General features: G+C 44.6%; 54 protein-coding genes, 1 riboswitch and 1 other annotated feature (2 of these 56 running past the window's edge). Of the genes, 21 read left to right on the top strand and 33 right to left on the bottom strand.

The features are described 5' to 3' along the window. Window positions 1-289 carry the 5' portion of a GNAT family N-acetyltransferase gene (locus PAENI_RS08860; protein ID WP_149644998.1) on the bottom strand. The gene continues 164 nt to the left of window position 1, outside the view, so 289 of the gene's 453 nt are visible here — the first part of the coding sequence; its start codon is at window positions 287-289; its stop codon lies beyond the left edge, outside the window. 101 nt (window positions 290-390) lie between these two features. Next, window positions 391-750 (bottom strand): HesB/IscA family protein, encoded by a 360-nt coding sequence (locus PAENI_RS08865; RefSeq protein WP_149644999.1) that lies wholly within the window; start codon window positions 748-750, stop codon window positions 391-393. A gap of 372 nt (window positions 751-1,122) precedes the next feature. On the opposite strand from PAENI_RS08865, the gene mqnE reads away from it, so the two are divergent. Next, window positions 1,123-2,229 carry an aminofutalosine synthase MqnE gene (mqnE, locus tag PAENI_RS08870; RefSeq protein ID WP_149645000.1) on the top strand — a complete coding sequence of 369 codons (1,107 nt, stop codon included), beginning with the start codon at window positions 1,123-1,125 and terminating at the stop codon, window positions 2,227-2,229. 49 nt (window positions 2,230-2,278) lie between these two features. Then, window positions 2,279-3,340 (top strand): NAD(P)/FAD-dependent oxidoreductase, encoded by a 1,062-nt coding sequence (locus tag PAENI_RS08875; protein WP_042191580.1) that lies wholly within the window; start codon window positions 2,279-2,281, stop codon window positions 3,338-3,340. A gap of 68 nt (window positions 3,341-3,408) precedes the next feature. Here the strand turns inward: PAENI_RS08875 and PAENI_RS08880 are convergent, their stop codons facing one another. Continuing rightward, on the bottom strand, window positions 3,409-3,663 hold the full coding sequence (locus PAENI_RS08880; protein ID WP_149645001.1) for a YuzB family protein: 255 nt from the start codon (window positions 3,661-3,663) through the stop codon (window positions 3,409-3,411). An 81-nt stretch (window positions 3,664-3,744) separates the two neighbouring features. On the opposite strand from PAENI_RS08880, the gene PAENI_RS08885 reads away from it, so the two are divergent. Continuing rightward, window positions 3,745-3,993 carry a NifU family protein gene (locus tag PAENI_RS08885; RefSeq protein WP_042130899.1) on the top strand — a complete coding sequence of 83 codons (249 nt, stop codon included), beginning with the start codon at window positions 3,745-3,747 and terminating at the stop codon, window positions 3,991-3,993. Window positions 3,994-4,148: 155 nt separating this feature from the next. Here PAENI_RS08885 and PAENI_RS08890 read toward each other — a convergent pair whose 3' ends face one another. From PAENI_RS08890 to PAENI_RS08950, 13 genes are all read right to left on the bottom strand, one after another. Next, window positions 4,149-5,006, bottom strand: a complete 858-nt coding sequence (locus PAENI_RS08890) for a MetQ/NlpA family ABC transporter substrate-binding protein (RefSeq protein WP_149645002.1) — start codon at window positions 5,004-5,006, stop codon at window positions 4,149-4,151. Between the two features lie 58 nt (window positions 5,007-5,064). Continuing rightward, complete coding sequence (locus PAENI_RS08895) at window positions 5,065-5,724, bottom strand: methionine ABC transporter permease (RefSeq protein ID WP_076285248.1); 660 nt, start codon at window positions 5,722-5,724, stop codon at window positions 5,065-5,067. Further along, complete coding sequence (locus PAENI_RS08900; protein ID WP_076300346.1) at window positions 5,724-6,740, bottom strand: methionine ABC transporter ATP-binding protein; 1,017 nt, start codon at window positions 6,738-6,740, stop codon at window positions 5,724-5,726. The genes PAENI_RS08895 and PAENI_RS08900 overlap by 1 nt, the downstream gene beginning before the upstream one ends. Window positions 6,741-6,840: 100 nt before the next feature. After that, a riboswitch (SAM riboswitch) is annotated at window positions 6,841-6,980 on the bottom strand. A 100-nt stretch (window positions 6,981-7,080) separates the two neighbouring features. Next, on the bottom strand, window positions 7,081-7,815 hold the full coding sequence (locus PAENI_RS08905) for a Cthe_2314 family HEPN domain-containing protein (protein ID WP_076300347.1): 735 nt from the start codon (window positions 7,813-7,815) through the stop codon (window positions 7,081-7,083). Window positions 7,816-7,924: 109 nt separating this feature from the next. After that, window positions 7,925-8,902, bottom strand: coding sequence for a COX15/CtaA family protein (locus tag PAENI_RS08910; protein ID WP_149645003.1), 978 nt, complete (start codon window positions 8,900-8,902; stop codon window positions 7,925-7,927). Window positions 8,903-8,991: 89 nt separating this feature from the next. Next, entirely contained in the window at window positions 8,992-9,336 is a 345-nt protein-coding gene (locus PAENI_RS08915) for a thioredoxin family protein (RefSeq protein ID WP_042194485.1), read from the bottom strand. Window positions 9,337-9,414: 78 nt separating this feature from the next. Continuing rightward, complete coding sequence (locus tag PAENI_RS08920) at window positions 9,415-11,043, bottom strand: putative polysaccharide biosynthesis protein (protein ID WP_076300348.1); 1,629 nt, start codon at window positions 11,041-11,043, stop codon at window positions 9,415-9,417. Between the two features lie 27 nt (window positions 11,044-11,070). Beyond that, window positions 11,071-11,556, bottom strand: a complete 486-nt coding sequence (locus tag PAENI_RS08925) for a DUF456 domain-containing protein (protein WP_149645004.1) — start codon at window positions 11,554-11,556, stop codon at window positions 11,071-11,073. A 36-nt stretch (window positions 11,557-11,592) separates the two neighbouring features. Next, window positions 11,593-12,348 carry a Cof-type HAD-IIB family hydrolase gene (locus PAENI_RS08930; protein ID WP_076285252.1) on the bottom strand — a complete coding sequence of 252 codons (756 nt, stop codon included), beginning with the start codon at window positions 12,346-12,348 and terminating at the stop codon, window positions 11,593-11,595. 77 nt (window positions 12,349-12,425) lie between these two features. Next, entirely contained in the window at window positions 12,426-14,531 is a 2,106-nt protein-coding gene (locus PAENI_RS08935; RefSeq protein ID WP_149645005.1) for a peptidoglycan D,D-transpeptidase FtsI family protein, read from the bottom strand. Between the two features lie 26 nt (window positions 14,532-14,557). Continuing rightward, the gene (locus PAENI_RS08940) at window positions 14,558-16,633 is read right to left on the bottom strand and encodes a peptidoglycan D,D-transpeptidase FtsI family protein (protein ID WP_149645006.1); all 2,076 of its coding nucleotides are present in this window, start codon (window positions 16,631-16,633) and stop codon (window positions 14,558-14,560) included. A gap of 266 nt (window positions 16,634-16,899) precedes the next feature. Continuing rightward, window positions 16,900-18,045 carry a transglutaminase domain-containing protein gene (locus PAENI_RS08945; protein WP_149645007.1) on the bottom strand — a complete coding sequence of 382 codons (1,146 nt, stop codon included), beginning with the start codon at window positions 18,043-18,045 and terminating at the stop codon, window positions 16,900-16,902. Window positions 18,046-18,106: 61 nt separating this feature from the next. Further along, window positions 18,107-18,544, bottom strand: coding sequence for a hypothetical protein (locus tag PAENI_RS08950; RefSeq protein ID WP_042191604.1), 438 nt, complete (start codon window positions 18,542-18,544; stop codon window positions 18,107-18,109). A gap of 270 nt (window positions 18,545-18,814) precedes the next feature. On the opposite strand from PAENI_RS08950, the gene PAENI_RS08955 reads away from it, so the two are divergent. After that, a complete protein-coding gene (locus tag PAENI_RS08955) occupies window positions 18,815-20,002 on the top strand; it encodes an MFS transporter (protein ID WP_076285256.1) in 1,188 nt (395 codons plus the stop codon). A 131-nt stretch (window positions 20,003-20,133) separates the two neighbouring features. Then, entirely contained in the window at window positions 20,134-20,481 is a 348-nt protein-coding gene (locus PAENI_RS08960) for a DNA primase (protein ID WP_076285257.1), read from the top strand. Window positions 20,482-20,606: 125 nt separating this feature from the next. On the opposite strand, the gene PAENI_RS08965 is transcribed toward PAENI_RS08960, so the two are convergent. Both PAENI_RS08965 and cyoE read right to left on the bottom strand, forming a co-directional pair. Next, a complete protein-coding gene (locus tag PAENI_RS08965) occupies window positions 20,607-21,230 on the bottom strand; it encodes an SCO family protein (protein WP_305953490.1) in 624 nt (207 codons plus the stop codon). A gap of 17 nt (window positions 21,231-21,247) precedes the next feature. Next, entirely contained in the window at window positions 21,248-22,180 is a 933-nt protein-coding gene (cyoE, locus tag PAENI_RS08970) for a heme o synthase (RefSeq protein WP_042191612.1), read from the bottom strand. 241 nt (window positions 22,181-22,421) lie between these two features. Here cyoE and PAENI_RS08975 point away from each other — a divergent pair, with 241 nt between their 5' ends. Beyond that, a complete protein-coding gene (locus PAENI_RS08975; RefSeq protein WP_149645008.1) occupies window positions 22,422-23,423 on the top strand; it encodes a metal-dependent hydrolase in 1,002 nt (333 codons plus the stop codon). 108 nt (window positions 23,424-23,531) lie between these two features. Further along, complete coding sequence (locus tag PAENI_RS08980; RefSeq protein WP_042130914.1) at window positions 23,532-23,720, top strand: hypothetical protein; 189 nt, start codon at window positions 23,532-23,534, stop codon at window positions 23,718-23,720. Between the two features lies 1 nt (window position 23,721). Here PAENI_RS08980 and trpS read toward each other — a convergent pair whose 3' ends face one another. Continuing rightward, complete coding sequence (gene trpS / locus PAENI_RS08985) at window positions 23,722-24,708, bottom strand: tryptophan--tRNA ligase (protein ID WP_149645009.1); 987 nt, start codon at window positions 24,706-24,708, stop codon at window positions 23,722-23,724. Between the two features lie 61 nt (window positions 24,709-24,769). Then, window positions 24,770-25,009, bottom strand: a binding site (T-box leader). 134 nt (window positions 25,010-25,143) lie between these two features. Between trpS and PAENI_RS08990 the strand changes: the two genes are divergently transcribed. After that, complete coding sequence (locus tag PAENI_RS08990; protein WP_076300354.1) at window positions 25,144-26,118, top strand: aldose 1-epimerase; 975 nt, start codon at window positions 25,144-25,146, stop codon at window positions 26,116-26,118. A gap of 203 nt (window positions 26,119-26,321) precedes the next feature. Continuing rightward, window positions 26,322-26,552 (top strand): alpha/beta-type small acid-soluble spore protein, encoded by a 231-nt coding sequence (locus PAENI_RS08995; RefSeq protein ID WP_042130917.1) that lies wholly within the window; start codon window positions 26,322-26,324, stop codon window positions 26,550-26,552. Between the two features lie 245 nt (window positions 26,553-26,797). On the opposite strand, the gene PAENI_RS09000 is transcribed toward PAENI_RS08995, so the two are convergent. After that, on the bottom strand, window positions 26,798-27,208 hold the full coding sequence (locus PAENI_RS09000) for an O-methyltransferase (RefSeq protein ID WP_076285261.1): 411 nt from the start codon (window positions 27,206-27,208) through the stop codon (window positions 26,798-26,800). 361 nt (window positions 27,209-27,569) lie between these two features. Further along, window positions 27,570-29,369: a M3 family oligoendopeptidase gene (locus PAENI_RS09005; RefSeq protein ID WP_149645010.1), complete on the bottom strand. Its 1,800-nt coding sequence runs from the start codon at window positions 29,367-29,369 to the stop codon at window positions 27,570-27,572. Between the two features lie 118 nt (window positions 29,370-29,487). Here PAENI_RS09005 and PAENI_RS09010 point away from each other — a divergent pair, with 118 nt between their 5' ends. Together PAENI_RS09010 and PAENI_RS09015 are read left to right on the top strand one after the other, a co-directional pair. Continuing rightward, window positions 29,488-29,679, top strand: coding sequence for a YycC family protein (locus PAENI_RS09010; protein ID WP_149645011.1), 192 nt, complete (start codon window positions 29,488-29,490; stop codon window positions 29,677-29,679). Then, on the top strand, window positions 29,676-29,906 hold the full coding sequence (locus PAENI_RS09015; RefSeq protein WP_042130921.1) for a hypothetical protein: 231 nt from the start codon (window positions 29,676-29,678) through the stop codon (window positions 29,904-29,906). The genes PAENI_RS09010 and PAENI_RS09015 overlap by 4 nt, the downstream gene beginning before the upstream one ends. 92 nt (window positions 29,907-29,998) lie before the next feature. Here the strand turns inward: PAENI_RS09015 and PAENI_RS09020 are convergent, their stop codons facing one another. Beyond that, window positions 29,999-30,709, bottom strand: a complete 711-nt coding sequence (locus PAENI_RS09020) for a DUF2225 domain-containing protein (RefSeq protein ID WP_076285264.1) — start codon at window positions 30,707-30,709, stop codon at window positions 29,999-30,001. Window positions 30,710-30,745: 36 nt separating this feature from the next. After that, entirely contained in the window at window positions 30,746-31,129 is a 384-nt protein-coding gene (locus tag PAENI_RS09025) for a globin domain-containing protein (RefSeq protein ID WP_042191628.1), read from the bottom strand. A gap of 412 nt (window positions 31,130-31,541) precedes the next feature. On the opposite strand from PAENI_RS09025, the gene ylbJ reads away from it, so the two are divergent. The 4 genes from ylbJ (at window position 31,542) to PAENI_RS09045 (ending at window position 36,483) form a co-directional block, all read left to right on the top strand. Then, window positions 31,542-32,804, top strand: coding sequence for a sporulation integral membrane protein YlbJ (ylbJ, locus tag PAENI_RS09030; protein ID WP_149645012.1), 1,263 nt, complete (start codon window positions 31,542-31,544; stop codon window positions 32,802-32,804). Window positions 32,805-32,880: 76 nt separating this feature from the next. Next, window positions 32,881-33,684, top strand: a complete 804-nt coding sequence (locus PAENI_RS09035) for an NAD kinase (RefSeq protein ID WP_042191633.1) — start codon at window positions 32,881-32,883, stop codon at window positions 33,682-33,684. 157 nt (window positions 33,685-33,841) lie between these two features. Next, window positions 33,842-35,023 carry a copper amine oxidase N-terminal domain-containing protein gene (locus tag PAENI_RS09040; protein ID WP_188114510.1) on the top strand — a complete coding sequence of 394 codons (1,182 nt, stop codon included), beginning with the start codon at window positions 33,842-33,844 and terminating at the stop codon, window positions 35,021-35,023. A gap of 20 nt (window positions 35,024-35,043) precedes the next feature. Further along, on the top strand, window positions 35,044-36,483 hold the full coding sequence (locus PAENI_RS09045) for a S41 family peptidase (protein ID WP_149645014.1): 1,440 nt from the start codon (window positions 35,044-35,046) through the stop codon (window positions 36,481-36,483). A gap of 128 nt (window positions 36,484-36,611) precedes the next feature. Here PAENI_RS09045 and PAENI_RS09050 read toward each other — a convergent pair whose 3' ends face one another. Together PAENI_RS09050 and lipA are read right to left on the bottom strand one after the other, a co-directional pair. Next, the gene (locus tag PAENI_RS09050) at window positions 36,612-37,229 is read right to left on the bottom strand and encodes a YutD family protein (RefSeq protein ID WP_081951311.1); all 618 of its coding nucleotides are present in this window, start codon (window positions 37,227-37,229) and stop codon (window positions 36,612-36,614) included. Between the two features lie 308 nt (window positions 37,230-37,537). Further along, complete coding sequence (gene lipA / locus PAENI_RS09055) at window positions 37,538-38,443, bottom strand: lipoyl synthase (protein WP_042191639.1); 906 nt, start codon at window positions 38,441-38,443, stop codon at window positions 37,538-37,540. Window positions 38,444-38,737: 294 nt separating this feature from the next. Between lipA and PAENI_RS09060 the strand changes: the two genes are divergently transcribed. Beyond that, on the top strand, window positions 38,738-39,811 hold the full coding sequence (locus PAENI_RS09060; protein WP_042194496.1) for a M23 family metallopeptidase: 1,074 nt from the start codon (window positions 38,738-38,740) through the stop codon (window positions 39,809-39,811). 170 nt (window positions 39,812-39,981) lie between these two features. On the opposite strand, the gene PAENI_RS09065 is transcribed toward PAENI_RS09060, so the two are convergent. Next, window positions 39,982-41,682: an alpha amylase N-terminal ig-like domain-containing protein gene (locus tag PAENI_RS09065; protein ID WP_149645016.1), complete on the bottom strand. Its 1,701-nt coding sequence runs from the start codon at window positions 41,680-41,682 to the stop codon at window positions 39,982-39,984. Between the two features lie 121 nt (window positions 41,683-41,803). On the opposite strand from PAENI_RS09065, the gene PAENI_RS09070 reads away from it, so the two are divergent. After that, window positions 41,804-42,835 (top strand): LacI family DNA-binding transcriptional regulator, encoded by a 1,032-nt coding sequence (locus PAENI_RS09070; protein WP_149645017.1) that lies wholly within the window; start codon window positions 41,804-41,806, stop codon window positions 42,833-42,835. 125 nt (window positions 42,836-42,960) lie between these two features. Here the strand turns inward: PAENI_RS09070 and PAENI_RS09075 are convergent, their stop codons facing one another. The 4 genes from PAENI_RS09075 to PAENI_RS09090 form a co-directional block, all read right to left on the bottom strand. Further along, window positions 42,961-45,900: an alpha-amylase family glycosyl hydrolase gene (locus PAENI_RS09075; protein ID WP_149645018.1), complete on the bottom strand. Its 2,940-nt coding sequence runs from the start codon at window positions 45,898-45,900 to the stop codon at window positions 42,961-42,963. Between the two features lie 262 nt (window positions 45,901-46,162). Next, on the bottom strand, window positions 46,163-46,828 hold the full coding sequence (locus PAENI_RS09080) for an alpha/beta hydrolase (protein ID WP_149645019.1): 666 nt from the start codon (window positions 46,826-46,828) through the stop codon (window positions 46,163-46,165). Between the two features lie 151 nt (window positions 46,829-46,979). Then, on the bottom strand, window positions 46,980-47,561 hold the full coding sequence (locus tag PAENI_RS09085; protein ID WP_149645020.1) for a hypothetical protein: 582 nt from the start codon (window positions 47,559-47,561) through the stop codon (window positions 46,980-46,982). A gap of 18 nt (window positions 47,562-47,579) precedes the next feature. Then, window positions 47,580-48,116, bottom strand: coding sequence for a hypothetical protein (locus tag PAENI_RS09090; RefSeq protein ID WP_149645021.1), 537 nt, complete (start codon window positions 48,114-48,116; stop codon window positions 47,580-47,582). A 481-nt stretch (window positions 48,117-48,597) separates the two neighbouring features. Here PAENI_RS09090 and PAENI_RS32580 point away from each other — a divergent pair, with 481 nt between their 5' ends. The 4 genes from PAENI_RS32580 to PAENI_RS09115 all read left to right on the top strand — a co-directional run bounded on the left by PAENI_RS32580 (window position 48,598) and on the right by PAENI_RS09115 (window position 55,495). Continuing rightward, window positions 48,598-49,917, top strand: a complete 1,320-nt coding sequence (locus PAENI_RS32580) for a DUF6385 domain-containing protein (RefSeq protein WP_262495562.1) — start codon at window positions 48,598-48,600, stop codon at window positions 49,915-49,917. Between the two features lie 153 nt (window positions 49,918-50,070). Then, window positions 50,071-52,113 carry a glycosyltransferase family 2 protein gene (locus tag PAENI_RS09105; protein WP_188114511.1) on the top strand — a complete coding sequence of 681 codons (2,043 nt, stop codon included), beginning with the start codon at window positions 50,071-50,073 and terminating at the stop codon, window positions 52,111-52,113. After that, entirely contained in the window at window positions 52,110-53,531 is a 1,422-nt protein-coding gene (locus tag PAENI_RS09110) for a tetratricopeptide repeat-containing glycosyltransferase family 2 protein (RefSeq protein WP_149645023.1), read from the top strand. The genes PAENI_RS09105 and PAENI_RS09110 overlap by 4 nt, the downstream gene beginning before the upstream one ends. 14 nt (window positions 53,532-53,545) lie before the next feature. Next, the gene (locus PAENI_RS09115; protein ID WP_149645024.1) at window positions 53,546-55,495 is read left to right on the top strand and encodes a glycosyltransferase; all 1,950 of its coding nucleotides are present in this window, start codon (window positions 53,546-53,548) and stop codon (window positions 55,493-55,495) included. A 26-nt stretch (window positions 55,496-55,521) separates the two neighbouring features. Here the strand turns inward: PAENI_RS09115 and PAENI_RS09120 are convergent, their stop codons facing one another. The 3 genes in view from PAENI_RS09120 to PAENI_RS09130 are tightly spaced (each overlapping or abutting the next) and all read right to left on the bottom strand, a layout consistent with a single transcriptional unit that may run on beyond the window. Next, a complete protein-coding gene (locus PAENI_RS09120) occupies window positions 55,522-56,253 on the bottom strand; it encodes a glycosyltransferase (protein ID WP_149645025.1) in 732 nt (243 codons plus the stop codon). Further along, window positions 56,250-57,452: a hypothetical protein gene (locus PAENI_RS09125; RefSeq protein WP_149645026.1), complete on the bottom strand. Its 1,203-nt coding sequence runs from the start codon at window positions 57,450-57,452 to the stop codon at window positions 56,250-56,252. The genes PAENI_RS09120 and PAENI_RS09125 overlap by 4 nt, the downstream gene beginning before the upstream one ends. Next, window positions 57,449-57,671: the final stretch of a glycosyltransferase family protein gene (locus PAENI_RS09130; protein ID WP_149645027.1), read on the bottom strand. The gene runs 1,232 nt beyond the window's last position; only the last 223 of its 1,455 coding nucleotides appear in the window; the start codon falls outside the window, past its right edge — the gene reads right to left on this strand; it ends in the stop codon at window positions 57,449-57,451. Before PAENI_RS09130 ends, PAENI_RS09125 begins: the two co-directional genes overlap by 4 nt.

Consider the following 57,671-nt stretch of genomic DNA (forward strand, 5'->3'; position numbering starts at 1 on the left):
CTTCAATCGTCTTCGCACCAAGTAATCTCGCATTCTGAATCGCATGATACACCAACTGTTTTCCTATCCCTTTACTTTGCCGATTCTCATCAACGGCTATATTCACTAGCTCCACTGTCTCAGGTCTCGTTTGTAGCAAAACATAGACACCTATAATGCAAATCTCCACTTCAGCTACAAAACATTGCCCTCTTTTTAAATACGCTTCAACAAGACTTAGGGAAGGATCGGCTAATAACAACAAATGTAAGGGTGGTTGTTCTTCTGCGTTTAATTTCCTAATTAGCATGCTTAGAGCTCCTTGTGATGACTTTTGTCATTGAGAATAAAAAAAGCCTCCAAGCCCCTGTTGTAGAACTCAACATGGGACTTGAAGGCGTAACGTCGCGATTAGCAAGGCTCTTCGTTCGGTTTTCCAGCATCCGTAGCTGTACGGAAGCTTGAGCCACAGCCACAGGTTGCAGTAGCGTTCGGGTTATTAATGGTGAAGCCACCTGTCATGCCGGATTCTTCAAAATCAATTTCGAGACCATCAAGGTAACGAAGATTCTCTTTCTCCACGACAACCTTCATTTCTTGGATGTCCATATATACGTCCTGATCGGTTTCATTATCATCAAAGCCCATAGCGTAAGAGAATCCACTACAACCGCCGGGCGTTACTCCAACACGGAGGAACATGTTCGGCACTTCTTGTTCAGCAAGCATCGCCTTTAATTGTTCTGCTGCCTTTTCGCTAATATTAATCATGATCATATCCTCCTATAAATTAAACTTACTTCAACAGAAAAACTTATGTTTAAGGGACCTTCCGGTCAAAAGTTACTTTCTTAAAAATATATACTTAATAAACTCAGTATAACCGACTATTCCATTACCCTCAAGTCACAACTGCCTTATGCTTGACCTGCCACACCAAAATAAACCATCCATATCCAGCTGTTGATCCCCTTATAAGAGAGGTTTATAATAAGGTAGGCAAACATAAGTAAAAATTCGGAAATTTGTCACGGAGGCTAAACCTCCGATTTATTTTCATGAATGAACAGCTACCGTCTGGGTAAGTCTGGGAATTATCTGCGGGCAATGGACCCCGTAAAACTTTCAGGAGGAATTTATTATATGTCTACTCTTTTCACCCCCCAAACAGACGCCCGAATGATGAACATTATTGAAAAAGTTCGCGGCGGCGAAAGATTGAATTTAGAAGATGGCGTTTATTTATGTCAAAGTAACGACCTACTTACGATTGGCCAATTAGCAAATGAAGTCAATCTTGCAAAGAACAACAACAGGGTATATTTTATCGAAAACATGAGTCTATATTTCACCAATGTTTGCGAATCTCACTGTGCATTCTGCAATTTCCGCAAAGATGATGGAGAAGAGGGTGCTTATACCCTTTCCGGTCAGGAAATGGTGCAATATGTCGAACAGCATATTCATCCAGGTGTGCGCGAATTCCATATCGTAGGCGGTCATAATGACAAGGTTCCTTTCCAGTATTACGTGGATTCTTTAAAAGCCTTGAATGAACGTTTCCCTGAGGTAACCTTAAAAGCGTACACTGCAGCCGAAATCGATTTTTTCACCCGAATTAGCGGATTGAGTATTCGTGAGGTACTCGAGCAGCTGCGTGCTGCAGGACTTAAGACGCTTACTGGTGGTGGCGCAGAAATATTATCCGATCAATACCGTAAAAAAATGCGTGTAGATAAGGCTAATGTGGAAGAATATCTAGAAGTTCACCGAACAGCACATCAGCTTGGCATGAAGACACATACAACTATGCTTTACGGCTCGATTGAATCTCATGAAGATCGTATCCGGCACATGATGCAGATCCGGGATCTACAGGATGAAACCAATGGCTTTATGGTATTCATTCCATTATCTATGCAGCCTAAGAACAAGAATGCAGGGATTATGCGCCGCAACTCCGCTTATGAGGATCTGAAGACGATTGCGATCAGCAGATTGATGCTGGATAATTTCGATCACATCAAAGCGTACTTTATTAATATCGGTCCTCAGCTTACTCAAGTTGCACTGAACTTCGGTGCTTCTGACGTCCATGGTACTATTCTTAAAGAACGCATTAGCCATGCGGCTGGTGCCTTAACACCTGAAGGCCTCACTCGCGATGAATTGATCTGGTTAGTAAAAGGTGCTGGACGAATTCCAGTAGAACGCGACACGTTCTACAATGCGATAAAGGTATACGAATAAAAGACTACCTAGATCCGTTATCCTATATTGGAAAGGAAGTTCGGTCAGCATGAGAACACTACTCGTTCTGGGCGGCGGCTATGGCGGCTTGGCCCTAATTCAAGAATTGCTCAATAATCACCTTCCACAGGATATTGAAATTATCTTAATTGACCGAATGCCTTATCAAGGAATCAAAACGGAATATTATGCGCTTGCCGCAGGTACAGTAACTGACTATCACTTGCGGATCCAGTTTCCGGTTCATCCCCGTCTCACTATCCGTTACGGTGAGGTGAGTTCCATTGATTTGGAGAGTAGAATCGTTACAATGGAGCCTGACGAGACTGTGTCTTATGACATACTTGCCATTGCACTAGGTTGTACCGACAATTACCATAACATCCCTGGAGCTGATCAATATACTTGCAGTATCCAGACCTTTGCAGGAACACGCGAAACTTACCAACGTTTAAACGATGTGAAGCCTTATGGAACAATAAACATTGTAGGCGGAGGACTAAGTGGAGTGGAATTGGCGGCAGAGCTTCGGGAGAGCCGACCAGATCTTAATATTGCTATTCTGGATCGCGGTGAACGTGTCTTATCTGCCTTCCCTGCGAAGCTGTCACAATACGTGGAGGAATGGTTTCACCACCATCAAGTACAGACACTCGGACGTGTCTCCGTATCCCATGTAGAGAAAGATGCGCTTTTTAACGGTACAGAGGAAATTCTTTCAGATGTTACGGTATGGACCGCGGGGATCCAACCGGTGAAGGTTGTTCAGGAATTAACAGTCCCGAAGGATCGCGGAGGACGAATCATTCTGGATGAATATTATCGTGTACCTGATTATCCAGAAGTGTATGTAATTGGCGACTGTGCCAGCCTGCCATTCGCTCCAAGCGCACAAGCCGCAGGAGCGCAGGGTGAGCAGGTTGCTCAGGTTATTCAAGCCATGTGGCGCGGCGAGACCCCTAAGCTTCATCCTATTCGTCTAAAGGGTACCTTAGGCTCGCTAGGCAAGAAAGCTGGATTTGGTCTGATGGGCCAACGCTCCGTCAAAGGACGGGTTCCCCGTATCCTTAAGAGCGGGGTGCTCTGGATGTCAAAACGCACTTTAGGATAAACCTAAGGGCTGCTCTTTTCCGTTATAAATACGAAAAAGAGCAGCCCTTTATTTTCCACAAAAAGCATTTAGTCAAGGTCCATGTTGAACCAAGCCTCTAGCTCTTTGATTTTAGCATCAATTTTCTCTTCTAGCTCGGCAACCGTATCTGCAGCAACGATGTCACCTTCAACCATGGCAAAGGGAGTTAAATAACATTCCCCACAATTGTTCAGGCATCCGTATTCGATCACATCGTAATCTGGATTTTCCTCCAGCTTATGCATTAGCTTGTCTGTTCCGTGACCCATGTTACTGGCACAAAATTCAATAATTGGTCTCATGATGATCTCCCTATTCCGCCTAACCATTTTATTTTTTAACTTTTTGTACTATAATGAACTTATGAAAGGAGTGATTGAGAAATGAGTGAGAATGCACAAAGCACCGAAATGTATGATGAAGTATTGGAAGTGCTGGATAAGCTTCGTCCGTTCCTGCAACGCGATGGCGGCGACGTTGAACTGGTCGATGTAGAAGACGGCATCGTTAAGTTGAAACTTATGGGTGCCTGCGGCAGCTGCCCAAGCTCCACGATCACCTTGAAAGCCGGGATTGAACGCGCCCTTCTTGAAGAAGTAGAAGGCGTACAAGAAGTTATGCAAGTATTCTAATCCCATTCAATATCATTCCCGATCCTCCTCTTCAGGAGATCGGGATTTTCTTATTATAGAGGATTTACACTTCCCCTACAACATACAGCATAAAACCCGCTTGCCGTTAGGCAGCGGGTTTTATGCTGTATTAGAGATTAAGTTAGCTTTCTGTCTTAAAATGCTGGAATGATCGAGCCTTTGTACTGCTCTTCAATAAAAGCTTTAGCTTCTGGAGAATTCAGTGCAGCGGCAAGCTTTTTGATTGCATCAGAATCTTTATTGTCAGGACGAGCTACCAGGATGTTAGCGTAAGGGGAATCCGTACCCTCAATGAACAAAGCATCTTTAGTAGGAACTAGGTTAGCTTCCAAAGCATAGTTAGTGTTAATCAAGGCAAGATCTACTTCATCCAATTGACGACCTAACATTGCTGCATCTAGCTCGATGATTTTAAGGTTTTTCTTATTTTCAGTGATATCTGCTTGGGTAGATGTGATGTTGGTATCATCTTTCAAAGAAATCAGTCCATTTTTGGCAAGCAGGATCAGTGCACGACCACCGTTTGTAGCATCATTCGGGATGGCAACTTTCGCACCATCAGCCAGCTCGTCGATGGATTTGATTTTTTTGGAATAAGCACCAAAAGGTTCAACGTGAACGGCTGTAACAGAAACTAGATCCGAACCGTTCTTTTGATTCTGGTCATCCAGGTAAGGTTGATGTTGGAAGAAGTTAGCATCCAGATTCTTCTCTGAAAGCTGAACGTTTGGTTGAACATAGTCAGTGAATTCTTTGATTTCTAATTTAATTCCTTGCGCTTCAAGCAATGGAGCAATAGCTTTTAGGATCTCAGCGTGCGGAACAGGTGAAGCACCAACCACCAATTTTACAGGTTCTGCAGGTGACTCAGTTGCAGCACCATCTTTTGGTGCATTAGTAGCAGCCGAGTTAGAAGCATTATTGTTATTGCCGCAAGCAGCCAGCACCACAACCAGTGTCAGACTAAAAAAAGTAAGTAGTAATTTTTTCATTTTAAATCCCCCTCTTATCCTTGGTATTTGTATGAATAAGGCTATATATGGACGTACCTTATTTCCGTGTGAAATGTCGTACTAGTCGATCACCGGCCATTTGTAGCAGTTGCACCAGTATGACCATCAAGACTACAGAGATAATCATAACTTCCTTCTCATATCGGTAATATCCGTAACGAATCGCTAGATCCCCTAGCCCGCCGCCGCCTACCATCCCGGACATTGCCGTATAGGAGACCAGTGTAACCAGTGTGATCGTAACCCCAGCGAGCAGACCTGGACGAGCCTCTGGCAAAAGAACACGCATAACGATCTGATTCGTGGATGCTCCCATCCCTTGCGCCGCTTCGATTACTCCACGATCCACTTCTCTTAATGCCGTTTCCACCAAGCGAGCAAAGAATGGAGCTGCACCAATCACGAGTGGTGGAATCGTACCGAGTACTCCGATGGAAGTTCCAACAACGGCTTTGCTAAATGGAATTAATGCTACCATCAAAATGATAAACGGTACCGAACGTAGGATGTTTACGACGAACGATAAGACCGAGTAAATTACTCTGATTACTATACTATTCGATCTTCCCCATAAATACAATACAATTCCGAGTGGTAAACCAAGAATAATTGTGAACAATCCAGAGAATATTAACATTTGCAAGGTAGCAACTGTAGCATCCATCATTTCTTGCCAGTTTAAGTCTGCGAAATTCATTACGAAATCACCTCCACTTCAAGGCCTTGAGCGGTTAGTTCGGCTATCGTCACAGCGATCGCTTCAGCTGGACCTTCGAACCGAACAATCATTTGTCCATAAGGTACGTCTTTTATCGTTGAGATGGTACCATGCAGAATGGCGAAGCTAACACCTGTCTCACGTACTACATTGGAAAGTGCAGAGCCGTAGGTCTTCTCTCCGAAAAAAGTAATTTTGACGGCCTGAGAGTTGTCCCCAGCAGCAGCGTCAAGCGCCGTACGAAGGGGTCCCTCATTCTGTGACTCACTGCGAATGAAATCGCGAGTGACCTCATGCTGCGGCTTCAGGAATACCTCCGTAACTTTACCTTGCTCAACGATACCACCACCATGAATGACCGCAACACGGTCGCAGATGCTCTGAATCACGTGCATTTCGTGAGTGATCAGCACAATGGTAAGATGGAATCGTTTATTAATATCGAGCAATAGCTTAAGAATAGAGTCTGTCGTTTGTGGGTCAAGCGCAGAGGTTGCTTCGTCACACAGCAGCACATCAGGGTCGCTGGCAAGTGCCCGTGCGATGCCGACCCGCTGCTTTTGTCCGCCTGATAATTGGGAGGGATATTTATCCCGGTGTTCTTCAAGCCCCACTAAGGCAAGCAAATCTTTCACTTTAGTATCAATATCTGCTCTCGAGGTGCCTGTGAGTCGCAGAGGAAAAGCAATGTTATCGTACACCGTCGCAGAAGATAGCAGATTGAAATGTTGAAAAATCATCCCAATTTTGCGCCGCTGTTCCTGCAGCTGACCTTGAGTAAGCTTAGTTAGTTCAATGCCATCTACCCAAACTTCCCCTTCTGTCGGACGCTCCAACAGATTAATGCAACGGATCAATGTACTTTTCCCCGCTCCAGAATGGCCAATAACTCCGAATATTTCACCTTTCTCGATAGACAAATTCAATCCGGAAAGTGCTGTAGCCGCATGGCTGCCTTTTCCATATACCTTTGTTATTCCTTTTAGATTAATCAACGCTCGTCGCCCCCTTTATATTTCACTTATTCCATACAAAAAAACCTCCGACGATCGATGCAGATCGCAAGAGGCTCTGTGTGTTTATTTAGACAATGCCTTCTCATCTGCCAACGACCACAAACCTTGCGTCATTGTAGGAATTAGCACCATGACATTTGTACATAACGCTAATCGCGCTGTATACAAATCGGTTGCCGGGCTTCATCGGGCCTATCCCTCCGCCACTCTCGATAAGATATAGAGTATGAAATTTTATATTTGAATTCGTACAGACTTTAATGCAAGCATAAGTATAGTAAGTTTCTTCTTTTTTGTCAAAAGGAAATATCTTGAACGCTTAGGTTTGTACACGCTTTGCCTTGCTGATTTCCTTACGCAGCTGTTCATTGCTGTAGCTGAATGCCGCGATTAATGTTTTACAGTTCATTTCAAGGGACTGCTTTAAATCCTCAAGATGGCTATCTAAATCCTCAAGCTGAATTTTGTCATGCAAGCCTTGATGTCGCTGCCATAAATCATCCTGCATTTCGGAATTCATATAATGAATTTCAGCATTTCTGCGCTTGCGTAGATTCTCCAGTGGATCACGATAAGAGTTCTTGATCTGTTCCAGTTGATCCGCTAGCGCAGGATGCACATTCAATAACTGAAGTTGACGCAGTACTGTAAAATAAGAAAAGTGCGTTTTTAATTTGGAGGTTTTGAGGTCATAAAAATGATTCAGTACCGTTCCAAGCTTGTCCAGAAGAGAGAACACACGAATAAATCCATCTTTATAAAAATAAACATACCGCGCATAATCGCCTTGTTCCACTGGTGACATATCGTCCATATAACCAGCGATTACCGATTTCCGGTAAAAAGCAGCTGCGAACCAGCTTTGCTCCAATTCATCCAATGAGGAGATCAGTCCACGTGTCCAAATCTCCAGCTTGCGGTATTCATGGTCATTATCCTCATGAGCGTTCATTTCCTTGCGCAGTAAGGCTGCAAATGTGGCCATGTTCTCCATCGCGTCAGCCAATACACCGCTGTTCTTTCGAGGCGGCTCTCCAAGTATAACCCGCAGCATATCCCAGTCCTCCTAAAGTTTTGTCCAGCACCACGATATACCGATTTCCACTTTATTATTCCGCAGGTAAAGCGACTCTATCCACGGTGGGAACTTTCTACCAAGGGTGTTACAACGGTGTCATTTGATTCGTTGGATTTTTTTCAACAACTACATTTCTCGCACGATTCAGCTGCCAGACTCTTACACTCATATAACATAAGACACCAAACAAACTAGCGATCAACAAAATATGAGCCAAAGCGGCAAATATGTACAATCTTTCATTATCTAGTGTGTAAACAACAGCAGCTCCACTAAATACCTGCATCAAGCACAGCAGAACAGCCGCTACGCCAAGAGCTCTTAGCTCTGGGTAATCCTTATGTTTCCAAAAAGCTAAATGTCCAAGCACCGCAGTAAGAATGAATAAGATCAAAGCCGCAATCCGGTGCGTAAAAACAATACCTACTCCCCCGGAAAGCTCGGGTACCCATTCACCGTTACAGAGCGGCCAGCCAGAACATCCACCGCGCGAATCCGTATGACTAACAAAGGCTCCAATATAAACAACAACATAGGAATATAAGGCCGTGAAGCAGGTTAAATTGCGGAAAGCCTTACTGACGGGTTTCTTCTGAAGCTCCATCTTAGGATCGTACTCACCTGCTTCATGTCGCCTTTTAGTTCCTAGAGCCAGCATTAGAGAACTTGAAAAAGCGATCAAAGAAAAGCCCATATGTAGTGCCATTACAGCAGCAGATTGGGATTTAATCACTGCAAGCGCTCCCATACCACCTTGAACAATTACAAACAGCAACGTCATGAATGCATATACTAACAAGTCCCGCCGATTTCGAGCATAACGCCAAAAGGCAATCATCGAGGCAAGTGACAATAACCCTGCCAATCCGCTAAACAAGCGATGGGTGTATTCAATCATCGAACCTACAGTATAGGCCGGAATCAATTTCCCATGACAGAGCGGCCATTCATTTCCGCATTCCAATCCCGATCCAGTCTTCGTTACAACCGCTCCCCCTAGTACAGCGAGGAACATGATAAGGCAAGTAAGATAACTAAGCCATTTCAACTGATTTGTCGACAAAAATATCACCCGCAGTTTTTAGTAATGAAGAAGCATCTTAAAAAACCACCGCTTTTGCTCGAACAGGCGAAAGCGGTGGTTTTCCGGAATTACTGTTGAAGGCTTTGATGCACTTGAACCGCTTTATCCAGGAAATTCTCAATTTCCTCGCGGGATTTACGTAATTTATTAACGAATCTAACCAATTCACGTCCATCGGAATACGCGACAAAGCTTGGAATACCCATAATATTTTGTTCCTGACTAACGTCACCCACAGCATCAACGTCAACCTCAACCAGCGTTAAACGATCTGCATAGGCTTGCTCTACCTCAGGAATAAAAGGATCGATAAATTTACAATCCGAGCACCAGTCCGCCTTGAAGATGGCTACAGTTAATCGAGGAGATTGAATGGCTACCTGAAATTCAGCAGGAGAACTAATTTTGTCCATAGCTTGTTCAGTCCTTTCTTCCATATCTGTCAAATTTCTATTCTTTAAGTGAAGCAAAATGTCATGCAGAAGTCAAACTTATTCTCTCATACGAACACGCGCAGGCTGCAATTTCATCAGCGGATTCAACAATTTTTGCAATGCACGCGGATAACTGGAGATTTCCTGTTTAGTAAGTACACCCAGTACAATTAGCATGACCAGATAAATAACAACAACTGCGGCTCCTACAACAAGACAAGTGATCAGAAACGCCAAACGTGCAGGCATTAGATCTGTTAACAGAATTCCAGCTTGGTTAAGTCCAAAACCAATACCACCGGACACCAGAACCGCAATTGCAAAGCCGCCCCACCGTTTACCCATAATTTCGAAAGGTACAATGGATTTCAGCATCCGTAAGTTAAGAATAGTAATAACTACGAAACAAAGTGCTGTTGCGCCGATAATCCCGTAGATCCCAAATATCTTACTTAGTAAGAAGCTTGCGACTAATTTAACAATAATACCCACTAGCACATAATACATTGAAATGCGTGATTTGCCCATACCGAGCAAGATGGAGTTCGTTGTCATCATGGTGATCTGAAAGATCGTTCCAATCGTAAGCATCGCCACAATTCCGCTTCCGTCCAAGCTGCTGAACAATAACCCGTTTACAGAATAAGCTGCTGCCACAAGTGCCAACACAATTGGCATCCCTGTCAGGATAGAAATCCGCAAAGCAAGTGTAATTTGCTTCTTCAAGTGTCCCTCATCCCGACGGGCATAAGCAGCTGAAATGATCGGAATCAGCGAGGTTCCTAGCGCAATGGCTAGTACCGGTGGAATTCCGGCCACACTTTGAGCACGCGTGGTTAGTATACCCAAAGCTGCTGTTGCACTCTCTCTACCCATCTGATCAATAAGCAGTGGAACAGCCAAAGAAGTATCAATCACATTCACTACGGGAATCGTAAGTGAAGAGAGCACGATCGGAATTGATAGTGTGAAAATATCTTTGTAAATTCCCCAAATTGGCAATTTTTGAGTGGTATTGTAATTTAATCCTTGCTGTTTATCCTCTCGGCGCAGCTTGATTGCAAAATAAATCATGACACCAAATGCTGCAATACTACCAATTACGCTACCGAAGGATGCTCCCGCAGCTATAGTTGTATTGTTATACCCCTGCTGTAATAGAATATAAGCTAGTAAAATAGCGACTAGTACGCGAGCGAACTGCTCTACAATCTGTGAAATACCACCAGCCATCATGTTGTTGCGCCCTTGAAAATATCCACGCATCATGGCAATTGCCGGAAAAAGTAAAAGCGCAGGTGCAATAGCCCTAACTGCCATCGCTGATTCAGGTACATCAGCAATATGTGTCGCATAGAACGGAGCACCTATGTACAGCAAGGCCGTCATGATTACCCCTGCTGCTACTGAAAATAGCAATGCTGCATGATACACTTGTCTCGCCTCTTCAGGACGATTCAGAGCGTACCGCTCGGAGACCATTTTACTGAGCGTACTTGGAATACCTGCTGTAGCCACGGTGAGCAGCATTAAATAGATATTGTTCGATACCCCAAATGATGCTCTCCCCACATCATCAAAAATATGATCCAGCGGCACCCGCTGAACAAGCCCGAGTACCCTTGCCACCAAAGCTGCAGCAGCAAGGATAAGCGTGCCTTTTACGAAAGACTCTTTCTTGGACAAACCATTTCCCCTTCTTCACTGTTAAAATTAAAACCGGACGACCCATATAAAAAAGAGGACGACCATAATAATTTGTAGCACAATTTTGACAACAGTACTACTAAACAACCCAAGTATTGATCCTACACTTACTTTGGCAGCTTTAGCTGGTGAAGAACCTACGATCAATTCTCCTATAAAGGCACCCAGAAACGGACCAATAATAAGTCCAAAGGCTGGGATTACAAAAGGACCAATGATTAGCCCAATCGTACTCCCGATAATCGATGAACGTGAGCCGCCAAATTTCTTAACGCCCCACGCCCCTACAACGTAATCAGCAATAAATAAAACTACAACGATCAGCGTTTGAATGATCCAGAACCAGACACCAAAAGGCTCGAAAGAAAAGAACCAGCCATATACGAAAAAGGCAAGATAAATCGCAAGCGCACCCGGCAGTATTGGGTACACAGCCCCCGCTAGCCCTACGGCAAATAAAGCAATAATAAGAATCCAACCCAGGATCGCCAACACTTAACCTCCTAATAGCAAATATGCTCTATGGATTCACTTCGCAATAGCTTCATTAAAAATATATTTTTGAATGACTTCTGCAATTCCATCATTATTATTAGAAGCCACCACAACGTCAGCCTCTTCTTTAACCGTCTCCTGAGCGTTGCCCATGGCAACCCCAAGCCCTGACTGCTGAATCGCTGCAAGGTCATTGAGGCTGTCACCAACCGCTATAACTTGGGACATGTCTAGTCCTAGCAGCTTACAGACTTCCATGATTCCGGCTGCTTTATTCACTCCTAGAGGGTTAATCTCCAGGTTATGTGGAGAGGAGTTCGTAATCTCCAATCCACCCATATCTTGAAGACGAAGCAGCAGCTTATGACGAAGCTCATCATCTTCGGTGTGATAACCGAATTTAAGCCATTCTCTGCCCGTTACATCCCCATCCCAGTTATCCTGTTTGTGGACTTTTTCCGTAGAATAGGCCCAGAACCAGATGTCATCTTCTTTAGCAAGTTCATACATTTGTTGTACCAGCATAGGATCCATCAATGATCGCCGATAAATTTCATGTGGTGCTCGCCATATCTCACTACCGTTCACAGTAATCATAGGTGTTTCTAGTCCAAGCTGCTCAGCATATGGAAATGCACTTGTAAAAGCTCGGCCTGTCGACAGACAGACATGAACGCCTGCGTCGACCGCCTTTTGAAGCCATTTCACCGTTGTAGGTGTAATAATCTGTTCATCATTCAGTAGGGTTCCATCCATATCCAAAGCAAGCAGGCGGTATTTGGCAGTCATTGCCACCCCTCCATTCTTTTATGCTCTCAATAGAGCAGCTGTTTATTTTTTAATCATTATTCACCTTAGAGTCAAAGTTACTGAGTACCTGTAGTCGTTCCTTCATTCGCAGGATCATTTGTATTATTACCTGACTGTAGACTCTTCTTCGGAACGCCATCAAGTCCATATTCCCAATCATAAGCATCAAAAATTTTACGTGCGACCGGCGCGGCACTCTGGGAACCAAAGCCTCCTTCTGGAATAACTACGGCTACTGCCAGCTTAGGGTTATTTCGTGGGGCATAAGCAATAAATACACCGTTATCGCGAATTTGACCCTTTGCCACTTGTTGAGATGTTCCCGTCTTACGAGCAAAATCATAAGGGAAATCAGAAAAAGCACTAACTTCACTTCGCATACCCTGTTGAATTTCTTTCCAGTAGGATTTATCGAAGGCTGTTACTTCATCTATTACCTCACGACCGAACTCCTTGACTACTTTTCCGTCAGCATCTGTAATCTTGCTAACTAGCTGAGGTTTGATCCGCTGTCCTTCATTAGCAAGTGTAGCTACGTATTGGGCAAGCTGCAACACCGTATAACTACCTTGTTGGCCGAAAGAAGCATATACAAGTGCCGCTTGGGCGCTACCCGCAGCCTCTATATTGGTATAGTTAATCTGTCCTAAGAATTCATTTGGCAGACCACTTCCCGTGGATACACCAAGTCCAAACTCTTTCATATACTTATCCCAGACATCTACGCCTTTGCTTTTGTATTTGTCATACAATCGTTTACCGATCATGTCCACCATGAACGCATTCGAAGATTTCTCAATCGCTCTTGCAGGGTCCATAGAACCGTACACATGTCCTCCAGAGTTTCTTACCTTAGTTTCATGACCTGTTTTACCAAAAGTCGCGAAACCTCTATCCGAATAGTAAGTTGAGGTTGTAAAGAGACCTTCATTCAAACCCACGAGTACGCTCAAAGGTTTAATCGTTGAACCTAATAGCAGCACAGACCTAAGTCCATTACCTGACGTCCCTGAAGAAATCGGATTAATGGTACCGTTCTGATAGTTGTCCATAATACTGTTCCAAACATCAGTGGATAAGGATCCCGATGTCCAAATATTCGTATCGTAGTCCGGCATACTTGCCATACTGACGATATTCCCCGTATCGACTTCCATCGCTACAGCGTAACCAGTTAAAGCATTAGGATGTGTTTTACCCTGTACAGTATTGGAATGCAGCCACTTAATCTGATCCATAATCGCCTGCTCTGTCTTCATCTGAATGTTCTTATTAATGGTTGTCCAGACGTCATTGCCTTTCACAGGAGGGACTACACGTTCGACTTTCTCTGCCATGTTCTGTGGATTGACGGAGATTTCCTGATAGCCGTTTTGTCCCCGAAGCTCTCTCTGATACTGCAGCTCCAGGCCGTCAAATCCGACAAATTCGTCGTCCTTGTACGTTAGTCCTGGCTCCGGATTGTTCTTCATAGCATTTAAGATATTCTTATAAATATTAAGGCTGTTTGCTGATTTAAAAGGCTTGATATAACCTATCGTCTGTACGGCAACCGTATCTTTATCGTAATGACGAATGCTTTCCTCGACAATTTCAAGGCCTGGGTATTCTCCCTTATGTTCCATGAAATAGGCCACTTCCTGAGTAGTCAGGTCCGCCTTAATTCGCCGTGCCATAAAGCCAAGTGATTTCCGGAAATATAAATCCAGTGCGTCAATAACATCTTCTTCTGTCATCTTCTCAGCTTTTGGATCACCATATTTATTGAAATCAGCTACCAGCTTGGCTGCCAATGCATCTGACTTGGCTTTAGCTTCTGGAGTTAGGGTAGTTTTACCGGTAATTTTATCTGTTTGCTTAGCGGTATACTCCTTATTGAGCGTAATATACAGCGATTGAACCGGCGTAGAGTACGCTAACTTCTCACCTTCAGCAGCATAAATTACACCTCTCATGGATGCAAGGGGTACATTTTTGGTATCTCTGCTTGTCTCCACTTCAGTTAAAGTGGGTCCTTCCACGAATTGCAACACAGCCAGGCGTATAATAATTACGCAAAATATAACAAACGTGCTAAAGAAAAACACGTTGAGTCGCAGGCCTATGGAACTTTTACTGTTGGTCTCATCTGGAGGTGAGGCCTGCTTACGGAAAAAACTCACAGTTTATTTCTCTCCTTTTTCTCTAATTATTCTTGAACGGGGTCTGACGCAGGAGTGACATTCTTTTTCGGCACACCATCGAGCCCGTACTCCCAATCATAGGCATCAAAAATTTTACGAGCCACCGGAGCAGCGCTTTTGGAGCCAAAGCCCCCTTCTGGTATAACAACCGCTACGGCTAGCTTCGGATTTTCTCGCGGAGCAAAGGCAATAAATACCCCATTATCACGGTTTATATTTTTTCTGTCTGTTTTTTCAGAGGTACCTGTCTTACGTGCAAAATCATAAGGAAAATCATCAAAGGCACTAACTTCACTGCTCATCCCCTGTTTGATCTCTTTCCAATAGGATTTGTCAAACGTTACCGTATTAAGCACTTCTCTTTGAAATTCCTTAACCGCCTTACCTTGCGCATCCGTGATCTTGCTAACGAGTTGAGGCTTAATACGCACTCCTTCATTTGCAAGAGTAGAAGCATACTGGGCAAGCTGCAATGTAGTATAACTGCCCTGTTGGCCAAAAGAAGCATAGATAAGTGCGGCCTGCGAGCTGCCTGCGGCCTTAAGATCAGTATAGTTAATCTGGCCCGCTGATTCACCTGGGAGACCACTTTTCGTAGATACACCCAGCCCGAACTCTTTCATATATCTGTCCCATACCTCAATGCCTTTATCCCCCGGATATTTCTTGTAAAGCTGCTTACCCACCATATCAATCATAAATACATTAGAGGAATTCTTAATCGCCTTGGCCGGATCTAGTGAACCATATACGTGACCTGATGAATTTCTTACGGATGATTTATTATCCTTACCGAAATAAGTAATGCCCACATCTGAATAGGTTGTTGAGGTATTAAAGAAACCTTCCTTTAAACCAATTAACACACTTAATGGTTTGATCGTAGATCCCATAAATACAAGTGAACTAAAATCATGACCTGATCTACCAGATGAATTCGAAGTAATCGTACCGTTTAGATGATTATTCATTATTTTATTCCAAACAGGTGTTGGTAAGGAGTCTTTAGTCCATACATTTGAATCGTAATCCGGCATGCTTGCCATGGCGACAATATTTCCAGTCTCCACTTCCATTGCTACGGCGTATCCGGTTAAAGCATCTGGATGCGTCTCACCTTGAACAGCATTGGTATGCAGCCATTTAATCTGATCCAATATGGCCTGTTCTGTCTTCATCTGAATTTTCTTATTAATGGTCATCCAAATATTATTACCTTTTACAGGAGCAACGTTCTGTTCAACCTTCTCAGCCATATTCTGAGGAGTCACCGAAATGACCTGATAACCATTTTCTCCTCGTAGCTCTCGTTGATACTGCATTTCCAGACCGTCAAACCCTACATATTCTTCTGCTTTATACATAAGTCCAGGGGGAGAATCTTTTTTCATTTCACTACGGACATTCTTATACATCGCTATATCTTCAGTCGATTTAAACGGCTTTCCAAAGCCGACTGTCTGCACCGCTACCGTATCTTTATCGTAGTGACGAACACTCTCCTCCACGATCGTTAGCCCCGGATAATTGTCTTTATGCTCCATGAAATAGGCTATTTCCTCTGGAATTAATCCAGTCTTGATCCGTCGCGGCACATAACCTAAATACTTTTTGAAATCTAAATCTAATGAATCCAAGATATCTTGCTGCGTCAGCTTCGGTGCATTCGGATCTCCATATTTAGCAAAATCAGCTGCAAGCCTTGCTGCAAGCATATCGGAGTTGTACTTCGCCTTCTCCGTAAGTGAGGTCACACCCGTTACTTTATCTGTCGTTCTAGCTGTATAATCTTTAGTTAATGTAAGGTAAAGCGACTCCGTAGGTGTTGAATAGGCAATCTGCTCTCCTTCGGCAGCAAAAATAATCCCACGCATCGCTGCGAGCGGAACAATTTTCGTTTCCCGGCTCGTTTCTTCTTCACTCAACAGAGCTCCCTCAGTAAACTGTAAACCTGCAAGACGTACGATAATAATACAAAAAATAAAAAAAGTGCCAAAGAAAAAAATATTCAGTCTCAAACCTACAGAATTTCTTGAAGATATCCCGTCCTTAGGCGGGAGCTGCTTACCAAACAAACTCACCAGCTTTCTCCCCTTCTACAAGCATAAACGCCTTGACCGTCCTTATAAGGAAGGTAAGTGTTTAAGCGAGAAATATAAGACATAAAGTATAGTGCTTATACTTTCTTATATTTTTAAAAAATGTCTGACAACCCTTTGCCTGAGACATTACTCTTATGATGAAGGTGAGTTCTTAGCTGCTTATTGTGAGCATGCCCTCGCATTTAAGTTAGAACTGACGTTACTTGAGTTTATTGTACCACACCCCAGGAGTTCAGCGCCCTCACTCAGAGGGCGTTCTCCCTAATATGCGTTTCATCAAAATCCTTCGGATTGAACCAATCTCCACTGCTAGCCCAAGTCGGATCCAGCGGAATCCAAGCTTGCCGATCACTTATATATACTTCATTCCAAGCATGTGCACCATAACCGCCACGCCCATCATAACCCTGACCTGTTACAACCCGTACCTGCAAGCCCTGTGAACGAGCCATCACAGCGTACAGTCGGGCATAGTCTATACACACCCCTTGCCGAGTGTCGAATGTATCCTGTGGTGTCTGTTCATGCCAGACCCTGTTTTGCAAATAATTGTCAGCTTTAGCATAATCGTAAGTCACGCGTGTACCTACCCAATCATAGAGAAGTCTCGCTTTTTTCTCTTCATCTTGCGCTTGTCCAACAATGTCTCCTGCTGCTCCTATAATATCCTGAGGAATTTCATGATCGATAACCTCATATTTTCTGCGAAGGATATCATTCATCTCTGCTGCAACGGTCTTTGTCAGAATAGGAAGTTTCTTCTGCACAGTCTCACCAACAATAGGTTCAAATACAGCAGCAGCGCTCTGACTATAGATTGGAGAGGACTCCACATAACGACTAAATCCACTCTCCGGATTTAATCCAACACAGATGAAAAGAGCGAGAACAATTACCAGACTACGCATTAAGCCGATAATTAATCCAACCATTGCTCCTCCCATACGGCTTACCTGCGTAATCTTTCTGTCTTTAAACTTCTTAGTACGCCGCAATTGTGGAAAAGGAAGCAACATGGATAACAGTCCTAAGAGCATACGAATTAACAGATAAGAAATCAGGAGTAACAATAGAAATCGAACTAGCGGTGATTCTGATAACACAGACACCGCCGTATAATAAATTTGCTGCCACTGTGTAAGCTTCGTATCAGGAAGACTAATACCCGATGCCCAAGTCTCTACATAGGGATTGAGGTAGGCCGCAGCTGGGATAGCTAATACCAAAGATGCTATAGTAAATAATCCTGTTCCCAGCAGCCCAAATAATCTTCCGGTAGCGCTTGAGAAACCTCTGCTCCAGCCTTGCAATAGAGAGAAGACTACAACCAGCAGGAGGGCGATGGAGATGATATTTGCATCACTCACACTAGTCATCCATCCGTTTATCATATCCGCTCTCTCCTTTCAGTCGCGTGCTTGCTCGCTTGTTATATTTTTGAGTCCAAGCCTGTTATTGATGTTTTCGGGCTTCCTCGATAAATGTTTTTGTCGTATCTGTAACACTCCACTTTCCAAGACTCACACCACGGAAAGTAACCTCTACTTTATCTTCACCCGCTGCGCCTTTCACTTCAATATTCGGCGTTGTAATCGTAAAGGTCCCGTCTCCATTTGAAGTGTACTTCGCATCCTGCGCTTCTTTAAGCATAACCTCTTGCGCTTCCTTCTTTAGCGTGCTTACCGTTCCATCTGCCACCTTATTCACAGCGTTACCAATTTGGTCCATTGTAACACCACTATAGATGAACAAACCTACAACGATCACAATGACAATCGCCCATTTCAGAACGGTTTTAACCAAATTAACAACCGCAAACAGCAGGACAAGCGCAATTACAATAACTAGCCAATTTTCCCTTATAAACTGTGACCATACCTCTGGATCCATCAATCTCACAACACCCCTATCGCCTAGTTTCGTCCCAAGGATTCTCTCTTCCCATAGACATAACGCCAATATTAATTATTATACATGAATACCCATCATAATTCATGGTTCCACCCTCCGTAAAAGGTATACCTACTAGCGGAATTAAAAAAGCGGTATAAGCCCTCTCTGTCACACGTAAAGTACAAGTAGTGCTTAAGAATTGGTTCTTCATTATTACGCCGTCCTGCATTCACTTGTGCTGTAGGTGGCTCTCGGAGGTGTTTCCCTGTGAAAACTGCGCTGTGGCTATACTTATTTCTCTTTTTGGCGTTCTTCGATTTACATGCTCAGTATCCCGTCCTTACGCCCTTTGCCATCTCTCTTGGTGCGGGACCCACCTTTATTGGCTGGATGATGGGCATGTACTCGTTGACCCACCTTCCCGGCAATCTGCTTGCAGGCGTACTCGTCGATCGTAATGGCTCCCGCCGCTACATCGTCTTCAGCCTTGTCGCAGCGGGAGCTATCCTACTGCTGCAAGCTCATGTACAGCTTCCATGGCATCTGCTAATGCTAAGAGCAGCAAGTGGATTCGTGCTCGCTTTCCTCTCTCCAGCCTGTATGACGTTACTCGCTTCTTTGTCATCGGATGCCACAGAGCAGGGTAAATATATGTCCGGACATGGTATCGTTCATACGTTAGCTTCAGTTGTATCGCCTGCTGCAGGAGCTTTTATCGTAGCAAAAGCCGGCTACTCTGGCACCTTCACCACACTTGGATGGCTCCTTATCGCAACAGGAATCATGGCTTTTTTTAGTGTACCTGCGCCTTCGAGACATATATTAAAGCCGCTAAGCTCAGCGCCATCAGCATTAAAAGTTCCAGATAAACCTTCTATACCAACGAAAGATGATGATCTGGTATCCAAACGGTATTACCTTTTACCTTTTTTCGTTTCCTGTTCACAAGGCGTTCTCTTTTTCGAGCTCCCACTATCTCAAACAGGGAGCAACAGTATTCTTTCCACTGGTATACTACTGTCACTCCTCAGTTTAGGTGCTTTGGTAACGCTCAGCATGCTCTTCCTGAACCGTCTTTCTCCGGGGGGAAGAATAGCAGCGGCATTACTGGGAATGGCCATCAGCTTCTTTGCACTCGCTTCATTTCACAGGATTCCGACTGCTGCGATTCTTTTTATGCTCGGCGCAGCCAAAGGAGTGTTGTTTCCTGCAATGGCATCACTCTTTATTAGTCTCGGTGGCCCTGGGCGAATGGGTCGGACTTTCTCCATGCAGTCGATAGCCATGTCACTTGGTGCATTCGCTGGGCCCGTGGCTGCTGGACAGCTAAGGTCCTTCGTTTCTCCTTACTTCATAGCCTTTCTACTACTAATGGTAGCATTGCTTCTTCTTCCACCTAAAAACACTGGTAAACTATCGAACCTCACTTCCAAATGGAACGGGCGAGCCGCATGATTCTTTGCTTTTACGACATTTCTCGGGGAATGAAGACTTTCTTGCAGAAACAGTTGTTAAAAATGACGATCCTTCGGTAAACTATAATGAGCCTGAAGCTTAGACCCATTCCCGGAGGTGATTGTCAGCTAATGTCCATAACGATTATTGTCGAAGGTAAGAACGATCGCAGCAGATTACGGCGCGTGCTGGTACCGGAAGTAGAAATCCTATGTACCTTTGGTACATTAAATACACTAAAATTAGAATCCCTCCGGCAACAAGTAGGAGATGGAGAAGTATACCTTTATTTGGATAACGATAGCTCTGGCAAAAAAATACGCAGTGTGCTCCGGGATGCCTTCCCTGATGCCGATCATATTTATACTCGTCGCGGATATGCTGGTGTGGAAGGTACGCCTGATGAATACAACATCACTCAGCTCGAAAAAGCCGGATTAGAAGATTTCATCATCTACCCTGAACCACTTCCATTTTAGCTGAAACAAGTATAAGGATAATGTATAGCATGAAACTTATACTATCGTATATTTAAAAAAACGCCTTTTTCGTTATCCGCTCAATAAAGAGGGATTCGAAAAAGGCGTTTTTAATGTTTGATATTCTATTCCCGAGCCAATTTCGTCAGCTGATCGGCAAGAAATTCAGGAGTTACGTTCTCCGTATCTCCTGCGTCATACAATGCACGAAGTTGATTGTCTCGGTCAACTAACGCTATACGGTTGGCATGTACGAAATTTTCTTTGGAATTCCCTGCGATTAGTACTTTAAAAGAATCCGTCGCTAACTTACGAACTTCTTCCTGATCCCCCCGCAAGAAATACCATCCATCATAATTCGCCTGAAACCGGTCTGCAAAAGCCTTAATAGCTTCCCGAGTATCATTCTTCGGATCAAAAGAGATAGAGACAAAACCCGTATCTTTACCAAAACTGCCATCCTCGACCAGAATCTTCTGTGTCTGAGATAACAAAAACGTAGTTATAGGACATACATCCGGACACTGTGTAAAAAAGAAGTATACCAGCCGTGCTTTACCTTGTGTATCAGCCAGAGTAACCTGGTCTCCATTCACATTTTCAAGAGAAAAGTCCTGCACTTCTCCGATTACTGGCAATTTTTCTTTTCCTAAATTCAAAGAGTTAATTGCCAGATAACCAGCCATAATCAAAGCAAGTATTAGCAGAAGCCAAGTCCATTTATAACGCTTAAAGGTTTGCACGGACACGTATACCCTCCCTCTTCTTAACCGTGAATCGTATTCAATACAAGTACGATCAAACTAACTGTCAGGTAGTTAATGGAGAAGAGGAAATTCTTCTTCGCCCAGACTTCATCATCTTTAGCCTTAAAGCCCATCAAGGTCAATACTAACCAAGCCAAGGACAACGCTGATGAAATGATTAGAAAAAATATGCCTGCGTAATCATAGGCGTACATTAACACTGGAATAGGCAGCAAAAGGGCTACATAAGGAATCATCTGAAATTTCGTACGTCGTGTTCCTTTAACTACAGGTAGTAATGGAAATCCTGCCGCTCTATATTCTTCTTTACGTCTAATGCCCAACGCCCAGAAGTGAGGGGGTTGCCATAGAAACAACATGGCAAAGATCAGCCAAGCGCCTAGATCAACCGTTCCTGAAACCGCAACATAACCAATTACCGGGGGCATTGCTCCAGAAATCGCACCTACGGAGGTGCTCCATGTTGATGTCCGCTTCAACCAAAGCGTGTATACTACTACGTAAACGAACATGCCAACAATTCCAAACAGACCGGCAAGCATACCTGAAAAAGCAAACAGCACGATCAAACCTGCAATACCAAGCCCAATGGCGTATAATAATACAGTGTTTGGTTTCAGTCGTCCTGTAGGAAGCCCCCGTTCACGGGTTCTTTCCATCTTCATGTCCAGATCCCGGTCGAAATAGTTATTAAAAACGCAGGCCGAAGCCATAACCAGCATTGTACCGAGCAGCGTTAGAACTAATCTGCCGTAATGAACATCCCAACCCGAGGCCAGCCAATATCCCGCAAAGGCCGCAATAAGGTTAGATCGGATAATACCGGGTTTTGTTACTGCAATGAAATCACGCCAGCTAGCACCTTCCGGTGGAGATTTTGCAGACATGGCTGCAGAGTCGGAAGAAGCTTGAAATGTTATATGATTGTCCACACCTAATGATCCTCCTTCTAAACGAACATGTAACGTTCTAACCGAAGTTTTTTAACTTCGCTGTTAACTTTATCATAACAAACCCGTGAAGACTTTGACAGTCATGGAACAGTAAGTTCATGAATTCGACAATTACGTGACAATATTTATTTTGTATTTATTTCAATCCCCTTAATAACCAGAGCTGTATTTGGGTAATTATTAAATAGAGAACTTCCGAACAACAAAGGAGAACTGACCAATGGATACTGCTACACATTTAGTTATGGGCCTAGGCTTAGCTGGGCTTTCCTTCGTTGATCCCATCGTTGCTTCTGATCCGAAACTGGCCGGGGCTGTTATGCTGGCAACAGTGCTCGCCTCTCAGGCTCCTGATGCCGATACTGCGCTACGACTGAAGGACAATGCAATGTATATTCGAAATCACCGAGGAATCACACATTCCCTACCCTTTCTAATTCTGTGGCCCGCGCTGATTTCCTTCGTGTTAGGGCCCTTATTTGGTTTTACTGATTTACAAGCTCTAAGCCATATTGCGCTCTGGAGCTTCATTGGTGTAGGTGTTCACGTATTTTCTGATCTATTTAATACCTATGGCACTCAGGCTGCACGTCCATTCACGGAGAAATGGATTGCATGGAACATCATCCACATTTTTGATCCATTTATATTTGGTAGCCATATCGCAGCCATCCTTCTCTGGATCACCGGGATCATTCCACCGCAACCTTTATTTATTACGCTGTATGCCTGTACTATTCTTTATTATATTTGGAGAACCGTCGTTCACGCACGTCTCACGCGTAATATTAAGCTTAAGGATTTACATCATAGTGTCGGCGAACGTTATATTGTAATCCCTACAATTTCACTAAAGCGCTGGAACGTAGTAAAAGTGAAAAAAGATGGTAGTTATGATGTTGGGCAGTTAGTCAATAATCGACTGGAATGGTTCAAACATGCTGTATGCTCGAATCATCCCGCTGTGGAGATATCCAAGTCGCACCCTGATATTCAGTCCTTTCTATACTTCACCTCTTATGCAGTAGCCGAAGTGGAGGAACTTCCTTCAGGATATATGGTGCGCTGGGGGGACGTGCGTTATTTACATCGCAAACAATACCCATTTGTGGCTGTGTTAGTGATGGACAATCAATATCGCCCTTTAAATACCTATGTAGGTTGGCTTAGCAGCGAGAAGCTCGACAAGCGATTTTCCATTGACCCTGGTTCTTTAAGATGAAACTGTAGACTTACGCAGAGATCTATTCTATAATCACAAAAAATCCCGGAGTATTATTATCATACTCCGGGATTCATTTTAGCAGACATAGAAAGGAAGGCTCTCTTAATGGGTAAAGGACTTTCACTTTGGTTCGCTTGTTCTTCTATTCTTATTCTTACTGCCGCTTCAATCGCGATCAGTTATAGCTTTTGGTTGGCACTTCTGCTCGGATTTCTCTGTGTTATGAATATTGGCTGGGGATTTATCCTCAAGGCCAAGATCAGACGAAAACAGGAAAGCCTAAGCGCTGATTAGATTAACGAGCTGGCAGAAATCCCATCCGTTCTTTAACTCCATTCAACGTCTCAGTTGCAACAATACGTGCACGACCAGCACCTTCAGCGAGAATATCTGTGATCGCACCCGAGCTACGAATTTCATTATATTTTTGTTGTAAAGGCTCAAGCGTAGATACAACCACTTCAGCAAGATCCTTCTTAAAGCCGCCATACATTTGCCCTTCATAACGATCGGCAATTTGCTGGAGTGTCATTCCAGAACATTCGGAATAAATACTCATCAAATTACTGATCTCTGGCTTATTAGCTGGATCAAAAATTACTTCACGTCCTGAATCAGTCGTTGCACGGCTGATTTTTTTACGGATTACGTCCGGTGAATCTAACAGAGCAATGTAGCTGCCTGCGTTAGGGCTGCTCTTGCTCATTTTTTTGGTGCCATCATCCAGAGACATAATACGTGCACCCACCTCTGGAATGTACGGCTCCGGAATGGTAAAGAATTCGCCAAAACGATTATTGAAGCGACCAGCTAAATCACGAGTCAGCTCCAAATGTTGCTTCTGATCTTCTCCGACCGGCACAAGATCTGCGTTATAAACAAGAATATCTGCTGCCATCAAGGAAGGATAGACGAATAAACCAGCGCCAACAGAATCTTTACCTGATGATTTATCTTTAAACTGGGTCATACGCTCCAGCTCGCCCATTGCTGTAAGTGTCGTCATGATCCAGCCCAGTTCAGCGTGTTGTGGCACATGCGACTGCATATAGACATTAGAACGTGCAGGATCAATTCCTGCTGCAATAAAGAGGGCCGCTACGGACTCTGACTGCTCACGAAGTGCCGCAGGATCTTGTGCTACAGTGATTGCATGCATATCGACAACCATAAAGAAACATTGATGATCATCTTGCAGCTTCACAAAATTTTTCAGTGCTCCTATGTAGTTCCCCAGTGTAAGTGAACCGCTTGGCTGAATGCCTGACATTACTTTTTTCATAATATAGACCTCCGTTTGATGTCATTTCTAAGTTTCCGAGAACGCAAAAAAAGCCTCATCCGCAAGGGACGTGAGACCGTGGTGCCACCCTTATTCGCTGCTTAATCTTGTTTAGACAAGAAAAAAACAGCCTTAGTCTTCCGTTAACGGGGAAGATCCGGCCGGTCTACTAGGGCATCTAGCTCCCGTTCAAGCTCGGCGCTCAGGGGTCCATTCATCAGGTTTGTCCTACCGGTTCGCATCAACCACCGGCTTTCTGAAGGTGCAATGCCTGCCTACTTGTCCCCGTCATCACATTATCATCATGAATTAATGCCTTCATCATAGAACCATAAAGAGAAGTTGTCAAATCACTTAACCACTACCGTATAAATCTGTTATGATAAGGTTATCCATGTTCTATTCGATTACAGTTACGATAAAGGAGCATATCTCATGAAACAGGTGACCAAAGGGCAGTGGGGCGGTTATGATACTTATATTTTGCACAGCCGTGAACTGGAAGTCACGCTTTTGCCGCGACTAGGAAATAACGTGATTTCATTGTTTGATGTCAAGAAACAACGGGAAATTCTACGGCGGCCTGATGAAAGCGATCAAGCTTTCTTTATGCAAAAACCTTACCATTTTGGCATGCCGCTATTAATTCCACCCGGAAGAATTCGCAAGGGCCAATTTCAGTTCGAGGGTACAAGTTATCAATTTGACCAGAATACCGCTAATGACAATCATATTCATGGTCTACACCGAACTCAGGCTTGGTGTGTCAGCGATATTGAAGAAGATGAGGATGGTTGCGCGGTCACTACTGAATTCCGAACGGAAGATGATCCTCACTGGATGGAGCAATTCCCTATCCCACTTAAATTCGAAATGACGTTTAGGCTTCAGGAAGCTCGATTTACCCAAACTTTAAAGGTTACAAATCTTGGAGATCATCGAATTCCTTTTGGGATCGGTTATCACACCTGGTTTATGATTGATGGAGAACCTGAGCGCTGGAATCTTAAGCTCCCAGTAAATAGTATTTATGAACTGAACGATGAATTGCTCCCTAGCGGCAATCTGATTCCACTTGGTGATCTGGAAGCCTTGAACACCGGAATGAACATGCAGGGAACTAATTTTGATACTGCTCTACGTATTGGAGAAAAACAGCCTGTAGAAGCCTTATTATTACGCGATGATGGTTATGGCCTTCGTTATACTGCTGACGAGAATCTATTCCGTCACTGGGTGCTATATACCAAAGGACCGGCGGATCAATTTCTGTGCATTGAGCCCTATACATGGCTCGCGAATGCACCGAATGTATCCGAGGATGCTTCCTTCACAGGTCTTTTAACGGTAGAACCCGGTCAGAGTCAGAATCTATCCACCGTGCTGGAAATGATCTATCCTGAGATTTAAAGCAGATATACATTATATCGGTCTTGCCTTGCGATTACGTAAGGGAAGACCGATTTTTTTTGTGTAATCCCTAGCAATAAAGGATTTCTATCCTCACTTTTATTTCACTAATAATTACCATCCTTAAAACCTTTCGAAGTGATGCATGAATTAACCTCTTAGCGCTCATACTATCTTCACAACGGGCGAAGGAGGTGACACACATGGGTCAAGCAGGTCAAGGTCGTAGCAGCCGTTCCAATAACCTGGTCGTTCCTCAAGCAACTGCGGCATTGCAACAGTTGAAATATGAAGCAGCACAGGAGCTTGGAGTAACGATCCCAGCTGACGGTTATTACGGGAACTACACTTCTCGCGAAACTGGTTCTCTGGGCGGTTACATCACTAAACGTCTAGTACAACTGGCAGAACAACAACTGTCTGGTCGTCAGTAACAACGTTATCTTAAGTGTTTTATCCGGCTAGGGCATATTAAGCATAAACGCCTTCGGCGTCCTCATTAGGAAGCTAAGCGTTTAAGCGAGAAATATAAGATATAAAGTATTGTGCGAAACTTATACTTTCTTATATTTTAAAAAAGCCTAAAGCCGAGTAGCTTTCGAGCCCTCTCACACTTCTTTCTGAAGCTGTGGGAGGGTTTTTGATTTTCACAATTATTGAAATTTTATGTAAACAACGCTTAACCAAAAAACTGTTCGGAACTTTCAGCAAAGGCATTACGAGGCGATCGAATCATTAGATTCGCCATATTATAATTGGACTCCAATGTAGCATCTACAATCACCATTCCCTGTCTAATGGCGAATTCATAAGAAATCTCACCATGCGTCCAACGCCGCTTGTATTTCAGGCTTTCCAGCGCCATTAGTCGAAAAGAAGACTGTTGTCCATCTGTCATCCCTTCTTTTGCATCAGTGAATCCCCCGCTTCGCCCAGAAAGAGGATTATGTCGTATCCCGAATTTTCCGATCATGTTATTTCGTATTTGCACAAAAACCGTACCAGAAGTTAATCCCGATAATTCTTCCTGCAGCTCCTTAAACACCATATCCATCTGTCTCGCTAATGATAGTTGTTCCGTCTTAAGCATTACTTCTCCTCCTAAAAGTTTTGTGAGCATAGCTTGATTTGAGTGCACTTCGCAGAACTGACTTCGTAAGCGCTTGCTTATTTTTGTGAGTTCAGCCAAGTGGTACTCTAGCGTGCCTTATATAAGGCTTAAGACTCATTATAGGTTACTAACAAATGGCAAACAACATTATTCGGCAAAATTGGGTTATTATCCCTATAGATGCGCGAAATCCATAGATTAATCGCATATTTCTTTTTATAAATCGTGATTTTTCGACATTTTATCATTAAAAAAAGCCCCTGTATCAGGGGCTTTTGCGTGTTCATGCTGAAAAATTATTGTTTTTTCTACCGCTAAATTTGTCTTAGTTTAGACTTTTTCAAACTAATTGCTCCGTCATCTCCAAGAACTCATTAATGTCAGCTACAATCAGATCTGTAGCGCCTTGCCAGAAGTCCGGCTTCGTAAGATCCACACCCAGATGCTTAAGTACCAAATCCTCTAAAGTCATCACACCAGTATCTTGCAACAAGCTATCGTATTTGTCTGCAAAGGACGCTCCTTCTTGCAGAGCCAGTCGATACAAGCCTGTGCTGAACATGTAGCCAACGGTGTAAGGGAAGTTATAGAACGGCACATCTGTGATATAAAAATGCAGTTTAGAAGCCCAGAAATGAGGATGGTATTCCGAAAGCACCCCACAGAAGGCTTCCTTCTGTGCTTCCACCATCAATTCAGACAGCTCCTCAGCATTTACAAGGCCTTCCTTACGTTTCTCATAAAAACGAGTCTCGAATAAGAAACGAGCGTGAATGTTCATAAAGAAAGCTACGCTGTTTTGAATTTTCGTTTCAAGCAACGCCAGTTTCTCTTCAGCGTTGCCAGCGGCTTTAACCTGAGCGTCAGATACAATGACCTCTGCGAAGGTTGAAGCAGTCTCTGCAACGTTCATAGCGTAGTTCTGATTAAATACAGGTTGATCATCCAGCAAGTAAGAATGATAAGCATGTCCCAGCTCATGTGCCAAGGTTGAAACATTGGAAGTTGTACCGCTATAAGTCATGAAAATCCGCGATTCCTTACTCTCAGGGAAGGATGTACAGAAACCTCCAGGACGTTTTCCCGGACGATCCTCAACCTCAATCCAGTTATTATCAAAAGCACGCTCTGCAAACTCTGCCATCTTCGGACTAAATTTGCGGAACTGGGTAACGATATCTTTAGCGGCCTGATCATATGGGATTTTACCTGAAGATTTACCCACTGGCGCTTCGACATCTACCCAGGAAAGAGCATCCAGTCCAAGCAGCTTAGCTTTACGCTGAAGATAGGTCACGAGTGCAGGCTTGCTATTCGTAATCACGTCCCACATCGCATTCAAAGTATCTTGTGACATACGATTGATGCTCAGCGGATCTTTCAGAATATCTTCCCAACCTCTTCCTTTATAGAGCTTCAGACGGAAGCCTGCTAAGTGATTCAAGGTATCCGCACAGTTATCTGCTGTTTCGGTCCATGCTTCTTCCCATTCATGGAACATGGATTGACGTACTTTCGGATCTGGATCATCCAGCTTGTTAAAAGCCTGACCTGCGGAGAGCAGCTTTGTTCCTTCTTCATCCTCAAATGGGATCTTAATCGAGCTTACAATCGTATCATAGTGCCCGCTCCATCCATGATATCCGTCAACGGCTAGTTCTAGCGCTAAGCTTTCCAACTCTGGACTCATCTTCTCACGGGCCAAGTCACGGCTCTCGCTCAGCACGAACGTTAATGGAGCAATCTCCGGACGTGCCATCCACTCTGCCCATACCTTGTCTGTAGTCTGACGAAGCACATTACTGAATTGTGAGCTAATGCCTTCGAATCCGGCACGCATACTTGTCACTCGAGCCGCCAGTCTTACCGCACCTTTGTCCATTTGATTCTGAGCGCCCAGACAGTCTGCGAAGGAAGAGACCTCCACAAGTCTTCCTGAACAGCTCTGAAGCAGTTCTATAACCTCGTCCAGCGCCTTTGTAGACTCAACATCCGTTGGAGCTACAGCATTCTTCACCAGACCCTGTAAGGCTGCAATATCTTGTTCAAGATTCTTTAAAAAGCTTTCTAACTCAGTAGAGGACGATCCTCCAGGAAATATGGAATCAAGTTCCCAAGTCAGTGATAATGGTTGTTTCATGTCTTCTCACCATTCCTTTGCTCTCATTTGGTTTTCTTTGTAATTGACTTAACACCATGGTAAAGTGAATAACGATACCGGAACATTCATAGCCGATAAACTTTAGGAGGGCATCCATATGAAGCCACTACAAATTTCACCGGAAACAGCCATAACGTTATCCAAGCAACTAGGCGTTCCACTGGAACACTTGATGCATATGCCCCAACATATTTTGCTACAAAAAATAGCTGAGCTATCCAAAAAGCAGAATTCACCGCAAGCTGAGGATGGAAATGAAGAGTCTCCTTCTGGGAAGGGTTCACAATGATTCCTTTTAGTCATACCTGGCCTTATGACATTATTTTAGGCGATATGTATGTGCAGTATTGCCCTTTCTGCAACTCGGAGAATGTTCTTCTCCCTATGAAGCCAAAAGAATTGCAAATCGTTCGTGACGGCAAGAAAAAACTACTTGTCTTCCCATGTTGCAGCGCCAGTCCCACAGTTGTAGATAACGACGGAGATTACCTCCTATTTGATCGGGCAGTCCGATAAATAGAAGGTCATCTAAATCCCAATCTTACCATTTTTATAAAGCGCAGACGAGAGCATTACTCTCTTCTGCGCTTTTTGTTGTTCGTGAAGCTTTAAGAACCTGAAGGCAATCCATCGGCATCAATATCTACAGCTTCGCCGCGCATTTGCTCTCTTAGCACAACCCACTGCTCCCTGGCAGCTCGAATCATCGCAGCATCCATAATCTTCTGATCATTAATCAGGCGGGAGAACCACATTACAGCCACAGAGAACTCTCCGATGCGCCGGTTAAGTTCGCCGATAAGATACATGAGCCGGGCATCATTGCCAGCTATTCCGTCTTTTTCGTATACCTTCACATATTCAGCTAATGAATAGCGCAAAAAGCGTTGTTCCTGTTCCGTATTCCCTTGATATCGATACAACCAGGCAATGTGATGAAGCAGACTTGCAATAATTCGATCCTTATCGTTAATACTTTGAGCGCATAAAAGCGCCAGTTTATAGGTCTCAAGTGCAGTTTCCCAGCTTCGTTTATCCCCAAAGTCACGGCTCTTCCATCGTTTTCCTACCTGTTCATTAAATGCTTTTCGCTGCAGATCCGTCAGCTTGTCCGCTGAATTTTCTGTAGAGGCAAACCCACAACTCGGGCAGACACGTACAACATAATAATCCGGATTCTCGTTTTTGTAATATGCGCAAAAATCAGCATCGCGGCGGATAGCCTTTTTTAGGCTAGGGCGTACGCGAGAGGTTGAAAATTCATGTTCACAATTGCAACATTTAACCTTAATAGAATATAGGGGTATTAACTCTGGCAAGTACTCTCATTCCTTTCAGGATCAACCTGTCCCTTATTATTCCTGGGGCATGTTAACAAAATGATGTGCGGGACCTGCAAGACGGCTAAGCACGAACGAACGTAGCGGCTCTTCTACGCCGGTCTCCTCTAGCGCCTCTTTCATACACTGCAACCATTCTTCAGCACGTTCTGGAGTAATGGGAATATGCATATGCCTTGCTCTCATCATGGGATGTCCATGCAGTTCTGAATACAATGGGCCACCGCCAAAAAACTGTGTCAGGAATTGATACTGCTTCTCCAGAACAGGAGAAATGTCTTCAGGAAATAACGGACCCAGCTGCGGATGAAGCTGCACTTTGGCATAGAACACTTCCACCAAACGATGTAGCGCCTCAGCTCCTCCTAGGTTCTCATATATACTCTCATTTGGATTCATTGAGGTTACCAGCTCTCTTCCATATTAATGAAACGTTTCTTACTTTATTATACCAAAAAAAAGCACGGCTCGGATATCCGTCGAAAGTGCCCCTAAACGTCAGAAAAAAGACGCTAAACTATAGTTTAGCGCCTGGATGTTATTGTCAGTAGGTCCGAAATTCTTCATCACCTGCAGGGACGAGAGAGACCCGGATCACATATACAAAAGCACAAACGAGAACTCCGGCTACAACGCTCATCGCCATCACTCCATCCCATTTATTCTTGTAACAGAGGGTGCATTTCTTATTTACATAATATCATATTTCGAACGAAAAAGCACCGATTTATGTAACCGCTTCCTTTATTTTTTTTGTGCTGTTTGTCCTTCTTTTCGCATACATCTAACCATAGATCAGGAGGCGTTAATTATGACTTTTAAAAAGATTGGCGGCCCACTGCTGGGATTAACATTGGCAGGCTGTATGCTGCTGATGTTGCTTCATCCGGAGGCATCCCTTGGCGCAGCCTTACGAGGCCTGGCCATCTGGTGGGATGTGTTATTCCCCTCCCTATTTCCATTCTTCGTCATATCCGAAATCATGCTAGGCCTAGGGATCGTTCATCTCTTCGGTGCACTGCTCGATCCATTGATGCGCCCTCTTTTTGGTATACCAGGTAGCGGCGGGTTTGTCGCTGCGATGGGATATGTATCAGGATATCCTGTTGGCGCTAAATTAACCGCTAAGCTGCGGGAACAGAATCTGATTAGCAGAGTAGAGGGCGAACGATTAGTCGCTTTCACAACCTCCTCTGACCCAATCTTTCTGTTAGGTGCAGTATCCGTTGGTTTTTTTCGAGACGCATCGTTGGGGCTCATCCTAGCCCTCGCCCACTATGGGAGCGGTTTGATTGTTGGCTTGCTAATGTCGTTCCATGGACGCAAAGAACAGAGATCCCCCTCCCAAGACCCATCCATAACTAGTTCTACTGCCCCCTCTTTTCCAGCCAAAAAAGGTTTTGGAAGAATCCATGCAGCACTTCTTGCCATGGAGGAGGCTCGGCGCAAAGATGGACGGAGCTTTGGGGAGCTATTAAAGGGAGCAATCCAGTCCTCGCTAAAGCTTATTATTGTCGTAGGCGGTTTGGTTGTATTCTTCAATGTGCTAATGGAACTGCTAGCCCGTGCCGGTATCCTATCCTCCCTCTTTAACATGACAGGACATCTTGTGTCCCTTGTAGGTGGTCCTCCAGAACTAGCTCAGGCTCTCATTAGCGGATTCTTTGAGGTGACGATCGGTGCCCGTTCAGCAGGTGAAGCCGCAGCTTCCATCCCGCTTCAGTTCAAGGTAGCGGCAGCTGCCTTCATTCTCTCTTGGGGCGGATTATCTGTACATGCCCAGGTGGCAAGTATTCTGAACGGTACCGGGCTGCGGTATCTGCCATTTTTGACTGCACGGCTAATTCACGCCATACTCGCATCAGGATTGGTCTTGCTGCTCTGGAACCCTGTGATGAAAACAGGGCTGTCTACCGCATGGGTATCATTACCAGACTCTGCTGCCTTTACTCCTTCTGCCTCAGGGATCACGGCAAGCCTCGCCCTGCTGAGCCTATTATTAACTGCTGCAATTCTAGTCTCACTGCTTATCCCTGTATTCATGACAATGATTCGATGGGTACGGCGAAGTTGATTAACATATTGTGTTCCGGGTCAAGATTGATTATGATCGGTGTATGACTGAATTATACAAAAGGAGCCTGTACATCTTGAGATATTATGTTCTGGACCGCGGTGATGAACTATCAATCAAACTTGCCGAGCAGTTTCACAAGCTGGCGGCGGAGCGGGACCTGCAACTGGATGCCGAGTCTCCCGAAATCGTCATCTCTATTGGCGGAGACGGCACAATGCTGCACGCTTTTCATACCTTTATCGATCAAATCCCCAATCTAGCCTTCGTAGGTGTGCACACAGGACACTTAGGCTTCTATGCGGACTGGCAAGCGGAAGAGCTACCCACCTTAATCGACTACATGTGCGGAACCGAGGATTCTGAGCCTCAGAAACCTCGTATCGTGAAATATCCGTTGCTTGAGCTGGAAATTCACAAGAAATCCGGTTCTTCGTCCCACATTGCCCTAAATGAATTTACCCTTAAAGGGGTAGATGGAACTATAATGATTCAAGTTGACATCAATGATGTTACCTTCGAAATGTTCCGGGGTGATGGGCTTTGTATTTCTACTCCTTCTGGTAGCACGGCCTATAACAAAAGCCTTGGGGGAGCCATGGTTCACCCATCTATAGAAGCGCTGCAGATTGCCGAAATCGCCTCAATTAACAACCGCGTATTTCGAACAATGGGGTCGCCATTACTACTGCCGAAGCATCACCATTGCGATATTCTTTCATGTAAGGATCAGCGCTTACTACTCACGATAGATCATAACAATATCCCAGTAGATGATCTGATTTCAGTACGCTGCCAAGTATCGGACAAGAAGGTCAGTTTCGCCAGATACCGTCCTTTTCCGTTCTGGAACCGTGTACGTGAAGCTTTTTTAGTTTAAGATTAACCTTCGATCCAACGATTTTCAGTGGCTGGAGATATCCATTTCTCCGGCTTTTTTGTGTGACAAAACTAACACCAACTGATAGACTGAGAGAGAAGCCAAATGGTATAATGAGGCTATTTTACAAAGAGTTACATAAAAGGAGAGAGTACTGTTGAAAAGATTTTTATCCCTCTTAAGCATAAGTCTACTGGCCCTCATACTTGCGGTCCCGGCTTTTGCAGCGAAACCAATTGATGTTTACATTAACGGAAGTAAGGTTTCCTTCACCGCTGGATCCCCATACTTAGCGAACAATTCTGTACTTGTACCTTTCCGGGTTGTCTTTGAGAAGCTTGGACTTCAAGTTCTCTGGGATGCCAAAACTGGAACGGTAACAGGAAAAAGTTCAAATCTTGCGATTACCCTCAAAATTGGCAGTAACCGCGCTACTGTTAACGGAACCGTTAAAAAACTAACCACTGCACCAGTTTCCTCAGCCGGCACTACATACATCCCTTTGCGTTTTATCGCAGAGGCAACCGGGGGCACAGCTGTCTGGAATTCTACCAGTAGAAGTGTACAAATTACTACTCCTGTCTCCAAAGGTAAGGACGAAGCAGCCATTACAGCATTAATCCGTTTGTCTAATCAATATTTCAATGAAGAAAAAGCGACTAGCTTCTACTCCCTTATGGATTCGGAGTACTCTTACACGGAATCAGTGGCCGAACTCAATGAATCTTTTAAAGCTTTTGACATAAAGAATACTATTGATAGCTTGGAAATCCTCGACATTACAGCTGACGAAGCCACTGTGTATACGCTTGAAAGTTCACGCAGAATAGGTGGGGCTTATACTCCAGATACAGAGAATGAATACGTATATACCCTGGTCCGCAAGAACGGAAGCTGGAAGATTTCATCCGTGGAATCCCAAAGCTCGACCGTTCTCCTTACTCGTGAACAAGGTATAAAACCAGCAGCCAACATCCCTCAAAACGATGCGGATGCCATCAAAGGTACTATTAGCAAGTATTATCAAGCAATGAACGAACAGAATCCTACAGCAGTTCTTTCCACGATGACTTCATATGGAGAAGAATATGATTCCTCTCTCAAGGCAGATTTGGATGATTTCTTTGCTTCGTATGATATTACCTATACTCCAGGCATTTCAAATATTTATTATTACAGTGCCAAAGAAGCTGCTATATATGTAGAAAGCAAAGACAAGGAAGCTAGTGAAGAGGAGACTTATGAGCAGGGACTTATCTATATTCTATCCAAGTCGGATACTGGTGTATGGACAATCGATGACACATATAGCATCTACAATAAACTTGTGAAATCCTAATAAAAAGGGTGTTTGATTCCATGAAATCAAAAAAAATAATAAGTGCACTGTTAACCAGCTGTCTAGCTTTATCTATTACATTTGCTCCACTGGCTTCCGCTGCAGATGCCGCTAAAGCTTCCACAGACAACAGTGATCTTATTAATGAAGTAATGAAGCTATTGGAGAACTATAATCTTTCAGATGTAGATAAAGATATTTTGATTCGCGGAGCAATTGACGGCATGGTGAACACACTGGATGATCCATACAGCCAATACTTCAATTCCGAGGAAGCGGCGCAATTTGAACATGCGGTTGATCTCGAATACGTTGGCATCGGTGTTAAACTTCAATATACGCCAACAGAGCTCTACATCGAAGAAATCTCTCCAGGTTCTCCTGCTGAAAAGGCAGGCTTGAAACGCGGCGATACGATTCTCAAAATCAACGGAATACCTGTTGACGAAACGGATGATTCGGAACTAAGTGGAGCCGCTGGCACTAAGGTCACCCTGCTGATCCTCAGAAATGGTGTCACAAAATCTTATGTTGTCACCCGAAATGAATTGAACTCGACTTCCGTTTTTGGAACCCTCATTGGTCCGAAGATTGCCTATATTTCGCTAAGTGGTTTCACACAGAATTCTGATGAAGAATTCGCCGCTATGCTGAAGAAGATGCGTACAGCGGGAATGAAATCCATGGTGCTTGATTTACGTGATAACTTGGGTGGCTACATGGATTCCGCATACAACATTGCCTCTAGTTTTATGGATAAAGGCATCATGATGTATACCTCTGATCAAAGTGGCGCGTTAACTCCTGTAACGATTACTAGTGGCAGCAAAATCGGTGTGCCCGTCGTAATTCTAACCAACGAATACACTGCAAGTGCGTCAGAAGCTCTTACGGGCGCCCTGCGCGACAACAAGCTGGCTACTGTTGTAGGCACTCGTTCTTACGGCAAAGCGCGTATTCAAAGCCTACTTCCAGTGTCTAATGGCGACATGCTGAAATTGACCACGCAGAAATATCTAACACCTAAAAAAGAAGACTTTAATCACATCGGTCTCGCACCGGATATTGAGGTAAAAGGGAAAACTGCACAGTTGATTACCGCCCTGCAGATTGCTGGAATGAAGACTTTAGAAGTCACCGGAGATCATCATATCTTAAATATCAACGGGGTTCCTTTTGCTGGTAATGTTGGTCTTGTGAAGCAGGGCGATAAAACTTATGCTTCATCGCTGGTGCTGGCTGCGCTTGTCGAGGGCGAGATCACCTGGGATGCCAAGAACAAGAAGATCATCGTAAAGAGCGGAACAGGCACATCTACCGGCTTTACGCTTTCCTCCAAAGAGGCGCTATCTCAGAATGGTGAGACCTACATTGAATTAAATGCCTTTAAGAAGAAGTTTCCGGCACTCATATGGAGTTACAATGCTACACAGAAGCAATTGAAATTATCTATAAAATAGATCCATAAGAAAAGGCAGCAATTCTCCAGAGATGGAGGTTTGCTGCCTTTATTACTTGTACATATCTATTCAAAAGAAAAAAGCTGTCTCATTCGTAGAAGGACTCTACTTATGGTCAGCTTTCATCGTTAAGATTGTGGATTTTCTATGTTTTGTGTGTTTTGTGTGTTTTGATTATTTTGAGGCTTTTGTGTGTTTTGGGGTTTTTGGGATTGACCTTGTGGTGGTCTGCTTTGAAATTCCTTTTTGGATTTCTTCCCTTGCGAATCTTTACCCCGGTGATTTCGGCTTTGATGTTCTCTCAAAGGTCTATCCTTAGCAGAAGTCATCTCTTTAAATGCAGCAGATGAATTCGAACCTTGCTTAGATGATGTTTCTTTAGAGGAGAGCTCCTTATCTATAGCCGCTCCATCATTATCTTCAGCTTCTAGCTCCGAATCTTCTTCCTCACTCGGCTCTGGTATTTCTTTGATCAGAATATCCTTGAACAAACCTTCTTGTGGTACCTCTTTTAACTTATGCAACACAAAATATGCGCATCCAAAATTGCAATATTCATTAATATAATCGACCATGCCAGAAATCGCTGTATCCCGATTCACCTTTGGGTGGTTGTCTCGATAAAAACCTTTCAAACGCAGCTGACTGTAACCCCAGTCACCAATAATGTAGTCGTATCTTTCCAGCACTTCGCTATATCTTCCACGAAACGCCTCCGGATTCCAACCATCCTTATGATCTAACATTAGTTCGTAGCCTTTTCCGCCTATAACGATCAAACCTTTTGTCGCCTGCCTTTCTGTGGGGAGGGTGCGTTGATTATACCGTCATTTCCGAGAAATATTGGGCTTTCGGTCGCTGTTGTTGATTAATTTCTTTTATTTGAACCGCATCAGCGGTTGAAATCAATCAACAAAGGCGAACGCTAACGCTCCTACAGCTCCAACATTTCTCTCCAATGACTTAAATCAACGTTTTTTTATGTGTAACCTAGGGGTGGGAGACTCAGATCGCTTCGCTCCTTCAGCCCCCTGCTACCTTGAAAAATAAAAAATTAACTAGAAGAAACCGTGCGCTCCTCACGAGCTTGAGCGGCAGATTTCACCTGCTCATGCGCACGATAAGAGCTGCGAACAAGCGGGGCTGATTCCACATGGCTAAAGCCGCGCTTCAATCCCTCTTCCTTAAGCAGCGCAAATTCCTCTGGTGGATAATATTTCTCCACATTCAAATGCTTTGGAGAAGGCTGTAAGTATTGTCCTAAAGTCAATATATCACAATTTACGGCTCGTAAATCATCCATTGCTTGTAAAATCTCATCCCACTCTTCACCGACTCCAAGCATAATGCTTGATTTGGTAGGAATATCCGGCTTCATTTCTTTGGCTCTGCGCAGCAGTTCCATCGAACGGCGATACTTCGCTTTAGCCCGTACGCGGTCTGACATCCGTTCCACCGTCTCGATATTATGGTTAAGAATGTCCGGATTACTGTTCATAACAATCTCTAGACTATTCCGTTCTCCCAGGAAATCTGGAATCAATACTTCAACACTACATAACGGAAGGCGTTTACGAATTGCCGCTACCGTCTCAGCAAAAATCTGGGCGCCACCATCCGCAAGATCATCACGGGCCACACTGGTCACCACGCAATGGCGAAGGTTCATTCCCTCTGCAGCTTCTGCTACACGTTCAGGCTCCTGCAGGTCCAGCTCTGTCGGCAACCCTGTATTAACAGCGCAGAAACGGCATGCGCGAGTACATATATCACCAAGAATCATAAAGGTAGCCGTTCGATTTGCCCAGCATTCATAAATATTCGGACACCTAGCTTCTTCACATACGGTATGTAAAGTTTTAGAACGCATCATGCTCTTGATTTCCTGATAGTTATCACCGGTAGTTAGCTTGATTCTAATCCAATCCGGCTTAGGCTGCTTTGCTGTTTTATTCGTCAAAATAATAAACCCCGCTTCCTCCTGAATGTGATGCTGCAGATGAAAGATGCTGCCTCATATTATACCATGTGCGCTTTACAATTGCCTGTTTTTGTGAAATATGCAGGGCATCTCAACTTCGATTCCGGCGAAGAATTTACTGGTACCTTTAGACAAGAACGGATAAAAAGTAGCCTTTTGCTTCAATCTATAATAAAAGCTTCATCCGAAGTGCCTACATTCAATTCTACGCCCGGACAAAAGGAGGCTGTTATCTTGTTGGCCCTATTTAAGAATACTAATAACCGGAGAACTATGTTATGTCTGTCCGCGGCCGCTATCCTTTGGGGTGGTTTAGGCCTTCCCGTTCCAGCAGCTGCAGTACAGGCTACAGTCCAACCGGTGGAAAGCAGCGGCAATTCTGTTAATGCTAGCAAAGAATCCATATGGTCTGCCCGTAGGGGGATTTATGATCAACTGAGTGCAGCCACTGGAATCCCTTGGTTTAGATTCGCAGCCATTGATCAATATGAACGCACCATCGCCAAAAAAGGTTCCTCAGACAAACCCGTCACCAACCGTCTTACTGGAATCATGATTCCAGCACCCGTATGGTCCGGTCCACTCAACCCGGATCAGGAGGATACTTCTCCTGAATCCATCACTTTCTTTAACGGCTTCGGTCGTGATGGCTCAGGTGATGGAATCGCCGATCCAGAGAATGATGCTGATGTTCTATATAGTATGGCTAGACACTTACAGAAATATGGTGATTCAGCTAATGATTTCAGCATTGGCATTTGGGAGTATTATCACAATGGTCGTGCCTCTCAGCGCATAGCTCAGTTCGCTAAGCTATATGAACATTTTGGTCGGCTTGACCTATCAGGTAATGCCTTTCCACTTCCCTTAAGTAATTCTTATTCTTATCGTAGCACTTGGGGAACCGGCAGAAGCTGGGGTGGGGCACGTATTCACGAAGGGACTGACCTCTTTGCACCGCAAGGTATGCCGGTACGCAGCACCTGCTTTGGCTTAGTGGAAACTAAAGGCTGGAACCGCTACGGTGGCTGGAGAATTGGAATTCGTGATATCGAGAACCGTTACCATTATTACGCCCATTTATCCGGGTATAACAAATCCATTTCTCGTGGAGATATCGTCTCACCAGGTGAAATCATTGGCTGGGTTGGCAGCTCAGGTTACGGAAATCCAGGAACACAAGGGAAATTCCCGCCACATCTACATTTTGGCATCTACCGTGACCGAGGGATTACTGAATGGGCTTTTGACCCTTTTCCGTTGCTAAAACAATGGGAGAATCAGGAGTATAGAGACCTAAAGAACAAAAATAAAAAAAGTGCTACAAACAAGGAAAAACGCCTTTAGCGTCCCTAAAGGACGGTCAGCGTTTATGCGAGAAATATAAGGATAATGTATAGCGTGAAACTTATACTTTCTTATATTTTTAAAAAGAAACGGCTTCGCCATCCTTTGGAGATGACACCCGTTTCTTGATGAATAAGGCCCCTTCTTTTGAAGAGAGGCCTTATACTATTTTAGTACAACATTAAACATCCAAACGGTTCAATGCTCACTATAAGCTTGTTATTATTTTTAAAAGTAGCTCCTGACAGTAAATCGGTAAGCAAATTCTTATCCGAACGATATACATTAAGCTCAAGCTCGTAAGCGTTCGGAGAATTATTGATAATTAAACCTATCTTCTCTTGATCCATTCCCCGTGTATAACCGAAGACATTACGGACTTCATCCGTGAACCAAGGACGAAACTTACCTTTTCGTAGAATATCACAGCTTTTTCTTAGGAAAATCAGCTCTTGATACCACTTCAGCAGCGCTATATTTTGAGCTTGCTCTTGCCATACCATAGCTTTTCTACAGTGAGGGTCCGTAGCTCCTTCCATCCCAACCTCATCCCCATAATAGATCATCGGAATACCGATATAAGTCATCTGAAAAAAAACTGCCAACCTCATGCGCTGTATTGCCGTACTCTCGCGGTCCCAGCCACGTCCCCCCTCCTTACACGCTGTAAGAAAACGCAACGTATCATGACTGCCAATCAATTGAAACATAGCCGAATTCGCCTGGTCATTATACAAAGCCTCCTGATGGAGTACTTGCTCCATAAAGCGATCTGGCCCTGTTGACTGCTCTGCAAAGAATTCCAGCACGGCATCCCGAAGTACATAATTCATGCCACCATCGAATTGATCCCCTCTAAGCCAAGGCCCAGATGCATGCATTATCTCTCCAATGAGTAGAATTTCAGGAAATTCAGACTTTAGCTCTTGCCGAAAGCGGGACCAAAAAGCCGGGTTGACCTCATTCGCTACATCAAGACGCCAGCCGTCTATTTCTGTTTCACGAATCCAATACTTGGCAACTCCAATCATATAATCTGCCGTCTCGGGATGATCCATATTCAGCTTAGGCATATGCGCTTCAGCTTTAGCGAATGTCTCATAATTCGGGGCAGGCGTCTGTGTTACGGGAAATGAACGAATAAAGAACCAATCTTTATATGGAGACTGCTCGCCTTTTTCCATCACATCTTTAAAAGCAAAGAATTGATCTCCCGAATGATTAAACACGGCATCCAAAATGACCTTAATTCCATGACGATGTGCCTCACTGACTAGCATCTTCAATCCATCTACATCACCAAATGCAGGGTCGATCTTATAATAATCGGAGGTGTTATATTTATGCTCGGAAGGAGACTCAAATACAGGCGTCATGTAAATAGTGTTCACACCAAGCTGCTGTAGATAAGGTATTTTGTCCGTAATGCCTTTTAGAGTTCCACCATTGTAGCTGCTAGGATAAATTTGATAGGTCACCGCATCCTGGCTCCATAACGGTAACTTCAAAGCCTCAGAATGGTGAAGATATGCATATTGAAAAGAACCTGCTCGTTCCCGATTCTCCGACGCGCCCCTCTCTCCATACCAGATATACTGCCCCGCAGCATTCGCTATATGGAATAGATATCTGCTTCTTCTAGTACTGGTCTGAATAATTGCTTCGTGAATCTCATAAATACCGGCCGACCCAATCCGCTCCATCTGCAAAGGAACTTCTTGCCCCGGAGAATCATAACGATCCGAGTGGATTACGGTACAGGATAATTGCTGTCCAGCTTGTGTAAATAATCTGAGCTTCAGGGTCCCTGTACCTACAGGATAGGCAAATGGATCTTCACTTGTATGATATACAAACCATGATTGAGGCATAACTTATGGACTCCTTCTATACTTTTATCGTTCTATCTATCTGTTCATACATCATTAGAGAGACTGCTAAATTTGTGTTATTATGGTTACAAATACCGTTTTCAAGTTATGAGGGACGACGATGAAAGTAACGATTTCTGATATTGCTAAAGCAGCCAATGTGGCTAAATCTACTGTATCTAAAGTACTAAATGATTCCCCAAAAATATCACAGGAAACGAAACAAAAGGTTCGAGAGATTATGAAGCAAATGAACTACACGCCAAGCAGTATCGCTACTGGGTTAGCTAGACAAAGCAGCTGCAATATTGGCTTACTGGTCGATATGTCTAAAGAAAGTGAGTTTCTGAACCAATTCTTCTACAACATTATTGGTGGAATCGAGAGCGTAATTGCACCTTTAAAATACGAGCTGACCATTTCCAATGTGCAACATAGCAGTCAAGAAGGCCATTTTCTAAATAGGCTTGTGTTTAGCAAACGTGTCGACGGTATTATTGCCAACAACTCCGTGCTGACTGAAGAGCTATCTGAAGAACTGAATCAACTGGAGTTTCCTTACATCTCCATTGGAGAGATTATGACCCCCGGAAGTTGGGTTGATTTCGATAATGAAGCAGGCGGCAACATGCTGACCGAGCATCTCATCGAACAAGGTTATTCAAAGATAGCCTTCATAGGCGGGCAGCAGCAGGAAAAAATTTATACACATCGCCTAAGTGGATACTTAAGCGCATTACAGCAGGCTGACCTTACCGTTCCTCAGCAATGGATCATTAACTGCAAGGCTGATGAACATGATAGCTATCATGCTGCACTTGAGCTTTTGCAGCGTGAAGAACGGCCAGACTCTGTGGTGTGTATGAACAGTTATGTAGCCTTTGGGGTGCTTCAAGCCGCAAAAGCACTCGGAATTGATGTTCCATCTGAACTCGGCATCGCCGCTTTCGATGAATATCCGCTGTCCCGTTATACAACACCTCCTTTAACTTCGCTTAATATCGATACGTTTAAGCTGGGTGTATCTTCAGGGCAGCTGCTGATGGAGCGCATTCGTGGCAATGATGCGCCCCACAAGCATTTGCTACTAGAGCCAGAACTAATTCCTCGTGAATCCACGATGAGAGCTAAATTCTCTGGAGCAACTTCATAATTGGACTACTTTTCTATTGTATCTTCTACAATGAAAAAGCTTCGTACTACTTACCAAGGAGCGGCCCCACACGGGGGGCCGCTCCTTGGCATGTGAAAGGTATTTTGATCCACTCTTATAGTAACTTATAGATCTTTCCAACGCTGCACGGTCAGGTTCACTGTTTGTGCGCCGCCTGCTGGAGTAAGCGTTCGATTGGAAATGTCCGATCCGTTCGAGTTTACCTCCACATTAGTCCAAGCGCCCCGCGTAACTTTATATTGCACCGCTGTCCCTGCTGGTAAGCTCAGTGTGATGGAATACACCCCATCACTACCTTTAGTCAGTTGATAGGCTGGATCCGCTGCATTCCAGCTGTTGAAGGTACCGGTAAGATACACAGGTCCGCTCGCCGGAGTAGACGCTGGAACATTTACACGAAACGTCACACTGTCTGCTTGAGGTTCCCCTGCGCTGATACTTCCGTTCACCAGACTCCAGGTTCCAGCATCAAAATGGTAATTACTGCTGCCGTTGTTATCCCATGTACCACTGCCATTATTAAAGGCTGCGGTCAGTCCGGATGCAGTGCCCAGCTGAATTGTAATCGACTTATATCCTGGGAAAGAAGAAGCTTGAAGCTGTTCACCAGGAGCCGTCGTCCAGACTGTCCCCCCATCCAGCTTGTAATGAATGTAAGAGCTGCTGTAAGCCGTATTCTTATAATAGATCGTTGCAGTGTTGCCAGTCGGTGTAGTCGTTGGTGTTGGGGTTACCGTTGGCGTTGGTGTTGGGGTTACTGTCGGCGTTGGTGTCGGTGTTACCGTTGGTGTTGGTGTCGGTGTTACCGTTGGTGTTGGTGTCACTGGTCCACCCGATGTAATACTTCCTGTTGGCGTATAAGTCCAGGTTCCAGTACCGAATAGATAGTTGCTTCCCCCGTTACTGTCCCATGTGCCACTGCCGTTGTTAAAGCATGCTTCAAGCTGGCTGGCGGAACCGATATTAATCGTTATTTTGTTGTATCCGGCTACATCAGATACAGGTATAGCCACACCCGGAGATGTCGTCCATGTACCTCCTACTGGGCGATAATGAATATAAGGCGAGGTATAACCTTGCTTATAGTAAATCGTGACACTGTTCCCTGCTGGTGTTGTAATAGACGCAATCGCACTAAGAAGAGATAGATTGCCTGCGGCATCAAATGCTTTTACCGTGTAGTTATAGGTAGTGCTAGCGGATAAACCATTGTCCGTATAGGAAGTAGTCGTCGTTGTGCCTACCTTGACACCATTACGATAAACTTCATATCCAGTTACGCCTACGTTGTCGGTAGAAGCCGTCCAGCTGATCAAAGCGCTAGATGCATTCTGAACAGTTGCCGTTACATTAGTCGGAGTAGTTGGAGGAACTGTTTCTGATGGTTGTTGTTGTTTCGCATAGATTTTGGCTGAATTCGCACCTACACTTACAGTAATTTGCTTTCCAGTTACTCCGCCTGATTGTACAGTCACTGTATCTGCAGTATTCAGCTGATTATACAAAACTGTTCCTGCGGTCAAACTACTCTCGGCGCGCAGCGGGATGGTTACCGTTTGCGAACCATTAGATTGATTACTAAATACAGAGATAGCTTCTTGACCTTGATTAGTTCCAGTGTCGATACGACGTGAGAAGGCATATAAGTTCTGTGCAGCCCACATTTCACGTTGAGTACCTGTACGTAATGCTGGGTTATTTTTACGAATCTCATTAAGTTTGGCTACATGCTTGTAGGTGCTGGCATTTTCATTAAAATAGTTCTCAATCACGTTTCCGCTTGCATCCCGTTTCACCATAGACCAACGGTTCCAAGTATCCGCAATACCGCCTGTCATGATCTGACTGTTGCCATTGCCTTTGTTCTGCTCTGTTCCTTGGAAGACAACCGGTGTTCCACGAACTGTAAAAATAAAGGTTAAAGCATTCTGCAGCTTATCAACGCTTCCCCCGGCTTCCGTTAGAAAACGGTTGCGGTCATGATTGTCGATAAAGGTAACCATGTGATTGGCATTCCCGTTGTAGTAGAAATCCTGTGCCAAGGTGCTTTTGATATTGGACTCAAAAGACTGTCCATAAGCAAAGCTGTTAAGTACGGAGAAGAACATTGGGAAATCGAGCATGCCCCATTCCTTATTGTTTCCGACCCAACGTGAGACAAATTCAGCATTTCCGTCGAAATTCTCGCCAAATGTATTAACGCCCAGATAATTTTGTAGTTCACCAATATCTGTTGGCTTCATCAGCTTGGCAGCATCCACACGCGCACCGTCAGCGCCTGTATAATCAAACCAACCTTTGATGGAATCGAATATCGCCTGCTTAGCCGCAGGAACATCGAAATCAATGTCATCTAGCCCGCCCAAATCATGATTCTCTAAGTAATCCTGTGCCCACTGATCATATCTTCCATCCGCTAGAGACCAGTTAATATCTCCATTATGGTGGTACCATGCTGGATTATTGAACGGAGCCACTGGCTGCAATGATGGGATATCATAATAGGCTTGGGAACCTAGCATATAATCACCGACGTGGTTTGGCACAACGTCAATCACTACTTTGATGTCAAGCGCATGTGCGGAATCCACAAGCTCTTTCAGCTTCTCCTTCGTTCCGAAGTATGGATTGGCAGCGTTAGGGTTCTTAACGTTGTATCCGTGATAGGCTGTATTTTTACCGGTACCGTTGTTTTCCCGGTTAGTCATTTGTGGCTCAGCCACTGGGGAAATCCAAATCGCGGTATAGCCCATATTTTTAATATATGATAGCTTATCGATAATCCCCTGCCAGTCTCCGCCTTTCATATAACGGAAATCTTCCTCAGAGTTTTCTCCATAGCGAATTGCCGCACCAGTAGCATTGTTGGAAGTATCTCCATCATTAAATCGGTCAACCATAATCTGATAAATAGTGTCGTTCTCATTAATCGTGCCGATGCTTGCCGCTTCAGCTTTTTGCGGTGTTAAGACAAACAAATTAATCACGGTAGAAAGAAGAATAGATGTAATTAGAACGGGTACATACCATAACCTACGTTTCATTGCGTGCATCTCCCTCTCTTATTAAAGCGTATTTATAACACTCTAAAACCTACTTCCTTGATTAAAAACCAAGCCCGCCCAGTGATGTCTCTAATGTTTTTAACGTCTTTAACACAAAAACAAATAATTTTAGGGAAACCGGTTTCCCAACTAAAAATTACCATGATTGTGAATGCGTTGTCAAGCTATAAAAAATAAAATGCCCAAGAAAAAGAGCCTCCTTATTGGGGGCTCTTTGGGGTTCATTATTCACCTTATTTGCTTAGCTTCCTACACTCTGAATAAAATGCAATACTTCATTCATAATCCGGTCCTTATCTTCACAATGACAAACCATATGACCACTGTTATCCACCATTATCACCTGTTTTTGGGCTGTAGGAATCGTATGCTGCAGGAAGTCAGCGCTTCGAGTCTTCACCAGATGATCTCGCTTACCCTGCACGATCAAGGTTGGAGTCTCAATATGCGGATAGATTGAAAAACTCTCCCGGACCAATCGTTGGAACTCTCTCGTCGCCCTTGGGGGCGTTGAAGTGAATTTATTAATATACGTTTTTAGCATGGAAAAGCTCCCAAGAGTCTTAAGAATCTCAACGGGATTCAGCGGAAATACGGGTGTGGACAATAAAGTAAGGGATTTGATCCAGGGTTTATACCGTACAGAAAGATGTGAAGCAATAAGGGCACCGGTAGAAAAGCCGATCAGATGAACAGCTTCATCCGTCTTTAACAGCTCTGTCAATTCATCTTCAGCACTCTGTTGCCAATCATGTCGATCCGAATGCAATAAATCATTCCTGCTCCCCCCATGCCCTTTCAGGGTAAACGTTCTGGAACGGTAATTATGCTGCTCCATAAACTGGGACAAGGGAGAGATCTCATGCTCACCTCCGGTAAAGCCATGAATAAATAAACAACTTTCCATAATTGTCCCTCTTTTCACATTCCAATCTGACTTGCAACTTTATTGTATAATGCCAATCCCCTTTATTTTCTATACATTCCATCCTTTTATGTAAAACCTCAACCCAAGTGATGTCAAGGTTCAGCTCTGTGAATGGTTCGCAGCAAGAACGCTATTGTTCCCACCAAAGAAGACCCAACGCTGAGGTAATCGTTAAACCTATGGCGGAGCTGGATGAGGTTACGTTAGCACAAATAGCAGTCCCAGGCGGGACAATGATGCTGCCCGTAAAGTTCTGTGTGAAAGCCCCCGGTGCCAATTGATAATTGAAAAGCGTCGTTCCCCCGCTAATGGCTGCTGTGGAAGACTGAACGGTCATCGCACTCGTCGCCGAGCTGCCCAAATTATTATTCGTTGGCGTTAAGGTTGCTGGTGAAGTTACCGTCCCTCCTTTTACAATTGTAAAGCTACCCGACATTGCAGATAGTAGAGAAGAACCGCCAATACTGCCGCTTATACGTGAGATATAAACAGTTTTTCCACTGCCTGAAGCATTACTAATCCGAATAGAAGCGATTGCGGAGATTAGACTAAGTACGACCAAACTAGACGCAGATGTGTTAGTTGAATACAAGACTGCAGCCTGCGAAGCGCTTATTTCAGGCGGCGCGCTAATATCTGGCGCTTGGAAGGTGTTCACCATATCCACATAAAGTGGTTGATCGTTGTCGTTAAATACAAATTGATTTGGCATATTTATCCCCTCCTGTTTCTAATATTCCCACCAGCTGATAGACGTTGTCGCCGCTGATGACCCCGATGCAATCGTTACGGAGGTAGTGATGGAATTTCCGGGAGGAACAACAATTTGTCCTGTAAAATCAACAATGACCGGACCGACCGCCAGCAATAGAGATACTAGAGTAGCCGGACCTCCAGTAGGCGCAGCCGTCGAGGTTCTTGCTGTCATAACACTGGTTAACGCACTGCCAAAATTATAATTAATCGGTGTGACGGTAGTTCCGGTAACCGTAGCGTTCCGAAGTAGTGATAAAGTAACCGCCGCCGTCGCTGAGCTGGCAGTAACACGGGATACATATAAGGTACGTCCGCTTCCTCCCGGATTACTAATCTGAATAACTAACGGGGCAGCCGTCGTTACCGTAGAAGTAAATGGGATTCCAAACAATAACCCCGCCTTAGCTGCTCCCCCCTCAGGAGCTGAATCTATACCAGGTGCAACATAAGTATTGACTTGTTCTGTAAAAAGTGGCTGGCTACTCTGATTGAATATTGAGTCGTTCGGCATGAGTTATCCTCCCCGTACTTAAGCTTATTCTATTTTATGCCACACTCAGTAACAGGTTGTGGGAATGTGCGTATATTGCTTTTTCTGCCCAATCACCCCCTATTTCCCACCATATATTAATATCACACCATTCGAATGGCTAAGGATTGTCCCTATCGGTTTGCAGCTTATTGGACTGCGGTTTATTTAGGCTCAGGGCTCAAACGACGGTTTGGGCCTTTTCATGGATTGAGTTCCAGAGAGCCCGTAGGAAGTGAATGAAATCCATAACGGCCTGGAGCTTAAAAAGCGCAGCAAAATAAAACAAAAAAAAGCGGAGCTAAAACGATGATCTCTTACACAATTAAGAATCAGGGAGATCACCCTGTTAGTCTCCGCCTCCACGCTATATTCAAAGTGTATTGGCAAGCAAGATTGTGTATACGTCCAAGCCCAGTCTTTTGGTATAACTCAATCATTTATAAGGAAAGGACGAGGAACTTTGCCTAACTATAGCTCTTTTCAAGCGAATCCTGATAATCTAAGAACGCTTATATTCGGCCGGGATGCCTCGCTGATTGATCATCCGCTCACTACAGATCCAAGCGGAAATCTAACTACGATTATTCTTGATGGTACAATTTCCAGCGTGCTCGGCGCTACGATCACCGCGGGTACTTTGTCCTCCGCAGGAACAGTTACAAACATCCTTAACGGCACCATTACTAGCGTGCTCGGCGCTACGATCACCGCGGGTACTTTGTCCTCCGCAGGAACAGTTACCAACATCCTTAACGGCACCATTACTAGCGTGCTCGGCGCTACAATTACTGCCGGTACTTTGTCCTCCGCAGGAACAGTTACAAACATCCTTAACGGCACCATTACTAGCGTGCTCGGCGCTACGATTACTGCCGGTACCTTGTCCTCCGCAGGTACTATTACTAATATCCTTGACGGGACTATTACTAGCGTGCTCGGCGCTACAATTACTGCGGGTACTTTGTCCTCAGCAGGTACCATTACAAACATCCTTAACGGCACCATTACTAGTGTGCTTGGCGCTACAATTACTGCCGGTACTTTGTCCTCCGCAGGTACTATTACTAACATCCTTGAGGGCACCATTACCAACGTGCTCGGCGCTACGATTACTGCGGGTACCTTGTCCTCAGCAGGTACTATTACTAACATCCTTGAGGGCACCATTACCAGCGTGCTCGGCGCTACCATTACCGCCGGAACAGTTACAAACATCCTTAACGGCACCATTACTAGCGTGCTCGGCGCTACCATCACAGCTGGTACTTTGTCCTCCGCAGGTACTATTACTAACATCCTTGAGGGCACCATCACTAGCGTGCTCGGAGCCACCATCACAGCGGGTACCTTGTCTTCCGCAGGTACAGTCACCAACATCCTTAACGGGACTATCACTAGCGTACTCGGAGCTACGATCACAGCTGGTACACTAAGTAGTGTCACTTCTATTTCACAACGCAGCTTTATAGAACAGACCACTACAGGTATTGCGACTGCTAATACCTATACACCTCTACCAGCCGTTACTACGAGCGTACTGGGAACGTATTCCTTCTTCATTAACAATACTGGGGCAAATCCGGTCAACACACGTGTGGAAATCAGTGCTGATGGAACGAACTATTTCGTCGATACCACGGGGGATAATCCTTTAGCAGCAGGCTCTATCGATGTCATAGTGCCAGCCAGATTCCTGAAATATACCCGCCTATCCTATCAATCAGCCAATTCAGGCTCTGCATCCACGATCAATGTAAGTTTCAATGCTCAGGGCACGTAATCCAGATGACCATCATATATTGTAACAAGAAAGAGCACATGGATATCCATGTGCTTTTTCTTTAACTATAAGGACGCCGAAGGCGCTTATGCTTGTGTCAGCAGCTATACATATGTGCAACAAACACATAATGCTTTTCAAGGAGGAACAACCGTGAATAATATTACGCTTGGCGTCCACCTCATCGTAAAAGATGAAGCTGATCTCCTGCCTCACTGTCTCGCAAGCGTAGCTGGTGCTGACGAAATTGTGATGATCGATACGGGCTCTACCGACGAATCCATAGCTATTGCCGAAGCGTTCGGGGCTAGAGTCTTCCAACGGGAATGGACAGACGATTTCGCGGCAGCTCGTAATGAAGGGCTCGTTCATGCTTCAACAAATTGGATTCTTATCCTTGATGCCGATGAGTGCTTGCAGACCCCACTTACAGAACTCCGCAGCCTTCTGGAGAACACACAAGCTCAGGCTTTTACTATAAACATTGATAATTGGGTTGGTGAACGACCTGAAGATAAGGTAAAACACAGTGCAGTCCGCTTATTCCGAAATGGACAGGGTTATCAATATAGTGGAAGAATTCATGAGGGAATTGACACTTCAATCCTTAGCAAACATAACCTCTCGGCGATTGAGCACAGTCAACTTGAGATTATACACTTTGGATATTTACCTGAAATCATGACACGAAAAGATAAAATCAATCGAAATAGACACCTGCTGCACCTCGCTTTAACCGAATATCCGGATGATCCTTTCCACTCCTATAATTTGGCAGTAAACTTCTGTCAGGACGGTCGTCTTCTGGAAGCTGAGACGTTGCTTCGTCAAGGCCTTCACCATGTAGTACTCGAAGCCTCCTATCGTCCTACGATGATTAGGGATCTCTGTAAAATTTATCATGCTCAAGGAAAAATGAATGCGATTGACCCCTTGCTGATGATTGAACTGGAGCGTTATGGCGACTATCCTGATTTGCATTTTTTGTTAGGGCAATCTTTGGAGAGCCAAGGCCTTTTGGAACGTGCGCGATTAGCTTATCAACATGCAGAGTCCATTCCTGAGCATGAGGTGCTTAACGGAAAATATGTATGTGAACAAGGAATGAGTACCTTTCGCCCCCTATACCGGATGGGTTTAATCTCACAGCGGCTTGGTCTTCTTGAGGATGCTGCGAGATTATTTCATCGTGCACTTCAACACCATTCTTTATATACGCCCGCCTTGCAGGGGATTGCTGCTGCTTTTCAACGCTTAGCTGTACCCGATGAGGAAATCGCCACTTTACTGATCCAACTCGTTCCCCCAACCACCTCAATCAGTAGATCCGCGATCATTGAAAGTTTATATGAGATAAATGCTTATGAGACCATAGCTACCTTATCCCGAGATATTTTTCCATTGGAATTGGATACTGCATATAGAATCATTTCATCACTCATCATCACCGGCAAGCTAGAAGACGCGGGTACAGCTATAGGGCAGATGACCTCACTAGCTTCCCAAGATCACCTTGGTTTAGAGCATCAAAAGCAGTGGTATACTCTTTGGGCCATTTGCCAATGGGAACGATATGGAGAATTTAAAAAGGACTTGCTCAACCATATATCAGGTGAACTTCGTTCTGGACTGGAATACATTGAGCGATCCCAACGCCAACAAGTGGCATGTCCGGTAGAAATAGAGGTAGATCACATATATTCCTCATTCCTTTCCGACCTCATCGGGCAATCCGTAAAGCTGCATCAGCTCACACTTAGTCATACTTTAGTGGACCTGTTCCCGGCTTATCGATCTGAATTTGCCACAGCATTATATAAAGAAGGGAATTGGCAGGCCGCAGGAGAGGAATTTATTGTACTTGTTCGTGATAAGATCGCCGATGCAAGCGTGCTTTTTTATATTGGTGAGATGATCTTTGACAAAGGGCATTATTCCGAAGCCAGTGAATGGTTTCAGCAAGCGCTGGAACAAGAGCCTGAGCATGAATCCGCAAGGATCGGCTTATCCCTCTGTTATCTTCAGCAAGCGAAGCTGAGTATGGAAGACGCTCTACAAAGTTTAAAGGATGCCCATGCTCATGGCCCATTGCAGGAGGATATCGGAGCTATCCGTAAATCCATTACCTTGCTGAATCGTACACCTTGGCACACTCAGTGGAGCTTCCGTCAGAACGAAAAGAGGTCATCCCTATGAACCGTTCAAGAAGAAAGCCACTAATTTCCTTATGCATGATCGTTAAGAACGAAGGAAATAGCTTGAGCCAATGTTTAAAAAGCGTACGGGGAGTCGTCGATGAGATCATTATAGTGGATACTGGATCGACCGACGCTTCAGTTCAAATTGCCCTAAGTTTCGGAGCCAAAATCATACAACACCCTTGGAGCGGCGACTTTGCTGCTGCCCGCAACGCAGGTCTCCAGCAGGCCCATGGACAATGGATTCTTGTTCTAGATGGAGATGAGGAATTAAGTGAGGAGAGCAAGGGAGAATTACTGCTATGTGCCGAGCATATGGAGTACGAGGCATTTTTCCTACGCATTCATAATCATAAAGGGTTAACCCCCGCTTCACAGACGATCACCATCAATCCGATTATTCGGATGTTTCGTAATCGCCCTAAGTACCGGTTTAGCGGTATTATTCACGAACAGATCGCTGAGGCTATCATAACAGCTACACCTCAGGCACCGATGCATTTGACCACTGTAGTCATCCATCATTATGGTTACGCAGAAGGGGTAGTGGTCAAGAAAGATAAAATCAAACGAAATGTCGAGCTGCTGAAAGAGCAGCTAAGGTTAAATCCTAAAGATCCTTTCCACCATTTTAATATGGCTGTTGAGTATATGCGTTTGGGGGAGTATCAACCTGCTCTAAAACATATCCAACAATCACTAGAAGAGGCACCGCCTGATACAAGTTACATCCACCTGCTGCATAAATATGAAATTCGCTCGCTTGCAGAATTAAAAGATTACCCTGGGGCGCTTGCAGCTTGTGACCGTGGGATTAGCTCACATCCGGATTACCCAGACTTAGCTCATATCAAAGGGGCTCTACTCTTACAATTAGGTGCCTTTGCAGAAGCCAAAGTAGCGTTGCTACAAGCGCTGATCATCGGAGCTGCTCCTCCCGGCTACCATACTGAGGCTGGATTCGGTTCATATTTAACCTATTATATGCTGGGTCAATTATGTGAAGAGATGGGTGATGAGACCGAAGCCATTGCTTGTTACACCAAAACCGCACAGCTTCATCCCGAACCTACTCCCGTCATTGCCCGGCTACTACGAGCCCTGGAATGTGCAGGTCGCGAGAGTGAGATTTACGGTTGGTTCCACGCTCATCTGCCAGACTACACAGTGACTAAGAACAGGATTCTCCTAGAATTATTACAGAGTGAGGGATGTAATGAAGCAGCCGCACAGCTGATAAATGCCACAGAGCAGCCCATTTCTATAGAAGTGGCATTTAATCAAGCATCTGAGCAGGGGCGTTCACAGATTGTGTTAGCGGATCGTCTGCTTGCTTCATTATCCTCTTCTGCTACCTATTCACCAGCGGTCAAAAGAGTACGCCTAGCTCTTCCGCTTCCCAAAGTTTCAGAATAGGAGGGACGTTTCCTATGACCACACCCGATATCACACTTTGTATGATCATTAAGAATGAGGCGAACCACCTGGAGAAATGCCTGTCCTCTGTGCAAGGAATCGTATCAGAAATCATCATTGTGGATACCGGGTCTGAGGATAATAGCATAGACATAGCAACTAAGTTCGGTGCAAAGATCATCGATATGACTTGGGAGAATGATTTCTCGAAAGCACGAAACCTAAGTCTGAAGCATGCAACTTCCCCTTGGATTCTAGTACTTGATGCCGATGAGGCTGTAGATCATTGGAGGAGGGAGCAGGTCCAGCACCTGCTGGACGCAGCGCATATTCACGGATATTGGCTACCCATTATCCACTATATCGGTGACGCCCCTAAAGCGGATTTTGTTACCGATCATGTCTGCCGCTTGTTCAGAAACGATGAAAGAATCATCTTTCGTGGAATCATTCATGAGGAGACGGCCAGCAGCATTTGGGAGCTTCCTGCGGGGGAAATTGCTTACGCTGAATTGCGTATTTATCACTACGGTTATTTAGAGGATGAACTACAGCACAAAAATAAATACCAGCGCAATTTAGCTCTCATCAATAGTGGTCTGCAGCTTCAACCGAACCATCTAATCCTTCGTTATGCACTAGGGGTAGAGCATTATCAACAGGAACAATATCATTCAGCGGCAGATGTACTTCTTCCATTACTCGCTGATGTTCCAACCCAATCCGGGTATGCCTCCGATATTTATCTAAAGACTGCCTATGCCTTACAACGATGTAACAGGAAGCAGGAATCTGAGGAAGTCTTTCATGCGGGGAGCTTATTGTTTCCTGATTTCACTGATTTATTAGAGGGCTATGCTGCTTTGTTGCTCGAACAAGGACAGCTTAGACAAGCTAGACACTTCTTGCAGCAAGCACTGAAGAGCGAAGATACAGCACATCCATATCCATCTTCTTCGGGAAGTGGAACGTATCGAACAGAACTACTAGCGGGCAGAGTATGCGAGAAGTTATTTCTATATCCAAACGCGCGGAAACACTACGAGGCTGCTATACAATTCAAACCAGATTATACGGATGCGTGGAAACAACTTGTCCCACTAAGCCTGCTATCCGGAGAGAGGTTAAGTATGATCGCATTGACCCGCTGCCATATCCACGCTCTTTCACCAATTACCTTAGGCTATCTTGTGCCTGCGGCGCTCAATGCTCGTGACTTTGAATGGCTGGTCACTCTCTCTTTTGCTTCGCAGCTACCGCTAGCCGTTCAAACCATTGTGCAGGCTTTCCTTGCTTGTACTCAGCAGCAAGAGGGGGCACACACCCTCGCACCGCTTGAGCAGCTGCTTCATAATCCATCTGTTCTTTCCGAACGTTCATCTATACTCGGTTATCTCTGGGCTTTGTCTTGCCGTGCTGGAGATACTGAATCAGCCATGAAGTGGCTTATCTCCATATCGCCATACAGACCGGGGATGCTAACAATTCATCATATCATAACAAGTCGTTCTGACATTAAGCCTGCTCTTCCTGATCTGAGCTACGCTATGCAATTGCTGCTTCAGGTCGGTGCTTGGGATAGTGTATTATCGCTTTATCGACAATCAGAGGGCTCTTTATTCCAGTGGTGCAAGCTGCCGCAGCCCTTATACTATGGATTGCTTGAGGCTCCTATCCCCGTAAAGAAACAGTGGAGTTCCATCTATCTCAGTCAAACCCCTCATTATAATGCTTCGACGGACTGCGCCGAATGGCTATTATATGTGGCAATGGCTTGCTCCTGCGGAGAAACTCCAAAGATCGCTCAATCAGATGAAATAAATTTGCTCAGAATCGGAGGAACTACCGCTACAGTCAGTCTCTCATACTACAAGCTTATACTCGCTGCAAAAGCTTATCCCCATGGGATTTCCTCAGGTCAAATCCCATGGGGGCTGCTCGTCAGATCCGCCAGTCAGAACTAACCGACTGGCAGATTCGGATTTCAGAGCTATTCTTTCCATTCGATCAAATGGGGCTGCTCATCTAGAATGGACTGGTACTGCTCCAGACTCCCCCAGCGCCCCTCTGGATCAAGCTCCATATAACGCGAATATTTAAGTCGAAGCTCTTCCGGCGGAACCGCCCATCCATAATGCTTCACCCGCAGTTCGGCAAGAAAACCCGGCAATACAGAGTAAGAAAGCGGCAGCCTAGGAACATGATGATCCATTTTCGGGAAGAAATAATGAAAATTCGGCAAATATCGGACAAGTGTACGAGTATGCTTCGTATGGATATTCCAATGTTCATCTTCACGATAATGGGTGGTGCCACCCCAGAAATCAAATAGCCGGAAAGATACCCAGTCATACACATCCTGATCAATCAGCCGTCTCATCTCCCGTTTAGCTGCCTCTTCATAGAACTCATCAGCGTCTACAGACAGGAGCCAATCCGGATTCGTAGATACCGCCAAATCCCATAATATCTGCCTTAGCTCCCACTCCCGATTAAACAAGGAGGTCTCCAGTGTCACAAGCTTCGTAACCTTGGCAAAAGAACGACATAACTGTGCCGTATGATCTGTACTTCCATCATCAACAACTACAATATCATCCACAAACTCACTCAGTTCTTCAAGTACCTGCTCCAGATACCTTCCAGCTTCGTTTCGAACCTGCATCATAGCGGTCAAGCGGTTACCTGCTGTTTTGCGGAGAGGCCATCTATGACTACTCATCCCTCCACTCTCCTTTTCAATCGTTTTACCGCCTCTTCTAGATCTGCCATCTCTGATAAAAGCGGCCACGCCTGATTGTCTTGCCCTGCCGCATTCAAGAAGCTGCGTATAGCCTCATGCCGTCTGCCATGTAGCAAGTGTATTGTGCCTTCTATAACCCCATCAACACTTCCCTCCAAATCTTGCTGAAGCTCTAGCGCTTTCTCCCATTGGAAGGTCTGAATATAATTCTGAATCAATAACATCTTTGCCTCTGAGGTAGTGAGCGAACTCAGAATCCGTACTGCCGCAGCTTCATCCTCATTCAAACGAAACAGCTCTGCCCGGACAAGTTCGTACTGCCCGGAGTGAAGCCAGCCCCGCAGTCTTTCCGCATCCCGCTTCTCCTCAGCTGTAAATGCCGTAATCGTATATTGTTGAACAGCTGTTTCCAAATCCCCAGTCTTACCCTCTATAGCCGAAAAAAAGCGAAAATGTGAATGAAGGCAATCTAAATATTCATACAGCACCATGAGCTCAAAAGATTGCGTCAGATAGCGGTTTGCTACGGAATCCCCCAACAAGTACAGATAGGAAGCTGCCAAGTAATGTACAACAGGTTGACTGGGCAGCTTAGCACACATGGAAATGTAATAGTCCGCCCGCAACTCAAGCTGTATAGTAACCCAATCAGCAGGTGATATCGTTGAATCCTGCCACAAGTTCACTATTGCCTTCCTCCACAGCACCTCATAATCCGTAAGAAAATACAGCCGATCTCCCTGAAAGGTAGCTCCATAGGATTCCTGCTGATCCCCGCCGAGATAGAGCACACCTTCCCTGCGTAAGCTCTGCTCTAGATATATCCGTTCAGATCGGGTGGCTACAAGATCAGCCTTTGCGCCAAGCAAACCGCTGTATTTATCCCATAACCACTTCTTTTCTTCTTCCGGACAACGTTCTAGCAGAGCCACTACATAAGCTGCCTGCAAGGAGAAAACCCCTGTGAGCCAATAAGGAGAAGAGACAAGAATCGTGTATTGCTTCATGTTCAAAGAATAAATATCTGCAGCCGCAACTGCCCTAATCTGATTGTTAGTCTGCTGCTCACTGGTCATTCGTCCAGCAAAGCAGACCCCTTCCCGGTCGGGAAGAAGCTCTAGCAATCTTTTATATTCGTAGTCCTCCCAAGAACCTCCGCTTAGAATTAAATATTTCATGGGTGTGCCTCCTTGGAATCGGACAAATCCCCAATATAGCCTATTACCAGAGAAGCATTAGGGTGAAGCAGCAATTGACGGGAAGTAAACTTCCTATTGCTAATCATCCCAGGCATGATCCCTCCTTTGTAAGCAACACGTTCAAGAGGTAGCGTGAGCGCTGAATCTCCCCCTGCAAGCAAATGAACCCCCGCTTCCTCCATTTCAGTCGATAAACTT

This window comes from Paenibacillus sp. B2(2019) (assembly GCF_008370385.1).
Classification (GTDB): domain Bacteria; phylum Bacillota; class Bacilli; order Paenibacillales; family Paenibacillaceae; genus Paenibacillus_AQ.

Coding starts and splice junctions, on each gene's coding strand:
- PAENI_RS08865 (WP_149644999.1), bottom strand. CDS start 750: ATGATTAATATTAGCGAAAAGGCAGCAGAACAATTAAAGGCGATGCTT.
- mqnE (WP_149645000.1), top strand. CDS start 1,123: ATGTCTACTCTTTTCACCCCCCAAACAGACGCCCGAATGATGAACATT.
- PAENI_RS08875 (WP_042191580.1), top strand. CDS start 2,279: ATGAGAACACTACTCGTTCTGGGCGGCGGCTATGGCGGCTTGGCCCTA.
- PAENI_RS08880 (WP_149645001.1), bottom strand. CDS start 3,663: ATGAGACCAATTATTGAATTTTGTGCCAGTAACATGGGTCACGGAACA.
- PAENI_RS08885 (WP_042130899.1), top strand. CDS start 3,745: ATGAGTGAGAATGCACAAAGCACCGAAATGTATGATGAAGTATTGGAA.
- PAENI_RS08890 (WP_149645002.1), bottom strand. CDS start 5,006: ATGAAAAAATTACTACTTACTTTTTTTAGTCTGACACTGGTTGTGGTG.
- PAENI_RS08895 (WP_076285248.1), bottom strand. CDS start 5,724: ATGAATTTCGCAGACTTAAACTGGCAAGAAATGATGGATGCTACAGTT.
- PAENI_RS08905 (WP_076300347.1), bottom strand. CDS start 7,815: ATGCTGCGGGTTATACTTGGAGAGCCGCCTCGAAAGAACAGCGGTGTA.
- PAENI_RS08915 (WP_042194485.1), bottom strand. CDS start 9,336: ATGGACAAAATTAGTTCTCCTGCTGAATTTCAGGTAGCCATTCAATCT.
- PAENI_RS08930 (WP_076285252.1), bottom strand. CDS start 12,348: ATGACTGCCAAATACCGCCTGCTTGCTTTGGATATGGATGGAACCCTA.
- PAENI_RS08945 (WP_149645007.1), bottom strand. CDS start 18,045: ATGATAAACGGATGGATGACTAGTGTGAGTGATGCAAATATCATCTCC.
- PAENI_RS08950 (WP_042191604.1), bottom strand. CDS start 18,544: ATGGATCCAGAGGTATGGTCACAGTTTATAAGGGAAAATTGGCTAGTT.
- PAENI_RS08960 (WP_076285257.1), top strand. CDS start 20,134: ATGTCCATAACGATTATTGTCGAAGGTAAGAACGATCGCAGCAGATTA.
- PAENI_RS08975 (WP_149645008.1), top strand. CDS start 22,422: ATGGATACTGCTACACATTTAGTTATGGGCCTAGGCTTAGCTGGGCTT.
- PAENI_RS08980 (WP_042130914.1), top strand. CDS start 23,532: ATGGGTAAAGGACTTTCACTTTGGTTCGCTTGTTCTTCTATTCTTATT.
- trpS (WP_149645009.1), bottom strand. CDS start 24,708: ATGAAAAAAGTAATGTCAGGCATTCAGCCAAGCGGTTCACTTACACTG.
- PAENI_RS08990 (WP_076300354.1), top strand. CDS start 25,144: ATGAAACAGGTGACCAAAGGGCAGTGGGGCGGTTATGATACTTATATT.
- PAENI_RS08995 (WP_042130917.1), top strand. CDS start 26,322: ATGGGTCAAGCAGGTCAAGGTCGTAGCAGCCGTTCCAATAACCTGGTC.
- PAENI_RS09000 (WP_076285261.1), bottom strand. CDS start 27,208: ATGCTTAAGACGGAACAACTATCATTAGCGAGACAGATGGATATGGTG.
- PAENI_RS09005 (WP_149645010.1), bottom strand. CDS start 29,369: ATGAAACAACCATTATCACTGACTTGGGAACTTGATTCCATATTTCCT.
- PAENI_RS09010 (WP_149645011.1), top strand. CDS start 29,488: ATGAAGCCACTACAAATTTCACCGGAAACAGCCATAACGTTATCCAAG.
- PAENI_RS09015 (WP_042130921.1), top strand. CDS start 29,676: ATGATTCCTTTTAGTCATACCTGGCCTTATGACATTATTTTAGGCGAT.
- PAENI_RS09025 (WP_042191628.1), bottom strand. CDS start 31,129: ATGAATCCAAATGAGAGTATATATGAGAACCTAGGAGGAGCTGAGGCG.
- ylbJ (WP_149645012.1), top strand. CDS start 31,542: ATGACTTTTAAAAAGATTGGCGGCCCACTGCTGGGATTAACATTGGCA.
- PAENI_RS09045 (WP_149645014.1), top strand. CDS start 35,044: ATGAAATCAAAAAAAATAATAAGTGCACTGTTAACCAGCTGTCTAGCT.
- PAENI_RS09050 (WP_081951311.1), bottom strand. CDS start 37,229: ATGTTAGATCATAAGGATGGTTGGAATCCGGAGGCGTTTCGTGGAAGA.
- PAENI_RS09060 (WP_042194496.1), top strand. CDS start 38,738: ATGTTATGTCTGTCCGCGGCCGCTATCCTTTGGGGTGGTTTAGGCCTT.
- PAENI_RS09065 (WP_149645016.1), bottom strand. CDS start 41,682: ATGCCTCAATCATGGTTTGTATATCATACAAGTGAAGATCCATTTGCC.
- PAENI_RS09070 (WP_149645017.1), top strand. CDS start 41,804: ATGAAAGTAACGATTTCTGATATTGCTAAAGCAGCCAATGTGGCTAAA.
- PAENI_RS09075 (WP_149645018.1), bottom strand. CDS start 45,900: ATGAAACGTAGGTTATGGTATGTACCCGTTCTAATTACATCTATTCTT.
- PAENI_RS09080 (WP_149645019.1), bottom strand. CDS start 46,828: ATGGAAAGTTGTTTATTTATTCATGGCTTTACCGGAGGTGAGCATGAG.
- PAENI_RS09085 (WP_149645020.1), bottom strand. CDS start 47,561: ATGCCAAATCAATTTGTATTTAACGACAACGATCAACCACTTTATGTG.
- PAENI_RS09090 (WP_149645021.1), bottom strand. CDS start 48,116: ATGCCGAACGACTCAATATTCAATCAGAGTAGCCAGCCACTTTTTACA.
- PAENI_RS09110 (WP_149645023.1), top strand. CDS start 52,110: ATGAACCGTTCAAGAAGAAAGCCACTAATTTCCTTATGCATGATCGTT.
- PAENI_RS09115 (WP_149645024.1), top strand. CDS start 53,546: ATGACCACACCCGATATCACACTTTGTATGATCATTAAGAATGAGGCG.
- PAENI_RS09120 (WP_149645025.1), bottom strand. CDS start 56,253: ATGAGTAGTCATAGATGGCCTCTCCGCAAAACAGCAGGTAACCGCTTG.
- PAENI_RS09125 (WP_149645026.1), bottom strand. CDS start 57,452: ATGAAATATTTAATTCTAAGCGGAGGTTCTTGGGAGGACTACGAATAT.